The 57,671-nt window shown below is 72.9% G+C and carries 40 protein-coding genes and 1 pseudogene (1 of these 41 running past the window's edge); 26 read left to right on the top strand and 15 right to left on the bottom strand.

Annotated elements, in window-relative coordinates; translation table 11 throughout:
* Nucleotides 1-745 carry the start of a flavin monoamine oxidase family protein gene (locus tag JNW98_RS11710; protein WP_223768091.1) on the bottom strand. 902 nt of this gene lie to the left of the window's left edge, so 745 of the gene's 1,647 nt are visible here — the first part of the coding sequence; it begins with the start codon at nt 743-745; its stop codon lies off the left edge, out of view.
* Between the two features lie 406 nt (nt 746-1,151).
* Here JNW98_RS11710 and JNW98_RS11705 point away from each other — a divergent pair, with 406 nt between their 5' ends.
* A complete protein-coding gene (locus JNW98_RS11705) occupies nt 1,152-2,252 on the top strand; it encodes a DMT family transporter (RefSeq protein WP_223768090.1) in 1,101 nt (366 codons plus the stop codon).
* 223 nt (nt 2,253-2,475) lie between these two features.
* Nucleotides 2,476-2,958: an inorganic diphosphatase gene (locus tag JNW98_RS11700; protein WP_223768089.1), complete on the top strand. Its 483-nt coding sequence runs from the start codon at nt 2,476-2,478 to the stop codon at nt 2,956-2,958.
* 186 nt (nt 2,959-3,144) lie between these two features.
* On the opposite strand, the gene ssgD is transcribed toward JNW98_RS11700, so the two are convergent.
* Complete coding sequence (gene ssgD / locus JNW98_RS11695) at nt 3,145-3,558, bottom strand: spore wall synthesis regulator SsgD (protein ID WP_223768088.1); 414 nt, start codon at nt 3,556-3,558, stop codon at nt 3,145-3,147.
* A 394-nt stretch (nt 3,559-3,952) separates the two neighbouring features.
* Nucleotides 3,953-4,255: a YciI family protein gene (locus JNW98_RS11690; RefSeq protein WP_223768087.1), complete on the bottom strand. Its 303-nt coding sequence runs from the start codon at nt 4,253-4,255 to the stop codon at nt 3,953-3,955.
* Between the two features lie 47 nt (nt 4,256-4,302).
* Here JNW98_RS11690 and JNW98_RS11685 point away from each other — a divergent pair, with 47 nt between their 5' ends.
* From JNW98_RS11685 to JNW98_RS11665, 5 genes and pseudogenes are all read left to right on the top strand, one after another.
* Nucleotides 4,303-5,088, top strand: a complete 786-nt coding sequence (locus tag JNW98_RS11685) for an endonuclease V (protein ID WP_223768086.1) — start codon at nt 4,303-4,305, stop codon at nt 5,086-5,088.
* Between the two features lie 100 nt (nt 5,089-5,188).
* Nucleotides 5,189-5,617, top strand: a complete 429-nt coding sequence (locus JNW98_RS11680; RefSeq protein WP_223768085.1) for a hypothetical protein — start codon at nt 5,189-5,191, stop codon at nt 5,615-5,617.
* 279 nt (nt 5,618-5,896) lie between these two features.
* Nucleotides 5,897-6,640: pseudogene (locus tag JNW98_RS11675) on the top strand (dihydrodipicolinate synthase family protein); the annotation flags it as partial.
* A 196-nt stretch (nt 6,641-6,836) separates the two neighbouring features.
* Nucleotides 6,837-7,256, top strand: a complete 420-nt coding sequence (locus JNW98_RS11670; RefSeq protein ID WP_223768109.1) for a very short patch repair endonuclease — start codon at nt 6,837-6,839, stop codon at nt 7,254-7,256.
* Nucleotides 7,257-7,327: 71 nt separating this feature from the next.
* Nucleotides 7,328-8,683, top strand: a complete 1,356-nt coding sequence (locus JNW98_RS11665; RefSeq protein WP_223768108.1) for a DNA cytosine methyltransferase — start codon at nt 7,328-7,330, stop codon at nt 8,681-8,683.
* Here JNW98_RS11665 and JNW98_RS11660 read toward each other — a convergent pair.
* The 3 genes from JNW98_RS11660 to JNW98_RS11650 are packed head-to-tail and all read right to left on the bottom strand — an operon-like array spanning nt 8,599 to nt 12,625.
* A complete protein-coding gene (locus JNW98_RS11660) occupies nt 8,599-9,492 on the bottom strand; it encodes a DUF6339 family protein (RefSeq protein ID WP_223768084.1) in 894 nt (297 codons plus the stop codon). The two genes, JNW98_RS11665 and JNW98_RS11660, sit on opposite strands and share 85 nt — an antisense overlap.
* Nucleotides 9,489-10,493: a hypothetical protein gene (locus tag JNW98_RS11655; protein ID WP_223768083.1), complete on the bottom strand. Its 1,005-nt coding sequence runs from the start codon at nt 10,491-10,493 to the stop codon at nt 9,489-9,491. Before JNW98_RS11655 ends, JNW98_RS11660 begins: the two co-directional genes overlap by 4 nt.
* On the bottom strand, nt 10,490-12,625 hold the full coding sequence (locus JNW98_RS11650) for a helix-turn-helix domain-containing protein (RefSeq protein ID WP_223768082.1): 2,136 nt from the start codon (nt 12,623-12,625) through the stop codon (nt 10,490-10,492). The genes JNW98_RS11655 and JNW98_RS11650 overlap by 4 nt, the downstream gene beginning before the upstream one ends.
* A gap of 121 nt (nt 12,626-12,746) precedes the next feature.
* Between JNW98_RS11650 and JNW98_RS11645 the strand changes: the two genes are divergently transcribed.
* From JNW98_RS11645 to drmB, 5 genes are read left to right on the top strand one after another with little or no spacing between them, the layout of a single operon-like run.
* Complete coding sequence (locus JNW98_RS11645; RefSeq protein ID WP_223768081.1) at nt 12,747-13,298, top strand: hypothetical protein; 552 nt, start codon at nt 12,747-12,749, stop codon at nt 13,296-13,298.
* A gap of 55 nt (nt 13,299-13,353) precedes the next feature.
* On the top strand, nt 13,354-18,111 hold the full coding sequence (locus JNW98_RS11640; RefSeq protein WP_223768080.1) for a DEAD/DEAH box helicase: 4,758 nt from the start codon (nt 13,354-13,356) through the stop codon (nt 18,109-18,111).
* Nucleotides 18,108-20,021, top strand: coding sequence for a UvrD-helicase domain-containing protein (locus JNW98_RS11635; protein ID WP_223768079.1), 1,914 nt, complete (start codon nt 18,108-18,110; stop codon nt 20,019-20,021). The genes JNW98_RS11640 and JNW98_RS11635 overlap by 4 nt, the downstream gene beginning before the upstream one ends.
* Nucleotides 20,018-23,266, top strand: coding sequence for a helicase-related protein (locus JNW98_RS11630; protein WP_223768078.1), 3,249 nt, complete (start codon nt 20,018-20,020; stop codon nt 23,264-23,266). The genes JNW98_RS11635 and JNW98_RS11630 overlap by 4 nt, the downstream gene beginning before the upstream one ends.
* Entirely contained in the window at nt 23,263-25,128 is a 1,866-nt protein-coding gene (gene drmB / locus JNW98_RS11625) for an MrfA Zn-binding domain-containing protein (protein WP_223768077.1), read from the top strand. The genes JNW98_RS11630 and drmB overlap by 4 nt, the downstream gene beginning before the upstream one ends.
* A gap of 71 nt (nt 25,129-25,199) precedes the next feature.
* On the opposite strand, the gene JNW98_RS11620 is transcribed toward drmB, so the two are convergent.
* The gene (locus JNW98_RS11620; protein ID WP_223768107.1) at nt 25,200-26,189 is read right to left on the bottom strand and encodes a DNA cytosine methyltransferase; all 990 of its coding nucleotides are present in this window, start codon (nt 26,187-26,189) and stop codon (nt 25,200-25,202) included.
* A gap of 254 nt (nt 26,190-26,443) precedes the next feature.
* On the opposite strand from JNW98_RS11620, the gene JNW98_RS11615 reads away from it, so the two are divergent.
* The 6 genes from JNW98_RS11615 to JNW98_RS11590 all read left to right on the top strand — a co-directional run bounded on the left by JNW98_RS11615 (nt 26,444) and on the right by JNW98_RS11590 (nt 33,594).
* Complete coding sequence (locus JNW98_RS11615; protein ID WP_223768076.1) at nt 26,444-26,821, top strand: MmcQ/YjbR family DNA-binding protein; 378 nt, start codon at nt 26,444-26,446, stop codon at nt 26,819-26,821.
* A 156-nt stretch (nt 26,822-26,977) separates the two neighbouring features.
* Nucleotides 26,978-28,126: a CaiB/BaiF CoA transferase family protein gene (locus JNW98_RS11610; protein ID WP_223768075.1), complete on the top strand. Its 1,149-nt coding sequence runs from the start codon at nt 26,978-26,980 to the stop codon at nt 28,124-28,126.
* Nucleotides 28,127-28,134: 8 nt separating this feature from the next.
* Nucleotides 28,135-29,277, top strand: a complete 1,143-nt coding sequence (locus JNW98_RS11605; protein WP_223768106.1) for an acyl-CoA dehydrogenase family protein — start codon at nt 28,135-28,137, stop codon at nt 29,275-29,277.
* Nucleotides 29,278-29,573: 296 nt separating this feature from the next.
* Entirely contained in the window at nt 29,574-30,788 is a 1,215-nt protein-coding gene (locus JNW98_RS11600; RefSeq protein WP_223768074.1) for an acetyl-CoA C-acetyltransferase, read from the top strand.
* Nucleotides 30,789-30,861: 73 nt separating this feature from the next.
* A complete protein-coding gene (locus JNW98_RS11595; RefSeq protein WP_223768073.1) occupies nt 30,862-33,060 on the top strand; it encodes a 3-hydroxyacyl-CoA dehydrogenase NAD-binding domain-containing protein in 2,199 nt (732 codons plus the stop codon).
* A gap of 126 nt (nt 33,061-33,186) precedes the next feature.
* On the top strand, nt 33,187-33,594 hold the full coding sequence (locus tag JNW98_RS11590) for a hypothetical protein (protein WP_223768072.1): 408 nt from the start codon (nt 33,187-33,189) through the stop codon (nt 33,592-33,594).
* 55 nt (nt 33,595-33,649) lie between these two features.
* On the opposite strand, the gene JNW98_RS11585 is transcribed toward JNW98_RS11590, so the two are convergent.
* The 4 genes from JNW98_RS11585 to JNW98_RS11570 form a co-directional block, all read right to left on the bottom strand.
* Nucleotides 33,650-34,237, bottom strand: a complete 588-nt coding sequence (locus tag JNW98_RS11585; protein ID WP_223768071.1) for a hemerythrin domain-containing protein — start codon at nt 34,235-34,237, stop codon at nt 33,650-33,652.
* A gap of 260 nt (nt 34,238-34,497) precedes the next feature.
* On the bottom strand, nt 34,498-34,956 hold the full coding sequence (locus JNW98_RS11580) for a hypothetical protein (protein WP_223768070.1): 459 nt from the start codon (nt 34,954-34,956) through the stop codon (nt 34,498-34,500).
* An 89-nt stretch (nt 34,957-35,045) separates the two neighbouring features.
* Nucleotides 35,046-35,897, bottom strand: coding sequence for a MerR family transcriptional regulator (locus JNW98_RS11575; RefSeq protein WP_223768069.1), 852 nt, complete (start codon nt 35,895-35,897; stop codon nt 35,046-35,048).
* A 200-nt stretch (nt 35,898-36,097) separates the two neighbouring features.
* A complete protein-coding gene (locus JNW98_RS11570; protein ID WP_223768068.1) occupies nt 36,098-37,639 on the bottom strand; it encodes a M1 family metallopeptidase in 1,542 nt (513 codons plus the stop codon).
* A 237-nt stretch (nt 37,640-37,876) separates the two neighbouring features.
* Between JNW98_RS11570 and JNW98_RS11565 the strand changes: the two genes are divergently transcribed.
* Both JNW98_RS11565 and JNW98_RS11560 read left to right on the top strand, forming a co-directional pair.
* On the top strand, nt 37,877-39,796 hold the full coding sequence (locus tag JNW98_RS11565) for a Xaa-Pro dipeptidyl-peptidase (RefSeq protein WP_223768105.1): 1,920 nt from the start codon (nt 37,877-37,879) through the stop codon (nt 39,794-39,796).
* Nucleotides 39,797-39,895: 99 nt separating this feature from the next.
* Complete coding sequence (locus JNW98_RS11560; protein WP_223768067.1) at nt 39,896-41,863, top strand: Xaa-Pro dipeptidyl-peptidase; 1,968 nt, start codon at nt 39,896-39,898, stop codon at nt 41,861-41,863.
* Nucleotides 41,864-41,875: 12 nt separating this feature from the next.
* On the opposite strand, the gene JNW98_RS11555 is transcribed toward JNW98_RS11560, so the two are convergent.
* The gene (locus JNW98_RS11555; RefSeq protein ID WP_223768066.1) at nt 41,876-42,853 is read right to left on the bottom strand and encodes an NAD(P)/FAD-dependent oxidoreductase; all 978 of its coding nucleotides are present in this window, start codon (nt 42,851-42,853) and stop codon (nt 41,876-41,878) included.
* A 69-nt stretch (nt 42,854-42,922) separates the two neighbouring features.
* On the opposite strand from JNW98_RS11555, the gene JNW98_RS11550 reads away from it, so the two are divergent.
* The 4 genes from JNW98_RS11550 (at nt 42,923) to JNW98_RS11535 (ending at nt 51,303) form a co-directional block, all read left to right on the top strand.
* Nucleotides 42,923-44,005 (top strand): oxidoreductase, encoded by a 1,083-nt coding sequence (locus JNW98_RS11550; protein ID WP_223768065.1) that lies wholly within the window; start codon nt 42,923-42,925, stop codon nt 44,003-44,005.
* A 13-nt stretch (nt 44,006-44,018) separates the two neighbouring features.
* The gene (locus tag JNW98_RS11545; RefSeq protein ID WP_223768064.1) at nt 44,019-45,656 is read left to right on the top strand and encodes an ABC-F family ATP-binding cassette domain-containing protein; all 1,638 of its coding nucleotides are present in this window, start codon (nt 44,019-44,021) and stop codon (nt 45,654-45,656) included.
* A gap of 297 nt (nt 45,657-45,953) precedes the next feature.
* A complete protein-coding gene (locus JNW98_RS11540) occupies nt 45,954-49,877 on the top strand; it encodes a Pls/PosA family non-ribosomal peptide synthetase (RefSeq protein ID WP_223768063.1) in 3,924 nt (1,307 codons plus the stop codon).
* 13 nt (nt 49,878-49,890) lie between these two features.
* Entirely contained in the window at nt 49,891-51,303 is a 1,413-nt protein-coding gene (locus tag JNW98_RS11535) for a M1 family metallopeptidase (RefSeq protein ID WP_223768062.1), read from the top strand.
* A gap of 154 nt (nt 51,304-51,457) precedes the next feature.
* On the opposite strand, the gene JNW98_RS11530 is transcribed toward JNW98_RS11535, so the two are convergent.
* Nucleotides 51,458-53,800 (bottom strand): Tex family protein, encoded by a 2,343-nt coding sequence (locus JNW98_RS11530; protein ID WP_308015559.1) that lies wholly within the window; start codon nt 53,798-53,800, stop codon nt 51,458-51,460.
* 76 nt (nt 53,801-53,876) lie between these two features.
* The gene (locus tag JNW98_RS11525) at nt 53,877-54,782 is read right to left on the bottom strand and encodes an SCO6745 family protein (RefSeq protein ID WP_223768060.1); all 906 of its coding nucleotides are present in this window, start codon (nt 54,780-54,782) and stop codon (nt 53,877-53,879) included.
* Between the two features lie 141 nt (nt 54,783-54,923).
* Between JNW98_RS11525 and JNW98_RS11520 the strand changes: the two genes are divergently transcribed.
* The gene (locus JNW98_RS11520; protein WP_223768059.1) at nt 54,924-56,009 is read left to right on the top strand and encodes a GlxA family transcriptional regulator; all 1,086 of its coding nucleotides are present in this window, start codon (nt 54,924-54,926) and stop codon (nt 56,007-56,009) included.
* Entirely contained in the window at nt 55,940-56,569 is a 630-nt protein-coding gene (locus tag JNW98_RS11515; protein WP_223768058.1) for a DJ-1/PfpI family protein, read from the top strand. The genes JNW98_RS11520 and JNW98_RS11515 overlap by 70 nt, the downstream gene beginning before the upstream one ends.
* 7 nt (nt 56,570-56,576) lie before the next feature.
* Here the strand turns inward: JNW98_RS11515 and JNW98_RS11510 are convergent, their stop codons facing one another.
* Nucleotides 56,577-57,344, bottom strand: coding sequence for an enoyl-CoA hydratase/isomerase family protein (locus JNW98_RS11510; protein WP_223768057.1), 768 nt, complete (start codon nt 57,342-57,344; stop codon nt 56,577-56,579).
* Nucleotides 57,345-57,671: the final 327 nt, after the last annotated feature.

Genomic DNA, 57,671 nt, shown 5'->3' with positions numbered 1-57,671 from the left:
GGCGTCCCTTGAGCCGGCCGGCGAGCATGCGCGGCAGCTGGTCCATGCCGCCCTCCAGGCGGAGCAGGGCGGGGCTGGTCTCGGTGAGGATGTCGTCCAGGAAGCTGTTGAGGCGCCCGCTGCACCCCGTGCGGATCTCCGGGTGGGCGGTGAACAGCGCGTGCAGGTCGATCCGGTCGCGGGCCGGGCCGCGCAGGTGGGGCGCCGCGTCGAGGCGGGCGACCAGGTCGAGGAGCTGGCGGTGCAGGTCGTCGCGGAGCGCCAGCCGCAGCTCGGGCGGGGCGGTGGCGTCGACGACGGCGGTCAGCCAGGCGCCGAAGACGATGGTCGGGGCGTCGTACCGGCGCTCCCCGCCGCGCAGCGCGAGCTCGGCGCGGAAGTTCGCGCACAGCGGCCCGGCGGCGTCCCGGACGCGGACGAAACCCGAAGGGACGCGCAGAAAGGCGTTCTCCTCGGAGAGGAGCGTCGTGAACCTGCGCAGTTTTCCCGTGAGTCCCATCCGGTCGATGTATTCGAGGGTGAGGCGGTGGTGCGCCGGAATGCGCATGGCGCCCAGCTCCACCGCCGGGGCGTTCGGTCCGGTGCCGAAACGGTGGGTGAGGACGCGCCCGCCGATACGCGTGTTGCCCTCGATCACCTCCACCCGGAAGCCGCGGCGCTCCAGCTCGTAGGCGGTGGTCAGCCCCGCCACGCCGGCCCCCAGCACCAGGACGCGCGGACGTTTCCGTTCGATTCCGTCGAACATGTGCACATGCCAAACTTCACGCGTGCCGGACATTGAGCTTCCCCCCGTAAATGTGACCTATTTCCATTTTGTGGCTCCTAAAGACGTCACGGGATCGGAAGTCGCACAACGGTTTTTCCGGACAGGGCGGACTTCCGGGGATTCCGGCAGGTCGGCAGGGTGAGGACGTAGAGGAATTACGCGCGCCGGGTAAGCGCGCCTCCGGGCGGTTGCCGAACGCGGATCACGCGGAGCGCTCGCCCGCACCCCGCCGGAAGGCCGGTCCGGCCCGCACCGTCGGCCCACCGCACAGCCGTACTCCTTTGGGAGTACGGACAACCCCGTTCCCAGGGACGACGACGCAGCGCGCGGGGCGGGGCATCGTGGAAGGTATGAAGGACGACGGTACGGACCACAGGGGCACCCCGTGAGCTTTCTGGCGCTCTCGGTACTGCTCTGCCTGGTGTCCGCCGTCTGCTACGCGGCGGCGGCCATCGTGCAGGAGCGGGTCGCCGCGACAGCCGGCGGCGGGGTCCGCGGGCCGCTGCGCAGCGGAGCCTGGTGGGGCGCGGTGGCCCTCACCGGCCTGGGCGCCGGACTGCACGTCCTGGCGCTGGCCTGGGGGCCGTTGAGCCTGGTGCAGCCGATGGGGGCGCTCACGATCGTCTTCGCGCTCCCCATGGCGGCCGTCTTCGCGCACCGGCCGGTCGGCGCCGCCGGCTACCGCGGGGCCCTGCTGGCCACCGGCGGCCTCGCCGGGCTGCTGGCGCTCACCGGACCGCCCCGCACCGAGTCCCTCCCCGCCGGCGAACGGCCGCTGCTCGCCGCGACGATGGGTGCCGCCGTGGCACTGACGGCCCTCATCGCCCGCCGGGCGCGCCGGCCCGTCGTCCGCGGCGTCCTGCTGGCCACGGCGGCGGGCGTCGCCTTCGGCATGGGCTCGGTCTTCACCAAGGCCGCCGCCGAGGACATCACCGCGCACCGGACGGGAGCGCTCCTCCCGACGCTCGCCGTGACGGCGGTCCTGGCCTCGGCGGGCATGCTGCTCTCCCAGGCGTCCTACCGCGGCGCGGGCCTCGCCGCACCGCTGGCCACCGTCACGGTCGTCAACCCCGTCGTGGCCGCGGCCGTGGGGGTCTGCTGCCTGGGCGAGGCGTTCCGGTACGGCCTGACGGGCGGGGTGCTCGCCGGGCTGGCGGGCGCCGCGGCGGCGGGCGGCGTGGTCGTCCTGACGTTCCGGGGCGCGGGTGTAGGAGAAGGCGCCCGCGCCCCGGAGGCGGCGCCGGCCCGTGTCGTCGCCCAGCGGCGGGAGGGCCGAGTGCCGGCGGAACCGTCGCCGCCGGGCGGGCCCGGGGATGCCCCGGGCGCGGGATCGGGATCGATACTGGCGACCGGCGCGCACCGGCTGTCCGAACCGCTGTCCGGGCCGCTTTCTGAACCGCCGCCCGGACCGGGCCGACGGCCCGTCACCCGGTCCGGGCGGCGGTGCCTGGTGTCGTCGTCACGACAGCGGTCCCGGGCGGGTTGAGATCCCGGGCGGGTTGACGGCTCGGACGAGCTGGCGGCGGCTGACGGCGGCCGGGGATGGCCGGGGCGGCGGGGACAAGCCGGGGCGGCGGGGGTGGCCGCTCGCCAGGCCGCGCCAGGCCCGGAGGGGCCGGAACCGCACCGTGGTGCCCGTGCGCCGGCGGCGCCACCATGGGTGCCGGCCGCGTCAGAGCCGACGCGCCGCCGTCTACCGAGGAGCGCCCGTGGACTTCGACGTCGTCGTGGAGATCCCGCAAGGCAGCCGCAACAAGTACGAGATGGACCACCGGCTCGGGCGCATCCGGCTGGACCGGCTGCTCTTCACGTCCACCCGGTACCCCGCCGACTACGGCTATGTGGACGGCACCCTGGGCGCCGACGGGCAGCCGCTGGACGCCCTCGTCCTGGCCGGGGACCCCACGTTCCCCGGGGTGGTGGTGCGCTGCCGGGCGATCGGCATGTTCCGGATGCGGGACGAACAGGGCGAGGACGACAAGGTGCTGTGCGTGCCCGCCACCGACCCCCGCCACGAGCACCTGCGCGACCTGCGCCACCTTCCGGAGTACGACCGGCTGGAGATCCAGCACTTCTTCGAGGTCTACAAGGAACTGGAGCCGGGCAAGTCCGTCGACAACGCCTGCTGGGCCGACCGCGCGGCGGCCGAGGCGGAGATCCTCGCCTCCCGCGCCCGCGCCGGGAACGCGTAGCGGAGAGAGGGGCGCAGAGGGCCCCGCGAAAGCCGCCGGAGCCGCCGGAAGCTTCCGGACGCGCGACCCCTCGCGCCCCCGGAAGCCCCCGGCGACCGCTGCCCAAACCGGACGATCCCGCCCCGCTCCGTCCCGCGATACCGCCCCCGACCATGCCCGTCGAACACCAATCCGACCGGTCGGTATTCACAGCTGACGCAGCAGCGCCTCGACACCCCCGTCGACGTCGAGGCAGCCGGCCTCGCCGCCCACCGGCACCAGCGCGTACGAACGGGCCAGGAATCCGCGCAGTTCGGCGGTGTCGATCTGCACCATCGCCACGCCCTCCGGTGCGTGGAACTCCAGGACGGTCCGCTCCGGTCCGCATGGCCAGACCCGGACGTCGCCGCCGCCCGAGGGAGACAGGAGCCCGCCCGCCAGCAGCTCGCGGGCGAATGCCCACTCGACCTCGGCGCCGTCGAGCGAGGCGGCCGGCGGGAAGGCGATGCGCACGGCGAAGGGGTCGGCGCGCTGGTACCGGAGATGGGCGGGGACGGAACGGGTCTGGGGGGAGGACGCGATGAGTCGGGCCTGGACGGCCTGGTCGATGACGGTGGGCAACGCCTTCTCCCTTGCGGTTGGTTGGTCTTCCCGATGGTGGGGTCCGTGGCACTCCGCAGGGTGAGACGGAGGATCGCGGGACTCAGTGCTGGATTCGAGCGTGAGATGCGTCACGGCCCTTGAATGAACAGGGCATTTCGTCTCTATGCCTACGAAGGCAAGCACTTCCGCCAAGAGTGAGGGTTCACGCGTAACAGTCTTCCGTTGCCTGACGCCCCTGATGCCCCTGTCATCTCTGCCGTCTCCGTCGCCGCAGGAGTAACACCGGTGATCGTGCGGCAGGGCAACCGCGGTACGGAGGGCGCGTGTTGGGCCCGGGACGGCCCTCCGCCACCCCTCCGTCCCTTGCCTCTCCGTCGTCCCCTCCGTCTCCTCCGTCCCCTCCGTCCCCGACTCAGGACGGGGGCCGTTGCTGCCGGTACTCCTCCAGCGCCGGAGCCGTCTTGGTGGGGACGAACTCGGTGATCGAGTACTCGCACACCCCCGCCACCGTGAACGGATCGCTCCGCGTGATCTCCTCCATCTTCGCCCGGTCGTCGCCGACCGCGAGGATGATCCCGCCGTCCCGGGGCACCTTGCGCCCGGAGGCGAGGAACACCCCCGACGCGTAGTGCGCGTCCAGCCAGGCGAGGTGTTCGGCGTGCGCGGCTTCCACGCGGTCGAGCGGCGCGATGTAGGTCAGCTCCAGTACGAACATGATCACAGGCTACGGCCCGGGCGCCCGTCCCGTACGGTGTCCTCGCCATGAACCACACGACTGATGACGCGACCGGCGACGCGACCGCCGTCCCGGCCAGTGGCACGACCGGCGACGCGACGGCCGCCCCGACCGGTGAACCGCCCCCCGGCTGGCCCACCACCGAGGCGGAGGCGCTCGCCGTCCAGAACGCGCTCCGGGAGCGCGTGATCCTCGGCGAACCCGGCCCCGCACCCGGCGCCCGACTGACCGCCGTGGGCGTCGACGTCGCCTACGACGACGACCGCGACCTCGTCGCCGCCGCGGCCGTCGCGCTGGACACCCGCACCCTGCGCGTCGTCGCGGAGGCCACCGCCGTCGGCCGGGTGGCGTTCCCCTACGTCCCCGGCCTGCTCGCCTTCCGCGAGATCCCGACGGTCCTCGCCGCCCTCGGCCGGCTGCCCCTCACCCCGGACCTCGTCGTCTGCGACGGCTACGGCCTCGCCCACCCCCGCCGCTTCGGCCTCGCGGCCCACCTGGGCGTGCTGACGGGACTGCCGACGATCGGGGTCGCGAAGAACCCGTTCACCTTCCGCCACGCACCCCCCGGCCCCGCCCGGGGCGACTCGGCGCCCCTGCTGGACGGCGACGAGGAGGTCGGCCGCGCCCTCCGCACCCGGGAGGCCGTCAAACCGGTCTACGTCTCCGTCGGCCACCGCGTCACCCTGGACCGCGCCTGCGCCCACGTCCTGGACCTGGCCCGGAACTACCGCCTCCCGGAGACCACACGCGCCGCGGACGCCCTCTGCCGGCGGGCCCTGGCGGAGGCGGTCGACAGCCTGGGCCCATCCTGACCCACACCGGGCCGACGGGCGGGTTCGAGGACGCCCCGCCGTCGAGGGCGAAAACCTGCCGGCACTGCCGGCGCTGCCGGGCTTCTGGGCGGCCTACCTGATGTGGCTGAGCGGGACGGAGGACTACGACCCCGTCCCGGAACGGTTCGACGTCGAAGGGGCCGTCGCCGACGCGGCGTACGACGCGTTGTGCGACCGGGACCGGTGGCCCGTCTTCCGGATCCCGTTCGGCGGCGGCCACACGGCTCTGGTCCTCCACCACAACCTGCCCGACGACCTGGGCACCGAGTACCTGATCACCCACCCCGGGACGCGCCCCGGCCGCCTGGCCACCGTCGGCGGCCACCACGCCGGCCCGGGACTTCCCGGACGGAGCCGGCGCACATCGCCCGGACGCCCGACCCCGACGCCCCGGGCGTCCACGCCGAGCACGTACGCCCGCTCCTCCCGCTGCCCGCGCTCGGCGACCGGGACCCGCCCGGAGACGCCGTGGACACGGTCGCCGACGCGCCGCGGCGGACGGGCCTGACCGCGACCCCGGCTACCGGCCTCGCGGAAGTGCTGCTCGCGGGCCCCCCTCCGTAGAAGCCGGCCGCGTCGCCGCTCGCGGGCGCCCGGGAACCGTTCCCGGGCATCCCGCGCCGCGACGGCCCGGGAAGCCCCCGCTTCGGCACCCACCCGGCCCAAGGCGTCACTCGGGAGCGGAGCACCCGGCCGACGGACGCCCGGGCCACTTGACGGACCCGCCGCCTGGGTAGGCAGGCCACAGCAGGCCACCCCGCCGACCCCGCCGACCCCGGAGGACCCCGTGCGACCGACCGGATTCATCCCGCCCCTGTGCACGCCCCTCACCCCCGACGGCGCCGTGGACACCGGCTCCCTGCGCCGGCTCGTCGAGCACGTCCTGGAGGGCGGCGCCTCGGCGCTGTTCGCCCTCGGGACCTGCGGGGAGGCCGTCTTCCTCACCGACGACCAGCGCCGTACGGTCGTACGGACCACCGTCGAGGCGGCCGCCGGACGCGTCCCCGTGCTCGCCGGCGTCATCGACACGACCACCCCGCGCGTCCTGGAGCGCGCCCGGGAGGCGGCCGGCCTGGGCGCCGACGCGCTCGTGGCCACCTCGCCGTTCTACACGGACACCCACCCCGCCGAGACGGCCGACCACTTCCGCCGCATCCGCGCCGCGACGGACCTGCCCCTGCTCGCCTACGACATCCCGTCCCGCGTCCACACCAAGCTGCCGCCCGCCGTCCTCCTGGACCTGGCCGAGGACCGCACCCTCGCCGGCCTCAAGGACAGCAGCGGCGACCTCGACGCCCTCCGCCACCTCCTGCTGGCCCTCCGCCACCGCGGCCTCGACCACCACTTCGCCGTGCTCACCGGCTCCGAACTCACCGTCGACGCCGCCCTCCTGATCGGCGCCGACGGCGTCGTGGCCGGCCTCGGCAACGTCGACCCCGCCGCCTACACCCGCCTCCACACCCACGCCCGCGCCGCCCGCTGGCCGGAAGCGGTCGCCGAACAGGACCGCCTCACCACCCTCCAGACCCTGATCCGCGCGGGCGACCCGACGTCCATGAGCGGCACGGCGGCTGCTGAAAGCGGGTGGGCTGCTCCCGGGATGAGCCGTCGAAGGTCGTTTCGGCGCCCACTCTCTTGGGGCACGCCGAAGGAGGTTTGCGCAGGTGGCGGCCGCGCGTCGGCGGTACGGGGGATTTCGGCGAGGCGTCCCGCGCCAGAATGGAACCATGCCTGCCCTGGAGACCACCGCCAAGATCCGGGCCCGGATGAGCAAGCAGCGCAGCCGGGACACGGAGATCGAGATCGCCCTCCGCAAAACCCTGCACGCCGCGGGCCTCCGCTACCGGGTGCACCGCAGGCCGCTCAAGGGCGTGCGCCGCGAGGCCGACATCGTCTTCGGGCCGGCGCGCGTCGCGGTCTTCGTCGACGGTTGTTACTGGCACGGGTGCCCGCAGCATGCGACATGGCCGAAGAACAACGCCTCGTTCTGGCGGGAGAAGATCGAGAAGAACCGTACGCGGGACCGCGACACCGACGCCCGTCTCGCCGAGGCGGGCTGGCTCTCGGTCCGGGTCTGGGAGCACGAGAGTGCGGCGGAGGCGGCGGAGCGGGTCGCCGCCCTGGTTCGGGAGCGACGTCCCGTGTAGGTTGTGCGGGCCGCGACGCCAGTGTCGCGGCCGTCGATGAGACCGATCACCGCAGGCTAAACTTCCGCCACATGGCCAGCTCGGACGCAAAATCCTCGTTCCTCGCAAAACCGCACATTTTGGACCTTTTCGCCGGTCCGGGTGGTCTTGATGTGGCTGCGCGCATGCTCGAGGTGCCCTCGCTCGGAATCGAGTGGGACAAGGACGCTTGTGAGACGCGTTACAAGGCGGGGCTCGATACCTGGCACGGTGATGTCAGTGCAGTGCGCCGGCACCGGTTCGAGGAACTGCCCAAGGAACTGAACGTCCTGGCCGGCGGCCCGCCGTGCCAGACGTACTCGGTGGCCGGCAGCGGCGCGGGGCGCAAGGCTCTGGACAAAGTCGAAGAGCTTGTCCACGCGTTGGTGGAGGGTGCCGGGGAAGGCGAGATCGACGACCGGCTGAAGGAGTTGGGTGGTGATCCCAGAACTGCTCTGGTGCTCGAACCCCTTCGGTACGCGATCAAGGCTCTCCGTTCTCCGAATCGGGAGCGGCGACCGTTCGACGTGATCGTCTTGGAGCAGGTGCCTGCGGTCAAGGCGCTTTGGGACGTCTACAAGGACGCCCTGGAAAGCGGCTTGCCTGACGGCGCCGGGGGCAAGGCGCGCTATCGGGTGGCCGAGGTCAAGACGCTGCATACCGAGGCGTACGGCGTCCCTCAGACCCGTCGTCGTGCGATTCTGATCGCGAGGCTCGCCGTACACGGCACTCCTTCGCTTCCCGCCCCCACACATCACACCTACAAGCCGCTCAATCCGACGCAAGGCGGGCCGGACGACCAGCTCTTGCCTGCGGAGGGCGCCGATGGGGCGCTTGATTCCTGGGTCTCGATGGGGAAGATCTTCGAAGCGACAGGGCATTGGCCCCTTGACTCGGGCGGGCCGTTCGAGGTCAGGTCGAATTACGGCAGCGGCGGTGATCCGAAGAAGCGGGGCGTTCGCACGGACCGGCAGCCCTCCTTCACTGTCACGGGCAAAGTCTCTCGCAATGTCGTTCTGCCCCGGAACGGCAACGAGAAGGACAGACGCAACCTGAAAATCAAGGAAGCCGGCATCCTTCAGACCTTCCCGCCCGATTACCCGTGGTCCGGAGGCGACCAGTCGCAGCAAGTGGGCAATGCGGTGCCCCCCCTTTTCGGCATGCACGTGCTCGCGGCCGCACTGGCGCTGCCGCTGCCGCCGGAGGAGAAGCTGCGGGAGAAATGGTCCGGGCTCGAGGTCGGCTCGGCGAAATACGAGGCCCTCCGCAAGGAGGGGTGTGGTGTCCCGGACGGCTGTGGCCCCGACTGCCCGGAGCCCGAGGCTCAGTCCGTCTCCTCGACAGCCTCCAAGCCCAAATCCAAGTCCCGCCCGCGCACCGGCGCATCCGCGAAGAGGTCCGAGAAGTAGTCCACCAGCGCGCTCACGGAGAGCTCGGGCGTCGGCTCCTCGTCGGGGCCGGCCGGGAGCTCCTGCCGTGAGACCTGACGCGCGTGCTCGGCCTCGGCGATCCAGTCGAGGAGCGGGCGGGACTCGCGCTCGACGTCGGGGGCGATCACGTCGTACATCAGGGTCGCCGCCGATGCGTTGACGGCTCCCATGAGGGCGTTGACCTCGCGGCCGGTGGTGATCACGCCCTTCGCGACCAGCCGGACGATCGCTTGAGCGGTGGGTCGGTGGTTGATCACCGACATGCGCAGGGCGGTGTTCATGATGTCCTGGTTGGCGCAGGCCGTGACGACGGGGGAGTAGTCCGAGCCATCGCGGAAGAGCTCGGCCGCCCACCACAGGCGGGCGAAGGCCTGCTTGTGGTACTGCCCGCGGAACCGGTCGGCCGCCACTTTGGCGTCCGACAGGTGCCGCCAGACCACGTAGTCCGGGGCCACCCCGAGAGCCAGGTAGTTCCAGAAACCGGGGTCGGCGGCCTCTCGGCGGGTGAGTCGGAGCGCGGCGTGCAGGCGTGGGGCGAGCCAGGCGTCGGCCTGGGTGGCCTTGAGCCCGCCGGCCCGGCAGTAGGCCATGGCGTCCTCGACCAGGTCGCGGACGGGCCGCAGTTCGCCGCGCCGGTCGGTGTACGGCAGCGGCTCGGTGACCCGATTGAGTTTGAGGCTCGGTGTGTCCTCGCGACCGGCGAGCAGCCCTTCGGTGAGGAATTCCGCCGCCTCGGCGTTGGGAAGCAGCCCGAGGTGCTCCGGGAGGTAACTGGGCCGGTCGGTCATGCGTCGTCCCCCTGCGTGAGGCGTTCCAGGTCGCGGATGGTCGTGGAGAGCGTCCGGGGGACGCCCGCGCGCTTCGAGGCGGCGAAGTGGATCCGGGGTTGGAGTTCTCCCCAGCCCGTGGCGGAGGTTCCGGTGCGCGCCGCGTGGATCTCGCGAAGGGCGTCCTCGGGATCGCGATCGGGGTGGATGTCAGGGAGCATCGCGCGGAGCACCTCGCCCTGCCACCCGTGCGGGAACAGGGGCGTGCCGTCCTCCTCGATCTCCAGGTCGCCGACGGCGGAGTGGAAGACGGCGGTCCAGACCTCGGAGCACATCTGGGTGAGGAGGAGTTCCCGGACCGTCTTCTCCGCGCCGTTGCCGCCTTCACCGCCCATCAGGCCCTCGAGCCCGTCGAAGTCGGTGTTGACGCGTACGGCGGGGATTCTGCCGGTGGTGTCGACCACCCAGGGGGAGTCCTTGAAGCGCCGCAGCCGGCTCGCGCCGGACTCGAAGCCGACCAACTTGACGTCGAGTTCACGGGCGAGGGAGGGCGCGGTCTCGATGACGTCGACGAACCACTCCGCGTCGGTGGTGGCGATCACTCGGCCGCGCACGCCGCCCACGGTGGCGACGACATGGACGGCCAAGGTGGCGCGGTCGAGGAGGTCGCATCGATGGAGGTACAGCTCGCCGGTCAGTTCGCGGCCGTCGGTGGCGATCGGAGACAGCTCCACGGCCGTCCGGGTATTGGTGGCCCGTTCGGTGAGCACCGCGACGACCTTGACGTCCTGCCAGGGGCTGCCGCCGTCCACCGCCTTGGCCGGCAGGTTCGCCGAGAGGCGGAGCCGCGCCTGTGTCCAGTCGGGGCGGTCGTCGTTCGGTCCGAGGGCCACGACTCGCTCGACGGTGGAGACGTACTTGCTCTCCACGTCCTCCCAGGGCTCGCCCTCGGTCTTGAGTTGCGCGCTGTCGACGCGCCAGGAGACGTTGCCGGTGAGCCGTCGGTAGGGGTAGACCTTCACGCCTGCTCTCCCTTCCCACTGCGCAGTTCGACGACGAGTCCGGTGAGTTGGGCCCGGACGGGGTGGCGCGACACGTCGGTGACACCGCGGAAGGCGGCCTTGCGGCTGCCGGGAGTCAGGCGCAGCGCCCCGTCGACGACCGCGCAGCCGCTGATGGCGACGAGTTCCTTCCAGGGCGCGGCGGGACGGGGCCCGGAGCGCACGTCGAACTTGGCGACCGGTGTGATCGGACGATCCGTGTCGACGTTCGACGCGACGCGCAGGTCGACGGTGACCGACCAGGCCCCCGTCTCGTCGATCAGTGCGTCGACGTTGTCCAGTTCGGGCATCGCGGTGCCGGAGGGGCGGGCCTTCTTCGTGGTGCCGCCCACCTTGAGACGGCTCGCGATCTTCGCCTCCCCGCCGTTGCGGCGTTTGGCCCGGGGAACGGCGACGAGGTCGCGTACCGCCTGGTTGGCGAGGGTGGTCAGGGTGGCGATGCGGCGGTGGGCGGCCGGCGAGTAGGCGAGCCGGAGTTCCTCGGTCTGGCCCCACTTGTTGTGCTCGGGAGGCTCGGAGGCGCGGAGGAACTCCTCGGCGGCCTCGGCGCCGGGGGCGTCGGGGCCTGCGGCGCGACCGACGAGCAGGACGGCCTGGAACGGATTGGTGCCGATCGGGATGTTGGGGACACTGCTGTTCTTGACGGTCATGCGATTGCCCCGCATCGAGACCAGCCGGTTGGGGCGACCCTCGACATCGTCCTCGGCGTTGGTGACCAGGACCACGGCCTCGTGGGGCACGCCGCTGCGCACCTCGCCGCCCCGCAGGGGCACGCTCAGGCGCACGGTCGCGCGCGCGACCTGGCCCCGAGCGGTGAGGCGATCGACAGTGTCACCCTCCAGGAAGGCGCGCAAGGCGCGGGTACGGGACGGCTGGGTGTCGGCCGGATCCACGATCTCCTCGGGGATCAGGATTGCGCCGTTGCGGTACGTGCGAACGGACGCCTTCAGGTGCGCCTCGTGGCCGCCGCCTTCGGTCATCGCGGCCCAGAAGTTGCGGCCGAGTGCGTCCTTGAGTCGGGCGTGCATCCGCTGGACGGAGTCGTCGTCTTCGACACTGTCCTCGTCGCCGGTGACGGGCGCCAGGCTGGCGACGTCGTGGGCGCCGACGATGAGGAAGGACGTGCCGGGTTCACCGCTCTCGCGGGTGAGGTGGAGCCGCTCGACGGTCTCCTCGTCCGCCCACCAGGAACGAGCCACGTCGCTGGACTTCGCGTTCGGGTCGGGACGGCCGAACCAGGCCGGGCCCGCGAACTCCCTGCCGTCGACCTCGCGCCAGGGGAGGTCGAGGCGGCCGATCAGACGACGTTCGGTGCGCCCTTCGTGGGGCTCGGAGAGGGTGGAGTTGATCAGCACGAGGCCGAGGCGACTGGTGGCCCAGAGCGTGGCCTTCCCGAGGCCGTAGGATCCGCCCGCGCCGGAGTCCTTCTTCTGACTGTCGAGCTGTCGGCGTACAACCGCGGCGAAGAGCCCGTCGCCGTAGTCGTCGCCGGTGAGGCCCGTGGCGTTGTAGTCCTCGACGCGGAGCAGCACCAGGCGATCCCGCTGGTACATGTCCCGCAGTCCGGCCGCGATCGTGCGCGAGACCTTGTCCTGTCGGCCGCCGTCGGCGGTGAGCGCGTCGTAGTGCGGGAGCAGCCGTTCCCAGTCGACGGCCTCGCGGAAGCGGGCGAGAGCCTCGCCGGTGAGTTCGTGCAGGGTGTATCGGACCCGCACGGGTCGGCTGGGGTCGAGGCGCGCGTCCAGGCTGTTCTGGGTCGCCTCTCGGGCGAGCACCGAGACGTCGGCCTCGAAGGCGAACGCGGCGGCGTTGCCGTACTCGCGCCCGCCGTCGTCGTGGGCCGGCCGGTGGTACCACGAGACGGGCAGCCCGAGTTGGGCGTCGGCGCTGCGGGTATGGATGGTCTCCAGGTCGGTGTGGAGCAGCTCCGCGATACGCCGGATCGTCTCGTCCCGGGGCACGGAACGGCCGACGATCCAGGCGGAGACGGCGGCTCGGGTCATGCCCAGTTCCACGGCCAGGTCGGTCTGGCTCTTCCCGGCGTTCCTGAGCTGGCGTGCCAGCCAGGGGCCGAAGTCCTCAGCCGCCTCCACGTCCCACCTGCTTCCGATCGATGCCCTTGGGTGAGAGCCACCGTACCGCACCGCTGTTGACGGGCCGGAGATCACGTCAAACGGGCTTTGACAGGTGAGGGCCTCGTTGGGGGAGCCCTTCGTGGTGGTGAAAAGCGGAGCTTGCAATTCCGCCCCATTTCGCGACGAAATGCGCCGTAAATCCGCCGGGCTGTCGTCGATTTCGACCGGGAGCCTGCCCCTTGCCTTTCGGAAGCGTTTCGTGATTGGGTTTCATCTCAGTCGCCCCACCGGCAAGTTGGGTCAACTGCCTTCCCAGGCACAGTTGTGCCTTCTTTCGACCGGATCGCCCGCGCGAACCGGATTCCCCCACCGCACCGCATCGCACCATTTCCTTGTGTTCCTCGTGAACTCCCGCGAAAGCGAAAGCGCAGGTACCCCAGTGCCCTCGAAGAAGACCCCGCTTGACGAGATGCGCGCCATCGTCCGCTCGTACGACGAACTGGCCGACGACCCCGCGGCTCAGGCGGCATACCTCGGTCTCATGGGCGGGCTCGATCACGGCATGGTCGCCTCCTATCGGGACGTCCTGCTCGGCCACACGGCCCCGAAGCACCGCCGCCGTCCGAAGCGGAACCCGACAGGCCGTCAGCGCGTCGCCACGGTCACGATCACTCTGCACATCGTCCGCTGACGGAATGGACCGTCAGATGCCCTTGTCCGCCCTTCATCCGGAAGTGGAACCCTCCGTGGCCGACCCGCAGTCCTCCGTGATCCGTACCGTCGTCGAGCAGTCCCTTCGCGTTCTGGAGACCTACCGCGTCGACCCGGGCCTGATCCCCGAGCACGCCAACGGCGAACGCCGTATCACCCAGGGCGGGTACGGCGACCGTCAGCTCTTCGAGCTGGTCCAGAACGCCGCCGACGAGATTCGTGACGACCCCGGCGGGCGGATCCACGTGGTGCTCACCGACACCCATCTGTACTGCGCCAACCAGGGGCAGGCGGTGACCCCCGAGGGCGCGGAAACCATCTTGCGGATGAGCATGTCGCGCAAGCGCGGCGGGCAGATCGGCCGGTTCGGTGTCGGCGTGAAGTCCGTCCTGGTGGTGACCGACACCCCCGAGTTCTTCAGCAGCAGCGGCAGTTTCGGCTTCGACCGGGCCTGGTCGTACGAGCTGATCCGGAACGTGCCCGGCGTACGCGAGCGGCACGGAGACGACTTCGAGGCGCCCGTGCTGCGCATGGCCCGCGAGTTGGACGAGAAGGCCGAACGCCTCGCGGACCCGGTGCTGGACGAGTTGCTGGGATGGGCCACCACCGTGGTTCGCCTGCCCCTTCTGCGTGGCGCCGCCGACCGGCTGGGCAAGGACATGCACGGACATCAGGGCGGGGCGGGCCACGAGGCCCGTGACGAGTTCCCGTCCGGCTTCCACCTGTTCTCCTCGCACGTGGGTCAGGTGGTCCTGGAGGATCGCCGGCCCCGCCCGATCGCCCGCCGGGTGCTCCGCGCCGAGCAGGACGGCACCCTGTGCACGATCCACGAAGAGCGGGTCGGCAGGCCGCCGGTCGCCTCCCAGTGGCAGGTCTTCACCCACAGTCACGAGCCGACCGAAGCCGCTCGACGCGACGCGGGCGAGCTGCACGGACGTCTGACCGTCGACCTCGCCTGGGCCGTGCCCGCCTACAAGCGAGAGGAGAGCGGCCTGCTCAGCCCCGTCGGCCCGCGCCGGCGCGGGCAGTTCTGGGCGTACTTCCCCAGCAAGTACGAGATGTCGCTCACCGGCATCCTCAACGGCGCCTGGAAGACCAACGAGGACCGACAGAACCTGCTCGACGCCTCCCCCTTCAACGCGGAGATGATCCAGGTCGCGGCCCGGCTGGTGGTGGACTCCCTGCCCGCGTTGGCGCCCGCGGAGGACCCCGCCGCGTACCTGCCCCTGCTGCCCGGTCGTGCCAGGGAGGCCATCAGTTGGGCCGACCGCCACTTGCTGGAGCAGATCTGGGAGACGGCGGCACAGCGTCCGTCGCTGCCCGACCAGGACGGCGTGCTGCGGGACCCCCGCGAACTGCGCGTCCACCCCGACCTGTCCAAGGACTTGACCGCGACCAACCGCTGGTTGCGGCAGTGGCACGCGTACTCCGGCCGTCCCAAGGACTGGTTGCACCCGTCCGTCGAAGCCACGACCCTGCGCTCCGGCAAGGTCGGGCACATCCTGGAACGGACCAAGCAGCAGCGGGCCGATGTCCGCGAGTGGCTGGAGGCGTTGGTCTCCGACGGCACCGCCAAGGCTTCCGAGACCGCGATCCGGATCGTCGCCGACATGATCGAGTCGGATGCCGACTGTGCCGCCGAGGCCCGCAAGGCCAGGATCGTGCTCACGGAGGAGCACGGCATGGTCGCCCCCGTGCCGGGCCGGGTCTTCCGACGCGCCGACGACGACGGCCTGCGGGAGTCGCTCGTCTACGTGGACCGGGCCCTCTCCGATGATCCGTCGCTGTCCGCGGCCCTCACCACGCTCGGCATTCGGGAGGCCGACGTCCGCGGCCGCTTCGTGAGCGTGCTCGACGAGGGCTTCGACTCCTACGGCCCGCGCGAGTGGACCCGGTTCTGGGACCTGTTCCACCAGGCGGGCGCCTCCGTCGTCGGCCACGAGCTGGTCAAGCGCGTGCCCGCGCCGATGGAAACGCTCATGGTGCGGACGGCGGACGGGCAGTTCCGCGTCCTGCGCGATTGCATGGTGCCCGGTGCCGTGGTCACCGCGCAGAGCGACCCCGGCGTCGCGGTGGACATGGAATTCCACTCCGACGACACCGGCTTCTTCCGGGAGGTCGGTTTGCGGGACCGCCCGACCGTCGGCCATCGGCCGGAGAGGGAACCCTGGTTCGAGGAGTACCGGGAGGCCATGCACACGGCGTACTGCCGCAAGCTCGACGACCGGGCGAGCCGGCCGACCCTCGCCCGGACGAAGATCGAGGGCGCGGCCGTCGGCGGTCCTCTCCACCTCCTTCCCCGACTCTCCGACGAGGCCCGTGCCGCGTTCCTGCGGCTGCTCCCCGAGGAAGGGCTGATCGAGAACTGGACGCTCCAGATCGGGGCGCAGGTCTCCACCCGTCAGTCCGCGCCGTCACCGATCCGCTGGATGCTTGCCCACCACGGCCGGGTGGCGACGTCACAGGGCGTAAAGCCGCTCAAGGAAGCCGTGGGCCCGCAGCTGTCGGAATACGGGGACGTGCTTCCGGTGGCCTCGATCAGCGCCGAGAAGGCTCGCAAGCTGAAGCTCGCGGACAGTGTCGAGAAGGTCCGTCCCCAGCAGTGGGAACAGCTTTTGGAGAAGCTCTTGGAGAGCGAGGACGACGCCTTCGTCGGTTCGACCTACGCCCTGCTGACCCGACTGGGGATCGACTTCCCCGAGGACTCCCTGACCCGCTGCCGGATCGGCGACGCCTGGGAGACCCGAGAGGACGGTGAGATCGCCGTCGCCGCGAGCGCGGAAGAGTACCGCTCGCTGCGAGCCGAGCGAGTGCCGGCGCTGCTGATGCCGGACCGGGAGTCCGCCGAGCTCATGGTCGAGACCTGGGGCATGCTGCGTCACAAGGACGTCGTCAGCCACGAGACCCGGCACGAGTCGACCGTGGACGCGGTTCCGCTGACCGAGGAGTTCCCGACCCTGCGGCAGCGGATGGGCTCGTCCGCCGGCACCTACACCCTGCTGAGGTGCTCTTCGTTGGAGGAAGTGGTCAAAACCCCGCACGGCGTACGGGCGAAGACCTTGGAGAGCGCCCGCCAGGGCAACGTGATCAAGGTTCTGGACTCGCTGGACCGGCTCGGCACGCTGCGGGCCGTGGACCGCGAGCTGGGCCTGCGACTGGGAGAGGCCGGTTGCCGCGCGGTACTGGAGGCACAGACCCGCCAGGAGCAGGACGAGAAGATCCGGTCCGCACTGAAGGCGATCCGTGAGGCCGAGGACGTGACGGCCAAGTTGGAGCTGCTGATCGGGGCGGAGGCCCTGTGCGAGCGGCTGCCCGCCGGCCTGATGGACGCCGAGCGGCAGGAGTCGGACGGGCAGGAGCCCTCCGGGCGCCGCATCGCCCAGATGGCGTTCAACGCCCACGGCGACACCATCCTCAAGACGCACAACCGCGACATCCAGGAGCGCTTCCCGAACGCCCCGTCGTCCTACACCGGCGGCTCCGCGGCGGTCTCCTTCGTCGCCGACCTCGGCCTGCCCGCACCCTTCGCCGGCTACCGGGCGCCGACCCTCGACCAGAGCCTGACGGTGGACGGTCCGCGGGACTTCCCGCGCCTGCACGACTACCAGGAACGCCTCGCCCTCAACATCTTCGAGATGCTGGACCGGCTGGCCCCGCAGCGCGCCATGCTGTCGCTGCCGACCGGCGCCGGCAAGACGCGCGTCACCGCCGAGGCCGTCATCCGCTGGGTGAAGCAGGCCGGCGAGCTCAGGGGGCCGATCCTGTGGATCGCCCAGACCGAGGAGCTGTGCGAACAGGCGGTACAGAGCTGGAAGTTCGTGTGGGAGAAGGCCGGTGCGCAGACCCGGCTGACGATCAACCGGCTGTGGACCTCGAACGAGGCCGCCCCGGTGGTCGACGGGCCGCAGCTCGTCGTGGCCACCGACGCCAAGCTCCAGGTGTGTCTCGACACCGACCGGTACGCCTGGCTGCGGGACGCCGCACTGGTCGTGGTGGACGAGGCGCACGTCGCGACCAGTCCCCGCTACACCAAGATCCTCGGTCTGCTCGGCCTGACCCAGCGCCAGACGGAACGCCACCTGCTCGGCCTCACCGCCACCCCCTTCCGCGGCCACAACGAGGAGGAGACCCGCCGCCTGGTCAACCGGTTCGGAGCGCGCCGGCTCGACGAGGGCGTCTTCCCCTACGACGACGCTTACGGGTACCTCCAGAAGGAGGGCGTGCTGGCGCAGGTCGAGCACCGGGAACTCGCCGGCGGCACCATCGAGTTGTCCCGCCAGGAGCGGGAGAGCGCCGAGCAGCTCAGTCTGCTGTCCAAGGCCGCCGAGCAGCGGCTCGCCGACGACCACGACCGCAGCCTGCGCATCGTCGAGGAGGTCGCGGCGATGCCCGCGGACTGGCCGGTGCTCGTGTTCGCCACCTCGGTCGAGCACGCCAAGTACCTGGCGGCCAGACTGAAGGATCGCGGCATCTCCGCGTCCTCGGTGGACGCCACCACCTCCGACAACGACCGGCGCGCCCGGATCCGGGAGTTCCGCGACGGTCGGGTGCGGGTGCTCACCAACTACGGCGTCCTCACCCAGGGCTTCGACGCCCCCGCCACCCGCGCGGTGGTGGTCGCCCGGCCCGTCTACAGCCCGAACGTGTACCAGCAGATGATCGGACGCGGCCTGCGTGGTCCCCGCAACGGTGGCAAGGACACCTGCCTGATCCTGAACGTCCGCGACACCATCCGGAACTTCGACACCGCCCTCGCCTTCACCCGATTCGAGCACCTGTGGGGCAAGAAGTGACCCTCGCCGTCGAGGACGCCCTCGTTCTCACCTCCGAGCAGCAGGCCGTCGTGGAACAGCCGTGGGACGCCCGCCTGTTGGTCACCGCCGGGGCCGGCGCCGGCAAGACGCACACGCTGGTGCGTCGCCTGGACGCGCTTGTCGGCCATGTCGATCCCGACGAGGCCCTGGAAGCGTCCGAGCTGCTCGTCCTCAGCTTCTCGCGAGCCGCCGTCCGTGAACTGCGGGACCGGATCGCCCTGCACGGTGAGCACGCCAGACGGGTTCGGGTGCAGACGTTCGACTCCTGGGCGTACTCCCTGCTGGTGCAGGCCCACCCGGAGGGGGAGTGGTCGGCACTCTCCTTCGACGAGCGCATCCGAGCCGCCTCCGAGGCGATCGAGAAGGGCGCGCTGGACTCGCTGGAGTCCGGCCCGCCCGCCCACGTGATCGTCGACGAGGTGCAGGACCTCGTGGGAGCGCGGCGGGACATGGTGGAGGCGCTGCTCGATCGACTCCAGGACTCCTGTGGGTTCACCCTGGTCGGCGACTCCGCCCAGGCGATCTACGACTTCCAGATCGAGGACCCGGAGGAGTACGCCGACCGCACCGACCTCTTCCTCCGGTGGGTGCGCGCCTCCTACGCCGACGACCTGGTGGAGCTGAAGCTGACCCGGAACTTCCGGGCCGTCACTCCGGAGGCGCGCACCGCGCTTCCGCTCGGCCCGGCCGTGCAGGGCATCGGCAGTGCCGCCGAGGGCCCGGACACGGCGGCGGAACGGCTCCACGGGGAGCTGCGCGAGCTGTTGCTCGACCTGCCCGACCTGGGAGCGCTCGACGACCCGTTCACCCTGGACACCCTGCGTTCCTTTCCCGGTACCTGCGCCGTCCTGACCCGCGACAACCGACAGGCCCTGCTCGTCTCGGAGCGGTTGCATCTGTACGGCGTACCGCATGTCCTGCGGCGCTCGCTCCAGGACCGGCCGGTGCCGTACTGGGTCGCCGGACTGCTCCGCCGGACCGAGGCCGCCACCCTCTCCGAGGAGCGGCTGCGCGAGCTGCTCGGCGGGATGCCGCTGCCCGAGGGCACCGACCGGGATCGGGTGTGGCGGGCGCTGAGGGCGGCGGCGCGTGGCACCGGCCGGGGCACACTCGACGTGGCACGGCTGCGCGGGTTGGTGGCGGAGCGCCGTTTTCCCGACGAGCTGGCCGACCCGGAACCGGCCCGACTGGTCGTGTCCACCGTGCACAGCGCCAAGGGCCTGGAGTTCGACAGGGTGGTGCTGCCCACCCCGCCGACCATCACCGAACTGCGCCGTCGCCGCGCCGACGACCTCGACGTGCCCGCCGAGGCACGCGCGCTCTACGTGGCGATGACCAGGGCCCGGGAGGACCTGTATCGCCTCGCGGCGCCGGACACGGTGACGCTGCGGAAGCACAGGCCGACCGGCCGCTGGTACCGGGGAGTCCCGAGCCTCAAGTGGCGTCGCGACGGCATCGAGGCACGGCCCGGCGACGTGAGCGCCCTGGAGCCGGCCGACGTCCTGAACGACGCCTTGGGTACGCAGACGTACCTGTCGGAGCGCGTACGGCCGGGGGACGCGGTGACCTTCCGGCTGCGCGACACCCTGTCCATGGGCCCCGAGGAGAGTCCCCGGTACGCACTGCTGCACGAGGGGCGGGAGATCGGCGATGCCTCCGAAGCCTTCAGGAGCGACCTGTACTCGCTCCTGAAGGTCGGCCCGAACTGGGAGATCCAGTGGCCCGAGGAGATCGTCGGGCTGCGGATCGACTGCCTGGAAGCGGTCGCGGGGAGCAGCGCCGCCGGAGCCAACGCGGGGCTGGGCGGCCACGGCGTGTGGATCGCCCCGCGCATCAGCGGAATCGGACGGTTCCGGCGTTCCGCCGGGGCCGAGGAGGAGCAGGAATGACCATCCACGCAGGGCGGCACGCCGCGCACTACACGGTCCGCGAGGACCTGGTGGCCCGGCTCCGCCGGGAGCTGCTGGGGCCGGACGCCGACGCCTCCGCCGAGGACCGCGCCGAAGTGCTGGACCAGGACGCTCCGATCACTCGCTACCCCGTGGGGGTGTTGTTCCCCCGTCCGGCGGACGCCGAGGCCGGGCGTCGTCAACAGGACGACGCCGAAGAGCACAACGGCTTGGACGTGGAACACGAGACCCGGAGGGACGGCCTCGACGACTCCGGGTCGACCGTCGAGCGACCCACGACCGGCGACCGGCGGCCGTCCTCCGTCGGTCTGACCTTCGCCGTCGATCTCTCCGAGTGCCGGGAGATCGTGGTCTCGGCGCGCGCGGCCGTGTATGAGCCGGAGGACGCCGAGGGCCGCAGGGTCTCGGCCCGCCGCAGTGAGGCCCGCACCACCTCCGACCAGCGAGAGCGCTGGTGTCGGGTGGAGCTGGACCTGCCGGACGTCACGGTCGACGTGACGCGGCCGGGACGTGGCTTCTCGCGCGACCTGGTCGACGGCACGGTCCGGTTGGAGGTGCACGTGCGCCGCCCGTCGTCGGAGACCGGCACCGTCACCGTCACGGTCGCTCTCGTCAACATCCAGAAGGTGGGCGAGCGGGAACTGCAGGACGCCTTCGCGCTGTTCCAGCCCGGCCTCGTGGTCCGCGCCGCCGACGGATCGACCGCCTTCGTGGAACGCCCCGCCCTCCAATCCACTGCCGACCCCGAGCGGGAGGCCGGGCGGTTGCTCCACCGGCACGCCCCGACCTTCGCCGTCGGCCACGGCTGTGCGGCGGTGTGGGACTGGGAACCGGCCCCGGTCGGCGTCGCCGAAGTGCGAAAGGCGGGCGTCACCGAGGTGCGTACCGAGTTCGTACCCACCCACGAGGTGCTGCTCACCGACTCCAACCCGGAGATCGACGACCGCGCCCTGACCATGCTGGGCCTCGCCGAGGCCCCCGATGCCGAGCTGCTCGTCGCCTTGGAGGGGCTGGCGGCGGATTACGCCCAGTGGATCAAGCGAAAGCGGGCCGAGGCGGCCGCCCTGGCGGGCAGCGTGTACGAGGAGGCCGCTTCCGCCCAGGTCGCGGCCTGCGACGAGGTTTTGGACCGGATTCGTCAGGGCATCGCCCTGCTGCGTGACAAGCCCGACCTGATGCGAGCGTTCCGGCTCGCCAACCAGGCGATGGCGATGCAGCGGGCCCGCAGCGCCTGGATCAAGTCCGGTCGGCTGGGCGAACCGGACCTCGCCGCCGCGCGTTGGCGACCGTTCCAGATCGCCTTCGTCCTCCTGTGCCTGGCCGGGGTGGACGACCCCGAGCACCCCGACCGGGGCGTGTCGGACCTGCTGTGGTTCCCCACCGGTGGTGGCAAGACCGAGGCGTACCTGGGCCTGATCGCGCTGACCACCTTCCTGCGCCGTATGCGGCTCGGGACGGCGGGCGGCGGTGTCACCGTCCTGATGCGGTACACGCTGCGCCTGCTCACCCTCCAGCAGTTCGAGCGTGCCGCGATCCTGATCTGCGCCATGGAACGGATGCGCCGCGCGAACCCCGCCGAACTGGGCCACGAGGAGATCTCCCTGGGCATGTGGGTGGGACAGTCCGCCACGCCGAACTCCCTGGAGGCCGCCGGGCGGCAGCTCGATGCCGCTCGTTCCGGGCGGGTGCTCCAGAAGGAGAACCCGGTCCAGTTGCATGCCTGCCCGTGGTGCGGGACCGTCCTCGACGCCCACCACTACTCCGTCGACCGGGAGGCCGTTCGGATGGACGTGCGCTGCCCCGGCACGGGCTGCGCGTTCTCCGGCGGTCTGCCCGTGCACCTCGTCGACGAGACCGTGTACCGGGCCCGGCCCACCCTGGTGATCGCCACCGTCGACAAGTTCGCCTCGATGCCGTGGCGCCCGCAGACCGCCGCCCTGTTCAACCGGGACCGGCAGGACGCCACTCCGCCCCCGGAACTGATCGTGCAGGACGAGCTGCACCTGATCTCGGGCCCTCTGGGTACCCTCACCGGTCTGTACGAGACGGCCGTCGACGTGCTCGCCGACCGTCCCAAGGTGATCGCCTCGACCGCGACCATCCGCCGCGCCGGCGAGCAGGGCAAGGCCCTGTTCCGCCGCGAGGTGCGCCAGTTCCCGCCCGCCGGCCTCGACTCCCGTGACTCGTGGTTCGCCGTGGAGACCCCCGCCGAGGAGAAGGCGTCCCGCCGCTACGTGGGACTCTTCGCCCCCGGCACCAGCCAGTCCACCCTGTTGATCCGCACTTACGCCACCCTGCTGCATCAGGCGATGCGGACCGACACCACCCCGGAGGTCCGCGACGCGTACTGGACGTTGGTCGGCTACTTCAACAGCCTGCGCCTGCTGTCCGCCGCCGAACTCCAGGTCCACGACGACGTCGTGGCGCACCTGGAACACCTGGCGGACCGCGACGGCTGCGCTCCCCGCGCCGTCGGCAACAACTCCGAGCTGACCAGCCGGGTCGACGCCAGCGACATCCCCGCCCGTCTCAAGCAGATCGAGCGCCGGCTGCCCGGCACCGACGTGGTGGACGTGCTCCTGGCCACGAACATGATCGCCGTCGGTGTGGACGTGGACCGGCTCGGCCTGATGGCCGTCATGGGACAGCCCCAGACCACCGCGGAGTACATCCAGGCCACCAGCCGAGTGGGCCGTGCCCACCCCGGCCTGGTGGCCGTGATGCTCAACGCGGGCCGCTCCCGGGACCGTTCCCACTACGAGAACTTCCAGCACTTCCACTCCGCCCTCTACCGCGAGGTCGAGTCCACCTCGGTGACCCCCTTCTCCGCCCGCGCCCGCGACCGCGGTCTGCACGCGGTGATCGTCGCCCTGGCGCGCATCCTGATCCCGGCCGCCCGCGCCGACGAGGCGGCGGGCGACATCGATCTGTTCGTCGACGAGCTCCGGGAGCGCGTCCGTCCGGTGATTCTCGAGCGGGTCGAGGCCGTGGCTCCCGAGGAGGCCGGCAACGTGGCCGCGGCCTTCGACGAGTTCGTCGACTGGTGGTACGACGAGGCCGAGCGGCACGGCGGCCTCCACTACGAGCCGAAGCGCGGACGCCGCATCCCCTCGCTGCTCAAGTCCTACAACGACGCCCTGGAGGACGTCGAGGCGTGGGAGACCCTGTGGTCGCTCCGCGACGTCGACGCCGAGTCCGCCCTGTTCATGGAGGCATCCCGATGACCCCGCCCCCCGCCCGCCGCCGACGGGGCGCCGACGGCTCCACCGCACCGGCCCGCAACCTGCCCCGCCGCGGCGCCGTCCGCCGTGCCCAGGCCGTCACCACCTACGGTGTGGGTTCCCTGATCGCCGTGGAGCAGGAGTCGTTCATCGTCGCCGGCATCGACGACGCCGAGACGCAGTGGCCTCGTGACGAGGCTCCCGTGATCCACGAGCCGCGCCTCGCCCGCGTCCTGGGCGTACGGCGGTTCCGGCTCCCCCCGGCCTCCACCGACGACAGCCGTGACGGCGTCCGGGTGCGCCGCTTCCCGTTGTGGCATCACTGCCCCGAGTGTCACGCGCTGGACCACGTGCGAAGGTTCAACTCACCACCCGGACGCAACGAGTGCGCCGAGTGTTCGGAGCCCTTGGTGCCCTCCCGCTTCGTGATGGCGTGCGAGGACGGGCACATCACCGACTTCCCGTACTGGAAGTGGCTGCACCGCGGACGACGCGGCGACGGCGAGGCCGGCTTCTGTGGGGGCCGGATGAGCCTGCGGTCCTCCGGCCGCACATCATCGCTCCGTTCGGTGGTGCTCTCGTGCTCCTGCGGAGTGCCGGAGGTGTCCATGGAGGGCTCCTTCCGGCGCGGTGCCCTCAAGGACCTGAACATCCGCTGCGAGGGCAAACGCCCCTGGTTGCGGAACGCCCCCGACGTCCCCTGCTCCGAACCGCCCCGGACCCTGCAGCGCGGTTCCTCCTCGGTGTGGCAGCCGGTGCTCCGCTCGGCGTTGTCGATCCCGCCGTGGAGCGACACCCGCGTCCAGTCCCTGGCAGGCCACTGGGAAGAGCTCCGCGCCTGCTCCACCCCCGCCGAGATCGAGATCCATCTGAAGTACATCTTCGACGGCACCCCGCCGGTGAGCGCCGGGCAGGTCATGGACATGCTGTCCGCGATGGAGGCGGAGGACCCCACCGGAGAGGACGACGGTTCCGACATCGATCGGGAACGGCGTTACCGGGCCCTGCGCGACCTGGAGTACGAGCGTCTGTGCGCGGGCAATCCGGAGGACTCCGGTCGTCACACCGAGCAGTTCGTGTGCGAGCCCCCGACCGGTGACGCGACGCCGTTGTCGGGTTCGGGCTTGGCCCGCCCGATGCTGGTGAAGAAGCTCCGAGAGGTGCGTGCCCTCAAGGGCTTCACGCGGATCATCGACCCCGAGACCTCGTCGGAAGGTCATGAGGCGGAGCTTTCCCTTGCTCCCACCGACTGGCTGCCCGCCATGGAGGTGCACGGCGAAGGGGTCTTCCTCCGGCTCGACGAGGACAGGATCGACACCTGGGCCGAGCGGCCGGCCGTCGCCGCCCGCGTGGAACACATGCGCCGCAGGCACCAGCGGCTCCTCACCGAGCGGGCATCCGACCCCGGTCGGGTCCCGCTCTCTCCCGCCACCCCGCGCATGGTTCTGTTGCACACCTTCGCACACGTGATGATCAACGAGTGGAGTCTGGACTCCGGTTACCCGGCCGCCTCGCTCCGGGAGCGGATCTACTCCGGCGACGAGATGGCGGGGGTACTGATCTACACGGCCACCAGCGACTCGGCGGGCAGCCTCGGCGGTCTGGTGGCACAGGGCGAGATCGACCGCCTCGTACCCGCCGTGCGCTCGGCCGTCCACCGCGCCGAGTGGTGCTCCGCCGACCCGCTCTGCGTCGAGACCGGGACCTCCGGCGTGGGCGGCACCAACATGGCCGCCTGCCATGCCTGCGTGATGCTGCCGGAGACCGGCTGCGAGCACAACAACGGCCTGCTCGACCGGGCCCTCCTCGTCGGCACCCCGGAGGACCCGTCGATCGGCTTCTTCTCCCACCTGCTCTCTCCGTGAGTACCGGGCGGTGACGGCGAGGAGAGGAGGACGAGCGGCTCTCCCCTCCTCGCCGCCCCGCGTCCCGAGGGTCAGGCCCGGGCCGGCAACGCCGCCCGGATCGCGAGCCCGAGGGCCCGGCCCACGGGAGGCGGCGAGGCGTGTCCTATCTGCCGGTAACGGGCCGTCTTGCGCCCGGCGAAGCGCCAGTCGCCGGGAAAGCCCTGCAGCCGCGCCGCCTGCTCGACGGTCAGTGACACCATGCCCTTGACGTCGAGCGAGGGCTCCCACGGGAAATCGGGGCCGGGGGGCTCGTCGGCGACGGTGCCGCCGTTAACCCGCATGCGGGCCCAGGAACGCTTCGATCCGGTCGGCCCCAGGTCGGCCCCACCGCGGTTCCAGGAGCCGCCGACCAGGGTCGGAGCGACCCGGTCGGCCTGCGCTGCCCACGCGGCCGCGTGGGGCCAGCCGCGAGAGGCCATGGAGGCGCCCAACGCCTCGCCCACCGTGACCGGCGGTTTCGCGTCGGGCGTCGGAACGACGAAGTCCTCGATGGCGTCCCCCTTCAAGGCCACGAGGATGCCCTGTTTGCGATCCTGGGGCACCCCGTGGTCCATCGCATTGAGAACGAACCAGTGATGTCGATATCCGAGGTGTTGCAATTCCGCCGCGATGTACGCGCGAACCGGCTCGAAGGCGGGCTTGGAGACCAGGTCCGGCACGTTCTCGACGAGCAGGGCCCGAGGCCGGACTCCATGCATGAGCATGATCGTCGCCGCGAGTACGCGTATCTCCTCGTCGTCCACACGCGCCACCGCCGCGCCGGCCTTCACCCGAGGCAGGCCGGCGGCCAAAAGGTCGACGTCGTACGTCACCTGGTGGTCCACCGGGTCGAAATCCAGGACGTCCGTTTCGAGAACGTTCCATCGGGGACGGTTCAGGCGCAGGGTCTCGCAGGCGACCGGGCGATTGTCCAAGAGCAACACGGGATCGAAACCGGCCTGTTCGAGGCCGAGCGCGAGACCGCCCGCGCCGGCGCACACGGCGAGGCAGCTGAGGCGTTCGAGGCGGGAATCTTCCATGATCACCGTTCGTGCTCTTCCGGAAACTCGACGCAAGGGGGGATGGCAGGCTACCCCGCTCGCCGGCGGTGTCATGCGGCGACCGGGTCCGTGGACGGGCGTACGCTCCGAGCGGCCGCGATCGCGTCGGCCGATGACGGGCCGGAGATCGGGGGCGGCCGACGAAGACCCGGCGCGCCGCATGCGTCGGACGATGCCGTACGTCGACGCGCCTAGCGTGTACCTATAAACGATCAATTCCTCGGAGGTACTCCATGGCCCGCACCCCCGCACCCCTCGTCGCGAGAGCGAAAGTCCGCGCGTTCGCTCTCGGTCTGCCCGGTGCCGTCGAGGACTTTCCGTGGGGCGAGAGCGCCGTCGTGAAGGTGAACAAGAAGATCTTCGTGTTCCTGGGGGACGAGGAGAACGCCGAGGGGACCGGTATCAGCGTCAAGCTGAAGGACGAGGAGGCGCACGGGCACGCCCTCGCGGTGCCGGGGGCCGCTCCCACGGCGTACGGGCTGGGCCGGCATGGTTGGGTGTCGGTGCCGTTGGCCGGCGGGGGCGTGCCGGTGGAGCTGCTCTGCGACTGGGTGGAGGAGAGCTACCGGTGTGTCGCTCCCAAGCGGCTTGTCGCCGAGTTGGACGGCTGAGTCGGGGGAGTTCGACGCGGGGTCGGCCGGGTCCGTCAATTTCCGCCCGGGGTCCGGGGCTTGTGGAGAGTGGAACACGTTCTTAACATCACGAGTGTTACAGCGGTCTTGTCATAGAGGCGAGTCATCGAGGCGACGGTCACGGGAGCGGTCCGGATGGCAGATGCGGTGGGCGGTCCGCTCGCGGGTGTGCGTGTCGTCGAGCTGGCCGGGATCGGGCCCGGGCCGTTCGCCGGGATGCTGCTCGGGGATCTCGGGGCCGACGTGGTGCGGGTCGACCGGCCCGGGGGGCCCGGGCTGGGGATAGAGCCGCGGCGGGACGTCACCCAGCGGAACAAGCGCTCCGTGTGCGTCGACCTGAAGGCGGAGGGCGGGGCGGAGGCCGTCCTCGGGCTCGTCGAGCGGGCCGACGTGCTGCTGGAGGGGTACCGGCCCGGGGTCGCCGAGCGGCTCGGGGTCGGGCCGGGGCCGTGTCTGGAGCGCAACCCCCGGCTGGTGTACGGGCGGATGACCGGCTGGGGGCAGGACGGGCCGCTGGCACCGACGGCCGGGCACGACATCGGGTACATCGCCGTCACCGGCGCCCTCGGGCTGACCGGGCCGGCCGGCGGGCCGCCCTGTCCGCCCGCCAACCTGCTCGGCGACTACGCCGGCGGCTCCCTCTACCTCGTCGTCGGCGTGCTCTCCGCGCTCCTTCGCGCCCGGGCCGGCGGCGCAGGGCAGGTCGTCGACGCCGCCATCGTCGACGGCACCGCCCACCTCACCGCCATGCTCCACGGCATGCTCGCCGCCGGCGCCTGGCAGGACCGGCGCGGCGGAAACCTGCTGGACGGCGGCGCGCCGTTCTACGGCGTCTACGAGACGTCCGACGGCGGGCACATGGCCGTCGGGGCGCTCGAACCGCGGTTCTACGGGGAGTTCGTCCGGCTGCTGGGGATCGAGGGCGCGGAGGCCGCCGCGCGGGAGGATCCGGGGCGGTGGGGGGAGTTGCGGGACCTCGTCGCCGAGCGGTTCCGGGGGCGTACCCGCGCCGAGTGGACGGCCCTGTTCGAGGGGACGGACGCCTGCGTCGCGCCCGTGCTCTCGCTGCGCGAGGCCCCCGGCCACCCGCACCTCGCCGCCCGCGGCACCTTCGCCGAGCGCGACGGCGTCACCCAGCCCGCCCCCGCGCCCCGCTTCTCCGCCACCCCCGGCTCCCTCCGACGGCCGCCCGCCCCGCCCGGCGCGCACACCGAGGAGGTCGCCCGCGACTGGGACGTTCCCGGGCTTCTCCAGACCGGACTTCTACCGAAGGGGCCGCAGTGATGCGAGCGCTGGAGCGACGGATCTTCGACGACCGGCACGATGCCTTCCGCAGCACCGTGCGGACCTTCCTCGACCGTGAGGTCGCGCCCCACTACGAGCGGTGGGAGGAGGACGGCGTCGTCTCCCGCGACGTCTGGCGGGCGGCCGGCAAGCAGGGGCTGCTCGGGCTCGCCGTGCCCGAGGAGTACGGCGGCGGGGGCGCCCCGGACTTCCGGTTCGGCGTCGTCCTCGCCGAGGAGTTCGCCCGCGCGGGCGTGGCCGGGTTCGCCGCCGGGCTGCACAACGACATCATCGGGCCGTACCTCACCGCCCTCGCCACCGACGAGCAGAAGCGGCGCTGGCTGCCCGGCTTCTGCACCGGCGAGACCGTCACCGCCATCGCCATGACCGAACCCGGGGCCGGGTCCGACCTCCAGGGGATCCGCACCACGGCCGTGGACGAGGGCGACCACTGGCTGCTCAACGGGTCCAAGACGTTCATCTCCAACGGGATCCTCGCCGACCTCGTGATCGTCGTGGCCCGGACCACCCCCGAGGGCGGGGCCCGCGGGCTCAGCCTGCTCGTCGTCGAACGCGGCATGCCGGGGTTCGAGCGCGGCCGGAACCTCGCCAAGATCGGGCAGAAGTCGCAGGACACCGCCGAGCTGTTCTTCGACGACGTCCGCGTGCCCAAGGGGAACCTGCTGGGTGAGCTGCACGGTGCGTTCGGGCATCTGATGGCCAACCTGCCGCAGGAGCGGTTGCAGATCGCCGTCTCCGCCGCGGCCGTCGCCGAGCACCTGGTGGAGATCACCACGCGGTACGTCAAGGAGCGCGAGGCCTTCGGCCGGCCGCTCGCCCGGTTCCAGCACATCCGCTTCGAACTCGCGGAGATGGCCACCGAGTGCGCCGTCACCCGCGCCTTCGTCGACCGCTGCGTGGTGGAGCACACCGACGGGCGGCTGGACGCCGAACACGCGTCGATGGCCAAGTGGTGGGCGACCGAGCTGCAGAAGCGCGTCGCCGACCGGTGCCTCCAACTGCACGGCGGGTACGGCTACATGGCCGAGTACCCGGTCGCCCGGGCGTTCACCGACGGCCGGATCCAGACGATCTACGGCGGTACGACCGAGATCATGAAGGAGATCATCGGGCGCTCACTGCTGGCCTGAACCGCCCGACACCGCCGGCCTGAACCGTCCGAGAACGCCGGTCTGAACCGTCCGACACCGCCGGCCTGAACCATCCGACACCGATACCGCCGGCCTGAACCGTCCGAGAACGCCGGTCTGAACCGTCCGACACCGCCGGCCTGAACCATCCGACACCGATACCGCCGGCCTGAACCGTCCGAGAACGCCGGTCTGAACCGTCCGACACCGCCGGCCTGAACCATCCGACACCGATACCGCCGGCCTGAACCGTCCGACCGCATCATCGAGACCCACCCCCAGGAAGGCTGCCGACCTTGAGCACCGAAGCGTACGTCTACGACGCCATCCGCACCCCCAGGGGCCGCGGCAAGGCGAACGGCTCCCTGCACGGCACCAAGCCCATCGACCTCGTCGTCGGGCTCCTCCACGAGCTGCGCCGCCGCTTCCCGGACCTCGACCCCGCCGCGATCGACGACATCGTGCTCGGCGTCGTCAGTCCGGTCGGCGAGCAGGGCTCGGACATCGCGCGGATCGCCGCCGTCGCCGCGGGGCTGCCCGAGACCGTCGCCGGCGTCCAGCAGAACCGCTTCTGTGCCTCCGGCCTCGAAGCCGTCAACACGGCCGCCGCCAAGGTGCGTTCGGGCTGGGAGGACCTCGTCCTCGCGGGCGGCGTCGAGTCCATGTCCCGGGTGCCCATGGCCTCCGACGGCGGTGCCTGGTTCGGCGACCCCATGACCAACTTCGCCACCGGCTTCGTCCCCCAGGGCGTCAGCGCCGACCTCATCGCCACCCTCGGCGGCTACACCCGCCACGACGTCGACGCCTTCGCCTCCCGCTCGCAGGAGAACGCCGCCCGCGCCTGGAAGGAGGGCCGCTTCGACCGCTCCGTCGTCCCCGTACGCGATCGCAACGGCCTGGTCGTCCTCGACCGCGACGAGCACCTGCGCCCCGGCACCACCCCCGAGACCCTCGCCAAGCTCAAGCCCTCCTTCGCCGGCATCGGCGAGGCGGCCGGCTTCGACGCCGTGGCGCTGGCCAAGTACCACTGGGTGGAGCGGATCGACCACGTCCACCACGCCGGCAACTCCTCCGGAATCGTCGACGGCGCCGCCCTCGTGGCCATCGGCAACGAGCGGGTCGGCGAGCGGTACGGGCTGACCCCGCGCGCCCGGATCGTCTCCGCCGCCGTCTCGGGATCCGAGCCGACCATCATGCTCACCGGGCCCGCGCCCGCCTGCCGCAAGGCCCTGGCCAAGGCCGGGCTGACCATCGACGACATCGACCTCGTCGAGATGAACGAGGCGTTCGCCGCCGTCGTGCTGCGCTTCGCCGACGACATGGGCATCGGCCTGGAGAAGATCAACGTCAACGGCGGGGCCATCGCCCTCGGCCACCCGCTCGGCGCCACCGGGGCGATGCTCCTGGGCACGGTCGTCGACGAACTGGAGCGGCAGGGGAAGCGGTACGGGCTGGTCACGCTGTGCGTGGGCGGCGGCATGGGTGTCGCCACCGTCGTCGAGCGCCTCTGAGCGGCGGGCAGCCCCGGATCCCGTTTCCCGCCCCGGCCGTACCCGCCACCCAGACCTCCAGGAGACCACCACCATGAGCACCGCCGGCACGAGTACCACCAGCCCCGCCGAGACGATCCGCTGGGAGCAGGACGCCGACGGCGTCGTCACCCTCGTCCTCGACGACCCGCGGCAGTCCGCCAACACCATGAACCGCGACTTCCAGGCGTCCCTGCGGGCGGTCGCCGACCGCCTGGAGGCCGAGCGGGAGTCCGTCCGTGGCGTGATCTTCACGTCCGCGAAGAAGACCTTCTTCGCCGGCGGCGACCTCCGCGAACTGATCACGCTCCGGCCCGAGCACGCGGAGACCGCGTTCGAGGCCACCCAGGAGCTCAAGCGCGACCTGCGCCGCATCGAGACCCTGGGCATCCCGGTCGTCGCCGCCCTCAACGGCGCGGCGCTCGGCGGCGGGTACGAGATCGCCCTCGCCTGCCACCACCGGATCGCCCTCGACGCGCCCGGCTCCAAGATCGGTCTGCCCGAGGTCACCCTCGGCCTGCTCCCCGGCGGCGGGGGCGTCACCCGTACCGTACGCCTCCTCGGCATCGCGGACGCGCTGCTGAAGGTCCTCGTCCAGGGCACCCAGTACAGCCCCCGGCGGGCGCTGGAGGCCGGGCTCGTCCACGAGGTCGTGGACAGCGCCGAGGAACTCCTCGCAAAGGCACGGGAGTTCGTCCTCGCCCACCCCGAGTCCCGACAGCCCTGGGACACCGACGGCTACCGGATGCCCGGCGGGAAGCCGTCCCACCCGGCCCTCGCCGCCAACCTGCCCGCCTTCCCGGCGACGCTCGTCAAGCAGACCTCGGGCGCCCCCTACCCCGCGCCCCGCAACATCCTCGCCGCCGCCGTCGAGGGCGCCCAGGTCGACTTCGAGACCGCCACGACGATCGAGTCCCGCTACTTCGTGGACCTGGCCACCGGGCAGACGAGCAAGAACATGATCCAGGCGTTCTTCTTCGACCTCCAGGCGGTCAACGCCGGTCGCAGCCGGCCCGCCGGACCGGAGCAGCGGAAGGTCCGCAAGGTCGCCGTGCTCGGCGCCGGCATGATGGGCGCCGGCATCGCCTACGCCTGCGCCCGCGCCGGCATCGACGTCGTCCTCAAGGACGTCTCGCTCGACAACGCCCGCAAGGGCAAGGAGTACTCGGCCGGTCTCCTCGCCAAGGCCCTGGCCAAGGGCCGGACGACCGAGGAGAAGCGGGACGCGCTCCTCGCCCGCATCACCCCCACCGCCGACCCGGCCGACCTCGCCGGCTGCGACGCCGTCATCGAGGCCGTCTTCGAGGACCCGGCCCTCAAGCACAAGGTCTTCCAGGAGATCCAGCACGTCGTCGCCCCCGACGCCCTGCTCTGCTCCAACACGTCCACCCTGCCCATCACCCTGCTCGCCGAGGGCGTCGAGCGGGCCGCCGACTTCGTCGGGCTGCACTTCTTCTCGCCCGTCGACAAGATGCCGCTCATCGAGATCATCAAGGGCGAGCGCACCGGCGACGAGGCCCTGGCCCGCGCCTTCGACCTCGTCAGGCAGCTCCGCAAGACACCCATCGTCGTCAACGACTCGCGCGGCTTCTTCACCTCGCGCGTCATCGGCCGGTTCATCTCCGAGGGCGTCGCCATGCTCGGCGAGGGCATCCCCGCCGCCACCATCGAACAGGCCGCCGCCCAGGCCGGCTACCCCGCCAAGGTCCTCTCCCTGATGGACGAGCTCACCCTCACCCTGCCGCGCCGCATCCGCGAGGAGGCCCGGCGCGCCACCGAGGCGGCCGGCGGCACCTGGACCCCGCACCCGGCCGACGCCGTCATCGACCGGATGGTCGACGAGTTCGGGCGCACCGGACGGGCGGGCGGCGCCGGCTTCTACGACTACGAGGACGGCCGGCGTACGGGCCTGTGGCCCGGCCTGGCCGAGCACTTCGGAGGGACGACGCAGCCGGACGGCATCTCCCTGGCGGAACTCCAGGAGCGGATGCTGTTCGCCGAGGCGCTGGACACCGTCCGCTGTCTGGAGGAGGGCGTCCTCACGTCGGTCGCCGACGCCAACATCGGCTCCCTGTTCGGCATCGGCTTCCCCGGCTGGACCGGCGGCGCCGTCCAGTACATCAACGGGTACGAGGGCGGCCCCGCCGGATTCACCGCGCGTGCCCGGGAACTCCAGGCGGCGTACGGCGACCGCTTCGCGCCGCCGCGGCTGCTGCTGGAGAAGGCGGAGCGGGGGGAGTTCTTCGCGGACTGACCGGCGGGGACGGCTGAAGGGGCGGGGACCGGCCGGAAGGCCGGGGTCCCGCCCCGCTTACGGGCGCCGGACGCCGCGTTCCCTATGCTGTGCGGTCGTCGCGCGTTTCCTGAGGACGGGAGTGCCATGCGTGCCGCACATCTCCCCATCGGCGTCTGGTGGACCGCCCTCGCCGTGGGGGTGGCCGTGGACCTGGCCTTCTGGCTGCCCCTCAGACCACCGGGCAGGGCGCGGTGGAAGGCCGGCGCGTCCGCCGTGACAGGGCTCGCCGCCCTCGTCGCGGTGGGCGTCGTGGGCGGCTACCCGCCGCAGGCGATGGTCCCGGGCTGCGCCGCGCTGCTCCTCCTCTGGCCGCTGTCGGCCGTCGGCCACCGGGCGACGATCAGGGAGTGGTCCCTGGAGCCCGGGCCGGCCGGCCGGGTGGCGGCCGGGCGCAAGACGGTGGCGTTGCTGGCGGTGCAGATGACGCTGGTGATGCTTGCCGCGGTGGGCCTGGCGATGTGGCTCGTCGAGGACGCGGCGAACTCCGTCTGAGCCGGGCGGCGGGCCGACGTGCACGCGTCCGCCGGCCCGGCGTCCCGAAGCGGCGTCAGTGGTGCGCCATGGCTCCCTTGATCGCGTCCTTCGTCCGGTCCACCAGGGACGCGATCGGCCCCACGCTCCACTGCGCGGCGGTGGAACCGGCCGCCACCGGGTGCGGGTGGGTGGGGGCGACCTTCTCGGCCGCGCGGAGCATGGTCCCCATGCGCTTGAGCTGGGCCTCGTCGCGGCCCGCCCGCAGCGTGGGGAACTCCTCGCGTTCCTCGTGCTCGGCGTGTTCCACCACGGCCTTCTCGAACTCGAGCAACTGCGCGTCGAATTCGGGGCTGCCGACGTCCATCTTCTCCAGCCGGGCGAGGACCTTGTTCGCCTCGGCCTCCTCCGCGTTGCGGGCGTCCGCCTCCTTCTTGCCCGCGGTGTCGCGGGCCACCGGCCGGACGACCATCTCCTCCGCCGTCTCGTGCACGGCCAGCAGCGCCCTCAGCTCGTCGAACGCCTGCTTCTTGTGCTCCCCTTCCGCCGCCTTGACGTCGGCGAAGAGTTCCCTGATGCGGGCGTGCTGCGCCAGCAGGACGGCCACGACGTCGCCCTCGGGCAGCCGGGCGGCCTGCTCCCGGTCGGACTTCGCACCACTCATGAGGTTGCCTCCCTGTCGTTGCGGGCTCGTCTCGGGCACGGATCGTGTCGGGCACGGATCGTGATCCGGCGTGTTCCCGCGTGTTCCCGCGTGATCCCGCGTGATCCGGCGTGACGTAATCCGGCCGCGATCCGGCATGATCGGGCGATCACCTGTCTCGCGGATGTCCGGACACGCCACCGGGAAACCTCGGGCTCCGGTTTTCCAGCCTAGGCGGCGCACGGCCGGGCGGCATCCGCCCGGGTCACCGGGGGCGGCCGTCAGGCGTGGCAGTCGGGCGCCGTGGCGCTCTTCCGGGTGGCCTTGATGACGGCCTGCTTGGTGGCCACCTCCCGCCCCTGGGCGTCGTAGATCTTCGACTGGCCCGAGCTGGTGAAGACGGCACCCGAGCGGACCGCCTTCTGGTCGGTCACCAGCCAGCCGGAGGCTCCGTCGCCCGTGAAGACCTCCTTGACGCGGTACGTGAAACGGTCGCCGCCGCTCGCCGTCCAGGTGCCCCGGCCGGTGCTCGCGGGGGTGCTGAGGCAGGCGGTGCCGTCCTCACCGAACGCGATCTCGGAGCTGTGCGGGGACATGCCGTCGACCGTGACCGTCGCCGACCAGACGCCGACCGGACCGGCGGCGCACTCCGGCCCGGCGGCGCCGGCCGGGCCGGAGGCGAGCACGGTGAGCAGGGCGCCGGCCGCTGCCACCGGGAGCATGGGGAGTCGTGAAGTCATGGGGTGGAGGGTAGGGGAGGGGAGGGCAGAGGCCCTGGGGCCGCGGTCGGACGCCCCTCGGCCCGCGCTCGAACCTGCCGGCCGGGACCTCAGCCCCCGCCCCCGTCCCCGCCGCTGTTCCCGTCCCCGCCCGTCCCGTAGGTCCGCCGCAGTTCCTCCCGCAGCGCCCGCTGGAACGCGGTCACCAGCGCCTGCACCACCAGCGGCTGCATGTGCGCCGACAGGGACTTCATGGCCTCCACCTCCGCCGGGTCGGTCTCCCGCGCCTCGTACGGACCCCACACCTCCTCGTGGAACAGCCGGGTCAGTGCCTCGGCGGTGGCCCGGGCGTGGTCCAGCAGCACCGTACGCGCGGCGAGGACCGCGGAGAGAGGCGCGGGGACGGCCAGCAGCTGCGTACCCAGCGCGAGCAGGCCCGGATCGACGCGGAAGCGGTCCTCCTCGGACGAGGACGAGGCCCCGGGCTCCTCGGCCGCCTCCCCGGGCTCCCCGGCCGCCTCCCCGGCCTCCCCCGACTCCCCAACCCCCGGCCGCCGTTCCAGCACGTCCATGGCGGCGAGCTTGGCGATGTCGTCCTCGGCCAGCGGGCGGCCCGCGCGGCGCTCCAGCTCGGCGTGGGTGATCTCCGCCGTGCAGTCCGGGACCCAGGAGGCCACCACCGCCCGGTGGATGGCGAGGTCGTGCGCGCTCAGATCATCCGGAAGCCGGCGCAGGTAGCGTTCGATGGCGGCGAGCGTGAGGCCCTGGTGCTGCAACTCCTCGATCAGGGCGAGACGGGAGAGGTGCCCGGGCCCGTAGTGCCCCACGCGGCGGGGACCGAGCTCGGGCGGCGGCAGCAGCCCGCGCGTGCTGTAGAAACGGATGGTGCGGACGGTCACGCCGGCGCGCGCGGCGAGTTCGTCGACGGTGAGGAGGTCCGGCTCCCCGGTCTCCGTGGCCATGCCCCGTGCCTCGCTCTCCGTCGAAGAACTCGCCGCGCGCGCCCGACGGCGGCGGACGCGCGCAGTGCAACAGTAGGGGTGTATCACCACCACTGTAAGAGCGGACCGCCTGCGGACCGCCTGCGAGGAAGCGCGCGCGGCGGGCCCGCCGTACCGGGGCCGGGGGTACGGCGGGCCCTGTCAGCGCGAACGGCGGCCGGTCAGTGACCGTGCGTGCGGAGGGCGTCCTGGATCTTCGGCCAGGAGGCGGGTCGCGCCGGCTTCTTGGCGGTGAGCGACGCGGCACCCGTACGGGCCTTCGCCCCGGTCTTCGCCGGCAGGCCGATGCCCGCCTTGGCCGCCTCCGCCGCGCTCGGCTTGGAGGCGGTGAACAGCCAGGTGTCGAAGAGCGGCTTCAGCTTCTTCCCGGAGACCTGCTCGGCGTGGGCGACGAAGTCCTGGACCGACCCGTTGCCGTACTGGTTCTTCGCCGTCCAGCCCTTGAGCGTCTCGAAGAAGACCTTGTCGCCGACCGTGTTGCGCAGCGCCTGGAGGGCGACGGCCCCGCGCTGGTAGACGGCGCCGTCGAACTGCTTGTCCGCGCCCGGGTCGGCCGGCTTGACCGTCCAGAACTTGTCCCCGGCCGGGTAGAGCGCGTACGTGTAGTCCGCGAGCTCCTGCGCCGTGCCCTCGCCCTCCTTCTCCGACCACAGCCACTGCGCGTAGGAGGCGAAGCCCTCGTTGACCCAGATGTCCCGCCAGTTCTTCACCGAGACGCTGTCGCCGAACCACTGGTGGGCCAGCTCGTGCACGACGAGCGAGACGTTGCCGCCGTTGGCGAAGGGCGCGGGGCTGTAGAACGGCCGGGTCTGCGTCTCCAGGGCGAACCGCGTGGGCACGTTGGGCACGTAGCCGCCGACGGCCGTGAACGGGTACGGGCCGAAGACGGTGCTCTCCCAGTCGATGACCTCGGCGCTCCGCTCGACGCTCGCCTTCGCCGGCTCCAGGTTGTCGCCCAGGTCCTTGCTGTAGGCGTTGATCACGGGCAGGCCGTTGGCCGTGGTGTCCGTGGTGATCTCGAACTTGCCGACGGCCAGCGTGGTGAGGTAGCTCGCCTGCGGCTTGGTGGAGCGCCAGTTCCAGCGCGTCCAGCCGAGCTTGGAGGTCTTGGAGGCGAGCACGCCGTTGCTGATCGCCTGGGTGTCGTCGGGGACGGCGACCGAGATGTCGTACGTGGCCTTGTCGCGCGGGTGGTCGTTGCTCGGGAACCACCAGGCGGCCGACTCCGGCTCCTGCGCGGCGATGCCGCCGTCCGGCGTGCGCTGCCAGGCCGACGAGCCGTTCACCTTCACCGCGGAGGGGGTGCCGCTGTAGCGGACGACGACGGTGATGTGCTTGCCCTGCGGGAGGGCCGCGGCGGGGGTGATCTCCAGCTCGTGCGTGCCGGTCTTGCGGAACGCGGCCTTCTTGCCGTTGACCAGCACCTCGCTGACGTCCAGCAGCAGATCGAGGTTGAAGCGGGACAGCGCCTGCGTCGTGGTCGCGGTGACGGTCGCGGTGCCTTCCAGCCGGTCCGTCTTCGGCTGGTACTTCAGCCGCAGGTCGTAGTGGGAGACGTCGTAACCGCCGTTGCCGGCGTCGGGGTAGTAGGAGTCCCCGATGCCCGGTGCGCCCGGGGTGCCGTCGGCCGCCGAGGCGGGGACCGCGAGCAGCAGGAAGGCGGCAGCGGCGGCGGCGCTCGGAACGAGGAGTCTGTGACGCACGAGACACTCCAACTCGTAGGGGGCGGAAGATCGATCGCAGCCTATGCACTCACCGGGCCCGTGGGAATGTCCATGCCGAATGCCGACATGTGACCGACATCCGGCCGTCACGGCGGACGTGTCCGGAAAACGTCCCCGGGCCGCGCGCCATGGCGTCGGCCACATACCTTGCGGTACGTCATCTACCGCTTGGAGAGCGGGAGTTGGCTGCGTTAGCGTCCGTCCGTGAAGAACAACATGCGTCACATACGCACCAGTAGCCTCTTGAAACACAGTGGTTTCTTGAAACGCACGGTTCCAGCCACGGCCACCGCCCTTCTGGCCGCTCTCCTCGCGACACCGGCCCCCGCGCACGCCGCCCCCTCCGCACGGAACTCCGCGGGAAGCACCCCGGTCTACTCCTACGACAAGGCCGTCCGGGAGACCGTCTACGTCGAGACGGGGAAGGACAGCGACGGCGACGGGCGCACGGACCGGGTGGCCGTGGACATCATCCGGCCCCGCGAAGCCGCCGAGCAGGGCCGCAAGGTCCCCGTGATCATGGACGCCAGCCCGTACTACCAGAGCATCGGCCGCGGGCCCGAGAGCCAGGTCAAGAAGTACGACGACAAGGGCGGGCCCGTGCAGTTCCCGCTCTACTACGACAACTACTTCGTGCCGCGCGGCTACGCCGTGGCCCTGGTGGACGAACCGGGCACCAACCGCTCCGACGGCTGCTCGGACGTCGGCGGCCCGTCGGACGTGGCGGCGGCCAGGTCGGTCGTCGACTGGTTCAACGGCCGGGCGCACGGCTTCACCTCGCGCACCGGGGACACCGGGGCCGACGCCGACTGGAGCACCGGCTCCGTCGGCATGATCGGCAAGAGCTACGACGGGACGGTCGCCAACGGCGTGGCCGCCACCGGCGTCGAGGGCCTGAAGACCATCGTGCCCATCAACTCCATCAGCTCCTGGTACGGCTACTACTTCTACAAGGGCGCCGCCACCAACTCCACCGAGGGCATCGCCGGCCACGCCCGCTATGTCGAGACCGAAGAGGCCAAGGCGCGCTGCAAGGCCGTCGAGCGCGCGCTGACCGACGGTTCGCCGAAGAACGGCGACTGGACCGGCATGTGGGCCGAGCGCGACTACACCCGCGACGTGGACAAGGTGCGCGCCAGCGTCTTCGCCGTCTACGGCCTCCAGGACCTCAACCTCCGTACCCAGCACATCAACAAGTGGTGGGACGGCCTGGCCGAGCACGGCGTCGAGCGCAAGATCTGGCTCTCGACCGCCGCGCACACCGACCCGTTCGAGTTCCGCCGCCAGGAGTGGGTGACCGCCCTCCACCGGTGGTTCGACCACTACCTGATGGACTACGACAACGGCGTCGAGCGCGAGCCGATGGCGGACGTCGAGCGGGCCCCCGGCCAGTGGACGACCGACCGGGTCTGGCCGCCGAGCGGCACCCGCGGCACCACCCTGCGCCCGGCCGCCGGACCGGCCGCGGGCGCCGGAACGCTGGGCACCGAGCCCGCCGCGGCCGGGACCACGGCCGAGTTCACCGACGACCCCGCGCTCGGCGAGCTCGACTGGGCGGCGGACGCCGACCGGCCGACCCCGGCGAAGGCGGCGTTCGCCACCAAGCCCCTCCACCGAGAACTGCGGCTGTCCGGCCACGGTTCGGTGCGGCTGAAGGTCACCCCGACCACCGACTCGGCGACCCTGTCCGCCGTCCTCGTCGACCTCGGCCCGGACACCATCCGGGACTACAAGAACGGCGGCGGCGTCACCCTCCTCCCCGAGCAGGAGTGCTTCGGCGGCGGCACCCCCGGCGACACCGGCTGCTTCAAGAAGGCCGTCCCCGCCACCAAGAAGGTGGAGCAGACCGTCTTCAGCCGCGGCTGGGCCGAGCTCGGCCACTACGCCGGGTCGCCCCGGCGGGAGATCACGCCCGGCAGGCCGTACGAGATCACCCTCGACCTCGGCGCGGCGGACCACGTCGTCCCGGCCGGGCACCGGCTGGCCCTGATCGTGGCCGGTACGGACAAGCCGTACGTCGACGCCCCGGCGTCCCGGCCGAAGCTGACCGTGGACCTGAGCGGCAGCTCGGCGGAGCTGCCCGTGGTCGGCGGCTTCACGGCCTACGCCCGGGCCACGGGCGAGGACCGGACCTGACACGGCGGCGCGGAGGCGGCCCCGGGCCCGTCGGCCCGGGGCCGCCTCTTCCCGTCCACCCCCTTCTGCACGGCAGTTGACGCGCGTACTCTCCCGCCCGTGCCGAAACCCAAGCGGAACACCCGCACACCCTGGACCACGTTCGTCCTGGCGGCCCTCGCCGCCCTGCTGGCCGCCCTCGCCGTACCCCCGGGCACGGCCCAGGCCGCGCCACCGGGGAGACACGCCGGCGAGAGCAGACCCGTCTACTCCTACGACCGCGCCGTCCGCGAGTCCGTCTGGGTCGAGGCGCCCACCCGCGCCGGCCGCACGGACCGGGTGGCCGTGGACATCGTCCGGCCCCGCGAGGCCGCCGAGAAGGGCCTCCGCGTCCCCGTGATCATGGACGCCAGCCCGTACTACTCCTGCTGCGGACGCGGCAACGAGAGCCAGAAGAAGACGTACGACGCACAGGGGAAGCCCGTCCAGTTCCCCCTCTTCTACGACAACTACTTCGTGCCGCGCGGCTACGCCGTCGTACTCGTCGACCTCGCCGGAACGAACCGTTCCGACGGCTGCGTCGACGTCGGCGGGCGCTCGGACGTCCAGTCCGCCAAGGCCGTCGTCGACTGGCTCAACGGACGGGCGCGGGCGTACGGTTCGCGCACCGGGAGCACGCCGGTGCGGGCGGACTGGACGACCGGCTCCGTCGGCATGATCGGCAAGAGCTACGACGGGACGGTCGCCAACGGCGTGGCCGCCACCGGCGTCGAGGGCCTGAAGACCATCGTCCCCATCGGCGCCATCAGCTCCTGGTACGACTACTACTTCGCCAAGGGCGCCGCCCTCTTCGACAGCGGCCCCGACGGCCTCGCGTCGCGCGTCGAGAGCGCCGAGGCGCGCGCCCGCTGCCAGGACGTCCAGCGGAAGCTGGTCGAGGGCGCGCCGCGCAACGGCGACCGGACGCCGCTGTGGAGCGAGCGCGACTACGTCCGCGACGCGGGCAACGTGCGCGCCAGCGTCCTCGCCGTGCACGGCATGCAGGACCTCAACGTCCGCACCAAGCACCTCGGCCAGTGGTGGGACGCGCTCGCCGCCAACGGCGTGGAGCGGAAGATCTGGCTGTCGCAGACCGGGCACGTCGACCCGTTCGACTTCCGGCGCGACGCCTGGGTGCGCACGCTGCACCGGTGGTTCGACCACTACCTGATGGGCTACGACAACGGCGTCGAGCGCGAGCCGATGGCGGACGTCGAGCGGGCGCCCGACCAGTGGACCACCGACCGCGTCTGGCCGCCCGCCGGCACCCGGGGCACCGCCCTGCGCCCGGCGGCGGGATCCGCGCAGGGGCCGGGCGTGCTCGGTCTGGAGCCCGCCGGTCCGGGCAGCACCGCCGAGTTCACCGACGACCCGGCGCTCGGCGAGAACGACTGGGCGGCGGCGATCGACCGGAGCACCCCGTCGAAGGCCGGCTTCGTCACCCGCCCGCTCGCCCGCGACCTGCGCCTCTCCGGCTCCTCCACGGTCCGGCTGCGGGTGACCCCGTCCACCGCGTCCGCCCACCTCTCGGCCGTCCTCGTCGACCTCGGCCCGGACACGATCCGCGACTACGCCGACGACGCCGAGGGCATCACCACCCTGGCCGACCGCACCTGCTGGGGCGCCGGCACCCCCGGGGACACCGGCTGCTTCCTGCGCACCGAGGCGAAGACCGCGCGCGTCGACCACACCGTCTTCAGCCGCGGCTGGGCCGACCTCGGCCACTGGGGGAGCGGCAAGCGCACCCGGGGCGTGACCCCCGGCACCCCCTACACCATCACCCTCGACCTCGCCGCGACCGACCACGTCGTCCCGGCGGGCCACCGGCTGGCGCTCATCGTCGCGGGCACCGACCGCGGACTGATCGAACCGGCCTCCACCACCCCGCGGTTGACCCTCGACCTGGCCGCGACCTCGGCGAACCTGCCGCTGGTCGGCGGCTACCCGGCATTCGTCCGCGCCACCCAGGGCGGCGCCAGCAAGGGCGGCATCCGGCCGCCCGCCCACCCGCACGGGCTGGGGACGCCGCGGCTCACGCGGCTGCCCTGAGCCGCACGGCTCTCAGGAGCCGTCCCGCAACGGGCCGTCCCCCAGCGCCAGTTCCGCCGCCTCCTCGGCGCAGCCCCAGGAGACCGTGACCCCGGACCCGCCGTGCCCGTAGTTGTGCACCAGCCGCGCCCCGCCCGGCAGCCGCCCCGCCTCCAGGCGGACCCGGTGCCGGGCGGGGCGCAGCCCGACGCGGTGCGCCAGCACGCGGGCCCGGGTCACGCCGGGGTGGATCCGGGCGCAGCGGGCGATGATCGCCTGGGCCAGGGACGGCACCGGCGTCCGGTCCCACGCGTGGGCGCGCACGGTCCCGCCGAGGACCAGCCCGTACGGCTGGGGGAGGAGGTAGGCCGGGTCGCCGGACCCGTTCTCGGCGGCGGTGAACCACTCGCGCACGCCCGGGTTCTCCACGACGACGAGCTGCCCCCGCACCGGGTGCACGTCCGGGTCGCCGGCGAGCCGGCCGGCCCCCAGCCCGGCGCAGTTGACGACGAGCGGGGCCGCGCGCCCCGCGTCGGCGAGGGCGGTCACCGGACGGAGGGTGACCGTGCCGCCGGCCTTGCCCAGGCGGCGCTGGAGGTGGCCGAGGTGGACGGGCATGTCGATCAGCGGCAGCCGGGCGCGGACGGCCCGGTCGTAGCCCCGCGGTATCTCGTACGGTGCCGCGTCCCGCAGTCCGGGCACACCGGCCGCCCACGCGCCCAGTTCGCCGGGCGAGGCGCCGGCGTGCAGCCCGTCCACCAGGCGCACGCCCGACTCCTCCGGGTCCCGGGCCAGCGCCGCCATGACGGGCAGGGACGCGAGCGACCAGGCGGCCACGGCCCGGGCCGGCTCCGCGCGGTACGGCCACCACAGGCCCCCGGCCACCGCGGACGTGGTCTGCACGGCCGTCTCCCGCGTCCAGACCTCGACCCGCAGCCCCCGTTCCGCGAGGACGACGGCCGTGGTCAGGCCGATGACGCCGGAACCCACGACGATCGCATCGCTCACCATGGAGCGAAGGTACCGACACGAGGCGGCGGTTGGGCGGGGATTACCCGGTGGCGGGGGAATACTCGGAACATGACAGTGGAGTACGCGACCCTCGGGCTGGCGCACACCACGCGCGCCGGCGGTGTCCTGGGCGGCCGGGCGTGCCAAGTGCGCCGCGAGTACACGGATTTCGCCGTCGACGGCCGGCCGCTGCTGCTGCGGCTGGCGGAGCTCGACGGCTTCCCGCCGCCCGCCGCCGACCTCGTCCCCGCGGCCCTGGTCCCGGGCCCGCGCCGCCGCCCGCTGCCCGACGGCGGCGATCCGGCGGAGGACGGGCGGGCCGTGCTCTACGCCTGCCCCGACTGCACGGGACCGGAGTGCGGCGAGGTGAGCGCCGTGGTCGAACGGGACGGTGCGGCGGCCGTCGTCTGGCGGGACCTCGTCTGGCGGGGCGGGGACACCGGCTTCCCGGCCGGAGTCGGCCCGTTCCGCTTCCGCGCCGAGGAGTACCGGGCGGTGGCGGAGCGGCTGCGCACCGCCGACACCCCGCCCGCCCCCGCCCCGCGCCGCGTGCTGCTCGTCGGCCCGCGCACCGCCTCCTTCGCCCGCCTCGCGGCGGCGCTCCGGACGGCCGGGATCGGCGCCGACGTCACCCGCGACGCCACCGGGACCGCCCCCGAGGAGCTCCGCGGCTACGGTGCCGTCCTCTTCGACCCGGCCGTCCGCGGGCCCGAACGGGCCGCCTGCCGCGCCGCGTTCACGGCCGCCGGCGCCGACGCGGCGCTCGTCGACCGTCCGGCCCCGCTGCTGCCGGTGCTCGTCGCCCAGCTCGAACAGCTCGTCCACCCGCCCGCCGGCCCACGGCTGGCCGCGCTGCGGGCCGACGGGCGGGTCGTGCGGGTGGAGGTCGCCACCGCCTGCCGCGTCCGGCTGACCGGCTACCGGCGGGACCGGCTGCGGCGGCTGCGCACGGCGGAGCTGTTCGCGGGCCGCCTGGAGCGCGGGGTGCACGTGCTGGACGGCTTCGGCGGCCCCGGTGCCTACGTGGTGGCGCGGACGTTCGAGGGCGTCGTGGTGGCGGACGCCGCGGGACCGGACGCCGCGGGACCGGTTGCCGCCGGACCGGCCGCGGGGCCGGACGCGCCCGACCGGCCCGCCCGCCCGGACCGATAGAGTCGGCCCTGACATGAACGCCACCCTCGTCGCCAAGAACCTCGCCGCCGGCCACGGCGACCGCACCCTCTTCACCGGGCTCGACCTCATCGTCGCCCCCGGCGACGTGATCGGTCTCGTCGGGGCCAACGGCGCGGGGAAGTCCACCCTGCTGCGGATGCTCGCCGGGCTCGCGGAGCCCGACGAGGGCTCGGTGCGGATCAGCCCGCCCACCGCCACCGTCGGGCACCTACCGCAGGAGCCGGAGCGGCGCCCGGGGGAGACGGTGCGCGCGTTCCTGGCCCGGCGCACCGGCGTCGCCGCCGCGCAGGCCGCCCTGGACAGCACCACCGAGGCGCTGGCCGCGGAGGTCCCGGGAGCGGACGACGCGTACGCCGTCGCGCTGGAGCGCTGGCTGGCGCTGGGCGCCGCCGACCTGGACGAACGGGCGGAGGAGGTCGTCGGCTCGCTCGGCCTCACCGTCGGCCTCGACCGGCCCATGACCGGCCTGTCGGGCGGTCAGGCGGCCCGCGCCGGCCTCGCGTCGCTGCTGCTCAGCCGGTACGACGTGTTCCTGCTCGACGAGCCCACCAACGACCTCGACCTGGACGGCCTGGAGCGCCTGGAGAACTTCGTCACCGGGCTCCGCGCGGGCACGGTCCTGGTCAGCCACGACCGCGAGTTCCTCGCCCGGACCGTCGACCAGGTGCTGGAGCTGGACCTCGCCCAGCAGCAGGTCACCCTCTTCGGTGGCGGCTACGGCGCCTACCTGGACGAGCGCGAGCGGGCCCGCCGGCAGGCGCGCGAGGCGTACGAGGAGTACGCGGACACCCGTGCCGCCCTGGAGTCCCGCGCCCGCACCCAGCGGAGCTGGATGGAGAAGGGCGTCCGCAACGCCCGCCGCAAGGCCAACGACATCGACAAGATCACCCGGAAGACGCGGATCGAGGCCAGCGAGAAGCAGGCGTCCAAGGCCCGGCAGACCGAGCGGCTCATCGAGCGGCTGGAGACCGTCGAGGAGCCGCGCAAGGAGTGGCAGCTCAAGATGGAGATCGCCGCCGCGCCCCGGTCGGGGAACGTGGTGGCCACCCTGCGCCAGGCCGTCGTGCGCCGCGGCTCCTTCACCCTCGGTCCGGTGGACCTCCAGATCGACTGGGCCGACCGGGTCGCCGTGACCGGCGCCAACGGCTCCGGGAAGTCCACGCTGCTCGCCGCGCTGCTCGGCCGGCTCCCGCTCGACGAGGGCTCGGCCGCGCTCGGCCCGGGCGTCGTCGTCGGCGAAGTGGACCAGGCGCGGGCCCTGTTCTTCGGTACGGAGACGCTGCTGGACGCGTTCGGGGCGGCCGTCCCCGAGCTGGCGCCCGCCGACGTACGGACCCTGCTCGCCAAGTTCGGCCTCAAGGCCGACCACGTGCTGCGCTCCGCCGTGACCCTCTCGCCGGGCGAGCGGACCCGCGCGGCGCTGGCGCTGCTCCAGGCCCGCGGCGTCAACCTGCTGGTGCTCGACGAGCCCACCAACCACCTCGACCTGCCGGCCATCGAGCAGCTGGAGTCGGCCCTCGCCTCGTACGGCGGCACCCTGCTGCTGGTCACGCACGACCGGCGGATGCTGGACGCCGTGCACACCACGCGGCGGATCATGGTCGAGGACGGCCGCATTATGGAGCGCTGAGCGCCCGGTTCCCACTTTTCCTGCCCCGTCCGGGCGAACTTCCGCCCGAAAAGAACCTCCGCCGCAGGTCAACTCTTCGCCAAGGCGTCACCCTCGCTCGACCGGCCGAAAACCATGGTTTTCCGGTGAAACGACACGTACCGTGGGAAAAGAGTGCGCCCGGGGCATCCCCGCCACGCGTTCGATATGCGGAACGTTGGCAACGCTTTGACGAACCCGTGGGCGCGGAGCGACGTCTGTGGGTGCGGACGTCCGTGGGGCGTCCGCTTCCCCACCGTCGAAACGAGGCGCAAGGCCATGTCCCCGACACTCTCCGGTTCCACCCCCACCCCGCTGGCTCCGCCGGCGGGGCGGGCGCTGTACGGCAGCGCCCCGCCACCGGGGGAGCGCACCCTCATCGACGTCCTCGACGCCACGGCCGCCACCCACCCCGACGTCCCGGCCCTCGACACCGAGACCGGCGTCCTCACCTACCGTGAACTGTGCGCCGAGGTCGAGACCCGGGCCGAGCGGCTGCGCCGGGCCGGCATCGGCCCCGGCGACCGCGTCGGCGTCCGGATCCCCTCCGGCACCGCCGAGCTCTACCTCGGCATCCTCGCCGTCCTCCGCTGCTCCGCCGCCTACGTCCCGGTCGACGCCGACGACCCCGAGGAACGCGCCGCCACCGTCTTCGGCGAGGCCGAGGTCTGCGCCGTCCTCACCGGTGACGGATCCCTGGAACCCGGCCGCCGGAAACCCGGGGCCGCCGGGCCCCGGCAGCCGCTCCCCGAGGACGACGCCTGGATCATCTTCACCTCCGGCTCCACCGGCGCCCCCAAGGGCGTCGCCGTCTCCCACCGCAGCGCCGCCGCCTTCGCCGACGCCGAGGCCGCCCTCTTCCTCCAGGACGAGCCGCTCGGCCCCGGTGACCGGGTGCTGGCCGGCCTCTCCGTCGCCTTCGACGCCTCCTGCGAGGAGATGTGGCTGGCCTGGCGGCACGGCGCCTGCCTGGTCCCCGCCCCCCGCTCGCTGGTCAGAGCCGGCCACGAGCTCGGCCCCTGGCTCGTCGAGCGGGCCGTCACCGTCGTCTCCACCGTCCCCACCCTCGCCGCCCTCTGGCCCCGCGAGTCCCTGGACCGGGTCCGGCTGCTGATCGTCGGCGGCGAGGCCTGCCCGCCCGGCCTCGTCGAGCGGTTCGCCGTCCCCGGCCGCGAGATGTGGAACACCTACGGGCCCACCGAGACCACCGTCGTCGCCTGCGCCGCCCGCATGGAGCCCGGCGCACCCGTCCGCATCGGCCTGCCGCTCGACGGCTGGGAGCTCGCCGTCGTCGACGAGGACGGCGAGCCCGTCCCGTACGGCGCCGAGGGCGAACTGGTGATCGCCGGCGTTGGCGTCGGCCGCTACCTCGACCCTGCCAAGGACGCCGACCGCTTTCCACCCTGCCCGGCCCTCGGCACCGACCGCGCCTACCGCACCGGCGACCTCGTCCGCGCCGACGAGGAGGGCCTGGTCTTCACCGGCCGCGCCGACGACCAGGTCAAACTGGGCGGCCGGCGCATCGAGCTCGGCGAGATCGATGCCGCCCTCGGCGAGCTGCCCGGCGTCCGCGGCGCCGCCGCGGCCGTCCGCACCACCCCGTCCGGCTCCCAGCTGCTCGTCGGCTACCTGGTCCCCGGCCCGGCGTTCGACCCCGCCGCCGCCCGCGCCCGGCTCACCGAACGGCTGCCCGCCGCGCTCGTCCCCGTCCTCGCCGAGGTCGACGACCTGCCCACCCGCACCTCCGGCAAGGTCGACCGCGACGCCCTGCCCTGGCCCCTCCCCACCACCGGCGCCGCAGCGCCCGTGGAGGAGCTCCACGGCACGGCCGGCCGGCTCGCCGACCTCTGGGAGGAACTGCTGGGCGCCCGGCCCGGCGCCGACTCCGACTTCGTCACCATGGGCGGCACCAGCCTCACTGCCGCCCGCATGGCCTCGGCCCTGCGCGAACACCACCCCGGCGTCTCCGTCGCCGGCCTCTACCGGCACACCGTGCTCCGCGACATGGCCGAGCACATCGACTCCCTCGACACCCCCGTCGAGGACACCGGACCCCGCCGGACCGTCCGCCCGCTGCGCCGCCGCACCGGCGCCGCGCAGATCCTGGTGCAGACCGTCCTCTACGGCGTCCAGGGCCTCCGCGTCCTGACCGGCCTCGCCGTCGCCGACAACCTGCTCGGCGTCTTCGCGCCGCGCGTCTGGGCGCCGTACACCTCCTGGTGGCTGATCGCCCTCGCCTGGCTGCTGCTCTTCAGCGCCCCCGGCCGGTTCGCGGTCGGCGCCCTCGCCGCCCGCGTCCTCACCCACGGCGTCACCCCCGGCGCCCACCCGCGCGGCGGCCGCGTCCACCTGCGACTCTGGACCGCCGAACGCACCGTGGCCGCCTTCGGCGTGCCCGCCCTCATGGGCACCCCCTGGGCCCGCTGGTACGCCCGCGCCCTCGGCTGCGCCGCCGGCCGGAACGTCTCCCTCCACGCCATGCCCCCGGTCACCGGCCTCGCCGAGTTCGGCGACGGCTCCAGCGTCGAGCCCGAGGCCGACATCGCCGGCTGGTGGATCGACGGTGAGACCCTGCACGTCGGCCCGGTCCGCCTCGGCGCCGACTCCCGGGCCGGCCACCGCAGCATGCTGATGCCCGGCTCCTCCCTCGGCGAGGGCGCCGAACTCGCGCCCGGCGCCTGCCTCGACGGCCACGTCCCCGCGGGCGAGACCTGGGTGGGTTCCCCCGCCCGTCCGGACGCCGCCGCCCACCACCCGAACGGCCCGGTCCGTCCCGCCGACGACTGGCCCGCGCCCCGCCGCGAGCGCTCCCGGCGCTGGTCCGCCGCCTACGCCCTGGCCCTGTTCGGCCTGCCGCTGCTGCCCGTCCTCGCCGCCGCGCCCGCCCTCGCCGCCACCTTCTGGCTGATCAAGGACAGCGCCTCGCTCACCTCCGTCGCCGTGAGCCTGCTGCTCGCCGTCCCCGTCCTCACCGCGGTCACCACGGTCTGCTGGATGCTCGTCGTCGCGGGTACGGTCCGCGTCCTCAACCGGGGCGTCAGCGCCGGCCTGCACCCCGCCTGCGGCGGCGTCGCCTGGCGCGCCTGGGTCATCACCCGGCTGCTGGACGGTGCCCGGCGCAACCTCTTCCCGGTCTACGCGAGCCTCGCCACCCCGGTGTGGATGCGGATGCTCGGCGCCCGGATCGGCCGCCGAGCCGAACTCTCCACCGTCCTGCCGATGCCGTCCCTGCTCACCGTCGCCGACGGCGCGTTCCTCGCCGACGACACCCTCGTCGCCCCCTACGAACTGCGCGGCGGCTGGCTCCGCCTGGGCACCGCGCACGTCGGCCGCCGGGCCTTCCTCGGCAACTCCGGCATCATCAGCCCCGGCCGGTCCGTCCCCGACCACGGCCTCGTCGGCGTCCTCTCCGACGCGCCCGAGCACAGCGAACCCGGCACCTCCTGGCTCGGCCGCCCCGCCATGCCGCTGCCCCGCGTCGCCACCGTCGCCGACGCCGGACGCACCTTCGCCCCGCCCCGGCGGCTCGTCCTGGCCCGCGCCGGCGTCGAACTCTGCCGGATCCTGCCCCTGATGTGCGGCCTCGCCCTGGCCGACATGGTCCTCATCGGCGAGCAGTGGGCCCTCACCCACGGCGGCCTCGGACTGGCCGCGCTGGTCGCCGCGCCCCTGCTGTTCCTCGGCGGCATCCTCGCCGGACTGCTCGCCACCGCCGCCAAATGGCTGCTCATGGGCCGCTTCCGGAGCGGCGAACACCCGCTCTGGAGCTCCTTCGTCTGGCGGAACGAACTCTTCGACACCTTCGTGGAATCCCTCGCCGTCCCCTGGTTGGCGGGACCCTTCACCGGCACCCCCGTGCTCAACTGGTGGCTGCGCACCCTCGGCGTCCGCATCGGCCGGGGCGTGTGGTGCGACACCCACTGGCTGCCGGAGACGGACCTCATCACCCTCGGCGACGGGGCCACCGTCAACCGCGGCTGCGTCCTCCAGACCCACCTCTTCCACGACCGGATCATGCGCATGGACACCGTCCACCTCGCCGAGGGCGCCTCCCTCGGCCCGCACGGCATCGTGCTCCCGGGCACCACCGTCGGCGCCCACACCGCCATCGCCCCGTCCTCCCTCGTCATGCGCGGCGAGACCGTACCGCCGGGCACCCGCTGGGCGGGCAACCCGATCGCAGGGCAGCGGGCCGCGGCGTGACAGGGGACGACATATGGGACGACACACCTGTAGCCGCCGCGTCCTGCTCGCGGCGCTGGCCGTCCCGGTGACCGCCGCCGCCGTGGGCGGCGGTGCCCGCCACCGGCCGCGCGACCAGCGCTACTTCCCGCGCCACGGCTCGTACGCCCACCGCACCCTCGCCTACCACCTGGAGCTCGACTACGACCCCCGCCGCCACCGGCTCGACGGTCGCGCCCGGATCGAGGCGACGGCCAACGGCGCTCTGGACTCCGTCGAACTGGACTTGGCCAGGCTCTCCGTGGACGAGGTCCTCCTGGACGACCGCCCGGTCCCCTTCCGCCACCGCGACGGCAGACTCCGGATCACCGCGGACCGTACGCTCGAACCGGGCCGCCCCTTCGTCCTGGACATCCGCTACGGCGGCCGGCCGCGCCCGGTCCACTCGCCGTACGGCCCGATCGGCTGGGACCGCACCGGCGACGAGCACGACGGCACCCTCGTCGCTTCCCAGCCGGTGGGCGCGCCGTCCTGGTTCCCCTGCAACGACCGGCCCGACGACAAGGCCGCCTACACCTTCGAGGTGACCGTCCCCGCCGGCTACGACGCCCTCGCCAACGGCTCCCTCGTCGACCACCGGGAGGCGGACGGCACCGCCCGCTGGACCTACCACCACCCCGGTCCGATGGCCTGCTACCTCGCCGCCCTCTACACCGGCCGCTTCCACCGCGAGACCTGGACCGAACGGGAGACCGACGGCACGCCCGTACCGGTCCACGTCGCCTGCCCCGCCCGGCTGACCGACCGCGTCCGCCACGACCTCGCCCGCCAGGGCCGCATCCTCCGCCTCTACACGGACCTCTTCGGCCCCTACCCCTTCGAGTCCTACGGCGTCACCGTCGTCGACGCCGACCTCGCCGCCCCCGTCGAGAACCAGACCCTCTCCGTCTTCGGCCGCAACCACATGGACGGTCGGCGCGGCTGGGAGACGCTCGTCGCCCACGAGACGGCCCACCAGTGGTTCGGCAACAGCGTCAGCCTCGCCGAGTGGCAGCACATCTGGCTCAACGAGGGCTTCGCCACGTACGCGGAGTGGCTGTGGTCCGAGCACCTCGGCGAGGACGACGCGGACACTCTCGCCCGGCGCTCCCGGGCGGACCTGGCGGGCCGCCGCCAGAACCTGCGGATGGCGGATCCTGGGCGGCGGCATCTGTTCGACGACCGGGTGTATGTGAGGGGGGCCTGCGCCCTGCACGCTCTTCGACTGGCCGTCGGGGACGAGGCGTTCTTCCGCGTGCTGCGGACGTGGCACGAGGCGCGGCGGGGTGGGAGTGCGGATACTCCCGGGTTCCTCACGCATGCGGGGCGCGCCACGGCGCGGGATGTGGAGGACGTGCTCGGGCCGTGGCTTCACGAGAAGCGGGTGCCGGAGTTCCGGCGGGCGTGAGGGTGCCCCTGTCCCGCCCCTTCGCCGCTCGTCCTCAAACGCCGGACGGGCTATATCCAGCCCGTCCGGCGTTTGAGGACAACCGCGCGGAGCGCGGTTTCGGGGTCTGGGGCGTCAGCCCCAGGAAACGGCGAAGGGGCGGGGCTGGGGCTCCCTACCTGCGGCCCTCCGGCCGCACGAGCCCCGCACGCCGCAACGCATCCGCCATCGCCCCACCCGCCGCAGGCGGAGAAGCCTCCCGCCGAGGCCGAGGCGCCCCACCGCGCCGGTTCTCACGCGGCTCCCGCCGGCCGGAAGAAGCGGAAGCCTCATCGTCCAGACGCAACGTCAAAGAAATCCGCTTCCGCGGAATGTCGACTTCGAGCACCTTCACCCGCACGATGTCACCCGGTTTCACCACGTCCCGGGGATCCTTGACGAACGTCTTCGACATCGCCGACACATGCACCAGACCATCCTGATGCACCCCGACGTCCACGAACGCCCCGAACGCGGCGACATTCGTGACGACGCCTTCCAGAATCATCCCCGCCGCCAGGTCACCGATCTTCTCGACGCCGTCCTTGAAGGAAGCCGTACGGAAAGCGGGCCGCGGGTCGCGCCCCGGCTTCTCCAGCTCGCGCAGGATGTCCGTCACGGTCGGCAGACCGAACGATTCGTCGACGAACTCCTCGGGCCGCAAAGACCGCAGCACACCCGTGTTGCCGACAAGCGCCGCGACATCGTTCCCCGTCCGCTTGGCCATCGCCCGCACCACCGGATACGCCTCGGGGTGCACGCTGGAACCGTCCAGCGGATCGTCGCCCCCGCGGATGCGGAGGAAGCCGGCGCACTGCTCGTACGCCTTGGGGCCGAGCCGGGCCACGTCCTTGAGCGCCTTGCGGGACCGGAAGGGGCCGTTCGCGTCGCGGTGGGCGACGATGTTGTCGGCGAGGCCGGAGCTGATGCCGGAGACGCGGGAGAGCAGCGGCGCGGACGCCGTGTTGACGTCGACGCCGACGCCGTTGACGCAGTCCTCGACGACCGCGTCGAGGGACCGCGAGAGCTTCACCTCGGACAGGTCGTGCTGGTACTGGCCGACGCCGATCGACTTGGGGTCGATCTTGACGAGCTCGGCCAGCGGGTCCTGGAGCCGCCGCGCGATGGACACCGCGCCGCGCAGCGACACGTCCATCCCGGGCAGTTCCTGGGAGGCGAACGCGGACGCCGAGTACACCGAGGCGCCCGCCTCGGAGACCATCACCTTGGTGAGCCCGAGCTCGGGGTGGCGGCCGATCAGGTCGGCGGCCAGCCGGTCCGTCTCCCGGGAGGCCGTGCCGTTGCCGATGGCGACGAGCTCCACCCCGTGCTCCTTGGCGAGCCGCGCCAGCGTGGCCAGGGAGGCGTCCCACTTGTTCTGCGGGACGTGCGGGTAGATGGTCTCGGTGGCCGCGACCTTGCCGGTGGCGTCGACGACGGCGACCTTCACGCCCGTACGGAAGCCCGGGTCGAGGCCCATCGTGGCGCGGGTGCCGGCCGGGGCGGCCAGCAGCAGGTCACGCAGGTTGGTGGCGAAGACGCGGACCGCCTCGTCCTCGGCCGCCTGGCGCAGCCGCAGCCGCAGGTCGATGCCGAGGTGGACGAGGATGCGGGTGCGCCAGGCCCAGCGGACCGTGTCGGCCAGCCACTTGTCGCCCGGCCGCCCCCGGTCGGCCACGCCGAACCGGCGGGCGACGGCCTGCTCGTACGCACTCGGGCCCGCCGGCGCCTCACCGGCCGGCTCCGGCTCCAGGACGAGGTCGAGCACCTCCTCCTTCTCGCCGCGCAGCATGGCGAGCACCCGGTGCGAGGGCAGCTCGGTGAACGGCTCGGCGAAGTCGAAGTAGTCGGCGAACTTGGCGCCCGCCTCCTCCTTCCCGGGCCGCACCTTGGCGGCCAGCCGCCCGCGCGTCCACATCCGCTCGCGCAGCTCGCCGATCAGGTCCGCGTCCTCCGCGAACCGCTCGGTGAGGATCGCCCGGGCACCCTCCAGCGCGGCGGCCGGGTCGGCGACGCCCTTGTCCGCGTCGACGAAGGCGGCGGCCGCGGCGAGGGGTTCGACGCCCGGGTCGGACAACAGCCCCTCGGCCAGCGGTTCGAGCCCCGCCTCGCGGGCGATCTGCGCCTTCGTCCGCCGCTTGGGCTTGAAGGGCAGGTAGATGTCCTCCAGCCGGGCCTTGGAGTCGGCCTCGCGGATCCGCGCCTCCAGCGCGGCGTCCAGCTTGCCCTGCGAGCGCACCGACTCCAGGACGGCGGCCCGCCGCTCCTCCAGCTCCCGCAGGTAGCGCAGCCGCTCCTCCAGGGTGCGCAGCTGCGCGTCGTCCAGGGCGCCGGTCGCCTCCTTGCGGTAGCGGGCGACGAACGGCACGGTCGCCCCGCCGTCGAGCAAGTCGACGGCCGCCTTCACCTGCCGCTCCTGAACGCCGAGCTCCTCGGCGATCCTGCCTTCGACCGTCGTACCGGTAGCCGTCACGATCACGCTCCGCTTTCTCTGTCGGACTGCGCTCCGCATTCTCGCAGGTACCTACGACACCGCGGGCCGCGCCGCCCCCGGCTCACCCCTCGGCGGTGCCGTCCGCCGCGCGCGGTGCGCCCGTGGGGGACCCGCCGGCGGCCGCGATCCTGGCGGCCAGGTCCCCGGCCAGCTCCGTCAACCGCTCCGTGCCCTTCGCGCCGAGGTGCTCCCACGGCCCGGCGTCCAGCCGGTCGGTGGCCTCCTCCAGGTCCCGGCGCAGCTCCGCGCCCGCCGGGGTGAGCGTCCCGTCGGCGGTGAACAGCCCGCGCTCGCGCAGCCGCCGCGCGCCGTCCGCCAGCTCCTCCGCGCTCCACCCGCGGGTGCGCAGCAGCCGCCGGGAGAGCGCGCTCCCGTCCCGCCCGGCCGCGTGGCTGACCAGCGCCTCGACGGGGTCGAGACCGGCGGAGGCCAGCGCGGCCAGGTGCCCGGCGCCGCGGTGCTCGCGGAGCATCGTCGCCGCGTGCCAGAGGGCCAGGTGCGGGGCGTCCGGAACGGGCTGGTCGGCCTGGGCGGCGTACAGCGGCCGGGACGCGCGCTCGCCCGCCTCCGCCGCGCGCAGCGCCAGTTCGGCGGCCTCGGCGATCTCGGGTGCGGTTATGCCGTCCTCCCCGAGCATCCTGCGCAGGGCGGCGTCGCAGGCGCGCAGCCGCGCGGCCACCGCCTCCTCCGGCGCCATCCGCTCCCACACCGCCGGCATGTGACGGGCCACCAGCTCGTGCTTGAACACGTGGAACACGGCCGTCAGCGTGCCCGCCCCGACGCGCCCCAGGGCGCCGCCCCGCTCCGCGAAGTACCGGGTGTGCCCGTCCTCCACCCCGAACGCGGCGAACTCGCGGAAGGTCTCGGGCGTGAAGTACGAGAAGACGTGCACGGCTTCGAGGGCCGTCTGACAGCGGCGGCCGGCGGCGAGGATCGTGGCGGACGTGTCAGCGGAGGTGGATGTCATGCCCCGCACGCTAGGCGGCGGGCGGGCCGGCGCGGAAGACCGGAGTGCGACCGGGACCGCCCGGAAGGGATGTCCGCCATGGCAGGAAAGGTGGGAAGCCCGTCATTGCCGCCGCCCGGCACCCGGGACCAGCATGTGATCATGACGCCTCGCCGCACCGTGCTCATCGTCCTCCACGAGGGCGTCCAGAGCCTCGACGTCACCGGCCCGCTCGAAGTGTTCACCCGGGCCGGGGCCGAGGTCGGCGACCCCGGCGCGTACCGGGTGCGCACCGCCACCGTCGACGGCCGGCCGGTCCGCACCGGCAGCGGCCTGCTGCTGACGCCCGACGGCGCCCTGGACGCCGTGCCCGCCCCGGACGTGCTGCTCGTCCCCGGCGGCCGGGGCGTCACCGACCCGGACCCGCGGCTCGTCGGGCTGCTGCGCGAGCACGGCCCGCGCGCCGCCCGGCTGGTCTCCGTGTGCACCGGCGCGTTCCTGCTGGCCGCCGCCGGGCTGCTGGACGGCCGCCGGGCCACCACCCACTGGGCGTACTGCGACGGCTTCGCCGCGCGCTTCCCCGCCGTCCGGCTGGAGACCGAGCCCGTCTACGTACGCGACGGCAGCGTCGCCACCTCGGCGGGCGTGACGGCCGGCGTGGACCTCGCCCTCGCGCTGGTCGAGGAGGACCACGGCCGGGCCGTCGCCCTCGCGGTCGCCCGGTACCTGGTCGTCTACCTCCGGCGCCCGGGCGGGCAGCGGCAGTTCAGCGCGCAGTTGGCCGCGCAGACACCCCGCCGCCCCGCGCTGCGCGACCTCCAGCAGTGGATCGCCGAGCACCCCGCCGCGGACCTGGGCGTCGAGGCCCTCGCGGCCCGCGCGGGCCTGTCGCCCCGGCACTTCGCCCGGGCCTTCCGGGCGGAGGTGGGCGTCCCGCCCGGCCGGTACGTCGGCCGGGTGCGCCTGGAGACCGCCCGACGGCTGCTGGAGGAGACGGCGGACGGCGTCGAGGAGATCTCCCGCCGCTGCGGCTACGGGACGCCCGAGGCGATGCGCCGGGCCTTCCGGCGTGCCCTGGACGCCCCGCCCGGCGCGTACCGGCGCGGCGTCCGCCCCGAACCACCCGCCGAAGCACCGACCGAACCACTCACCGAAGCACCGACCCCGAAAGGCCCGGCATGCGGATCGCCATCCTCCTCTTCCCCGGCTTCACCATCCTCGACGTCGCCGGCCCCTACGAGATCCTGACCCGGGTCCCCGGCGCCGAGGCGGTCCTCGTCGGCGAGCGGCGCGGGCCCGTCCGCGACGACCGGAACATGCTCACCCTGGACGCCGACGCCGCGTTCCACGAGGTCACCGACGCCGACGTGCTCGTCGTGCCGGGCGGCCCCGAGGCCAACCTCCCCCTGGAACCGGGGCCCGTCCACGACTGGCTGCGCGCGCTGGACCGGCGCACGCGCTGGACCACGTCCGTGTGCACCGGCGCGCTGATCCTCGGCGCCGCCGGGCTGCTGACGGGCCGCCGGGCCACCGGGCACTGGCTGTCGCTGCCGCAGCTCGCCGGGTACGGCGCCGAGCCGACGGACGAGCGGGTGGTGACCGACGGCAAGTACGTGACGGCCGCCGGCGTCTCCGCCGGGATCGACATGGGCCTGACGCTGGCGGGCCGGCTGGCCGGCGACCGCACGGCCCAGTCGATCCAGCTGATCACCGAGTACGACCCCCGGCCGCCGTACGCGGCGGGGTCGGTGCGCACGGCCCCCGCCGAGCTGGTGGCCGAGTGGAAGCGGGTGCGCGGCAAGGAGTGACGGCCGGTCAGCTCCCGGACGGCACGCTCCAGGTGAACCGCGGAGTCCGGTGCTCCAGGAACGCCGTGACACCCTCCGCCAGGTCGGCGCTGGTGTGCCCCTGCTCCGCCCAGTGGGCGACGCGCTCCGCCGGCACCGGCTCCGGGCGGGTGAACTCCTTCGCCGCGGCCTGCGTCAGCTGCGACCGCGAGGCGAGCAGCCGGGCGAACTCGGCGACGCGGTAGTCGAGTTCGTCCGGCGCCCACACCTCGTCCACCAGACCGGTGCGCAGCGCCCGTTCCGTGCCGATGAGTTCGGCGGAGAAGAGCAGGTACCGGGCGGTCGCCGGGCCGACCAGACCGGTCAGCCGGCGGGTGGACGAGGCGGCGTAGACGACGCCCAGCCGGGCCGGGGTGACGCCGAAGAGGGCGCCCTCGGCGGCGAACCGCAGGTCGCAGGCGACGGCGAGCTGGCAGCCGCCGCCCACGCAGTGGCCGCGCACGGCCGCGACCGTCGGTTTGGGGAAGGCCGCCAGCGCCTCCTCGGCGGCGATGGCCAGGTCCTGCGGGTCGCCCTCGCCGCCGGTGGTGAGCGAGGCGATGTCGGCGCCCGCGCAGAAGGTGTCGCCCTCGCCGGTCAGCACCAGGACGCGGACGGCCGGGTCCGCGGCGCACCGCTCCAGCAGCGGGGGAAGCGCCCGCCACATGGCGGGCGTCATGGCGTTCCGCTTGGCGGGGTGGGCGATGCGGATCGTCGCCGTGCCGTCGGCGACGTCGAGGTGCAGTGCGGGCTCCATGCGACGGATGCTAACCGGACGGGTGGGGTGGTCTCCGCCCGCACGCTCGTCGGCGAAGGCGGAGCGACCTGCTCCGGAGCGTTCCGCGAACGACGATCAGGGCAGCCAGGAACAGTCGCGGGAGTGACTGCGGCATACGCACGCGATCAAATAGCGCCGATTGGCGGCGACTTCTGATCAGCTGTCCGCGCGGACTGTGGTCTTCCCAACACTCGTCGTGTGCGGTGGAGCCACGGCGAGGGGTTGGTATCGGACATGGAGATCGTCGGGAGCGTCCCGCCCGAGCCGGGCCAGGCCCCGCCGCCCGCGGCGCCCCGGGCGCCGGCC

It is taken from the genome of Streptomyces huiliensis (assembly GCF_020037025.1).
GTDB classification, from domain to species: Bacteria; Actinomycetota; Actinomycetes; order Streptomycetales; family Streptomycetaceae; genus Streptomyces; species Streptomyces huiliensis.
The sequence above is the reverse complement of the archived record's forward strand: the minus strand, read 5'-3'. Positions and strand labels throughout refer to the sequence as shown.

What these genes read in the sequence shown, in the direction of transcription:
- JNW98_RS11580 (WP_223768070.1), bottom strand. Translation starts at nt 34,956, where the DNA reads ATGACTTCACGACTCCCCATGCTCCCGGTGGCAGCGGCCGGCGCCCTG.
- JNW98_RS11660 (WP_223768084.1), bottom strand. Translation starts at nt 9,492, where the DNA reads ATGACCGACCGGCCCAGTTACCTCCCGGAGCACCTCGGGCTGCTTCCC.
- JNW98_RS11620 (WP_223768107.1), bottom strand. Translation starts at nt 26,189, where the DNA reads ATGGAAGATTCCCGCCTCGAACGCCTCAGCTGCCTCGCCGTGTGCGCC.
- JNW98_RS11585 (WP_223768071.1), bottom strand. Translation starts at nt 34,237, where the DNA reads ATGAGTGGTGCGAAGTCCGACCGGGAGCAGGCCGCCCGGCTGCCCGAG.
- JNW98_RS11535 (WP_223768062.1), top strand. Translation starts at nt 49,891, where the DNA reads ATGGGACGACACACCTGTAGCCGCCGCGTCCTGCTCGCGGCGCTGGCC.
- JNW98_RS11510 (WP_223768057.1), bottom strand. Translation starts at nt 57,344, where the DNA reads ATGGAGCCCGCACTGCACCTCGACGTCGCCGACGGCACGGCGACGATC.
- JNW98_RS11515 (WP_223768058.1), top strand. Translation starts at nt 55,940, where the DNA reads ATGCGGATCGCCATCCTCCTCTTCCCCGGCTTCACCATCCTCGACGTC.
- JNW98_RS11575 (WP_223768069.1), bottom strand. Translation starts at nt 35,897, where the DNA reads ATGGCCACGGAGACCGGGGAGCCGGACCTCCTCACCGTCGACGAACTC.
- JNW98_RS11615 (WP_223768076.1), top strand. Translation starts at nt 26,444, where the DNA reads ATGGCCCGCACCCCCGCACCCCTCGTCGCGAGAGCGAAAGTCCGCGCG.
- JNW98_RS11670 (WP_223768109.1), top strand. Translation starts at nt 6,837, where the DNA reads ATGCCTGCCCTGGAGACCACCGCCAAGATCCGGGCCCGGATGAGCAAG.
- JNW98_RS11630 (WP_223768078.1), top strand. Translation starts at nt 20,018, where the DNA reads ATGACCATCCACGCAGGGCGGCACGCCGCGCACTACACGGTCCGCGAG.
- JNW98_RS11540 (WP_223768063.1), top strand. Translation starts at nt 45,954, where the DNA reads ATGTCCCCGACACTCTCCGGTTCCACCCCCACCCCGCTGGCTCCGCCG.
- JNW98_RS11690 (WP_223768087.1), bottom strand. Translation starts at nt 4,255, where the DNA reads ATGTTCGTACTGGAGCTGACCTACATCGCGCCGCTCGACCGCGTGGAA.
- JNW98_RS11590 (WP_223768072.1), top strand. Translation starts at nt 33,187, where the DNA reads ATGCGTGCCGCACATCTCCCCATCGGCGTCTGGTGGACCGCCCTCGCC.
- JNW98_RS11525 (WP_223768060.1), bottom strand. Translation starts at nt 54,782, where the DNA reads ATGACATCCACCTCCGCTGACACGTCCGCCACGATCCTCGCCGCCGGC.
- JNW98_RS11545 (WP_223768064.1), top strand. Translation starts at nt 44,019, where the DNA reads ATGAACGCCACCCTCGTCGCCAAGAACCTCGCCGCCGGCCACGGCGAC.
- JNW98_RS11685 (WP_223768086.1), top strand. Translation starts at nt 4,303, where the DNA reads ATGAACCACACGACTGATGACGCGACCGGCGACGCGACCGCCGTCCCG.
- JNW98_RS11610 (WP_223768075.1), top strand. Translation starts at nt 26,978, where the DNA reads ATGGCAGATGCGGTGGGCGGTCCGCTCGCGGGTGTGCGTGTCGTCGAG.
- drmB (WP_223768077.1), top strand. Translation starts at nt 23,263, where the DNA reads ATGACCCCGCCCCCCGCCCGCCGCCGACGGGGCGCCGACGGCTCCACC.
- JNW98_RS11520 (WP_223768059.1), top strand. Translation starts at nt 54,924, where the DNA reads ATGACGCCTCGCCGCACCGTGCTCATCGTCCTCCACGAGGGCGTCCAG.
- JNW98_RS11665 (WP_223768108.1), top strand. Translation starts at nt 7,328, where the DNA reads ATGGCCAGCTCGGACGCAAAATCCTCGTTCCTCGCAAAACCGCACATT.
- JNW98_RS11555 (WP_223768066.1), bottom strand. Translation starts at nt 42,853, where the DNA reads ATGGTGAGCGATGCGATCGTCGTGGGTTCCGGCGTCATCGGCCTGACC.
- JNW98_RS11595 (WP_223768073.1), top strand. Translation starts at nt 30,862, where the DNA reads ATGAGCACCGCCGGCACGAGTACCACCAGCCCCGCCGAGACGATCCGC.
- JNW98_RS11565 (WP_223768105.1), top strand. Translation starts at nt 37,877, where the DNA reads ATGCGTCACATACGCACCAGTAGCCTCTTGAAACACAGTGGTTTCTTG.
- JNW98_RS11680 (WP_223768085.1), top strand. Translation starts at nt 5,189, where the DNA reads ATGTGGCTGAGCGGGACGGAGGACTACGACCCCGTCCCGGAACGGTTC.
- JNW98_RS11550 (WP_223768065.1), top strand. Translation starts at nt 42,923, where the DNA reads ATGACAGTGGAGTACGCGACCCTCGGGCTGGCGCACACCACGCGCGCC.